Genomic DNA, 44,397 nt, shown 5'->3' with positions numbered 1-44,397 from the left:
CCGACGAGAGACGCTGCCCTGCGTCAAAAGGCGCCCGCCGCTTTGCGGTTGCCCGGGCGCGCCCGCTGGTCTGCGTCGCGGTCCTTGCGCGTAGCGCCGCTACGCGCTGCACACCGCTCCTTGCCAGCGAACACGCCCGGGCAATCACGACGGGTCCAACTCGCGTCATCACGCTCTAGACGTCGCTCAATTCGGCGACGAAATCATAGGCGTCGCCGCGATAATAAGAGCGGGTGACTTCGGCCGGGCGGCCATCGCGCAGAAAGGCGCGGCGCTCGATCAGCAGGCCGGCATGGCCGGGATCGACACCGAGCATGCGGGCATGCTCGCCGCCAAAAGGTACAGCCCTGAGTCGCTGCAGCGCGCGCACCGGCCGATTGCCGACTTTTTCGAGCGCGCCATAGAGCGAGTCCTCGACCGCATCGACCGAGGCGAGGCAATAGCCCGCGATGGTCGAGAATTCGAGCGCCATCGGTTCGTCATCGGCATAGCGGATGCGCGCGAAGCGGAGCACCGGCGCGCCTGGCGACAGCCCCAGCATCATCGCTTCTTCCGGGTTCACCTGGCCGGGTGCGCGCGAAATCCAGCTGCTGCTCGCCCGGCGGCCACGCGCCGCCATGTCCTCGGTGAAGGAGGAGAGCTTGGAGAAACTCTTTTCGACACGCCCGGCAACGAAGGTGCCGGCGCCGCGCCGGCGGGTGAGCAGCCCCTCCTCGACGAGCCGGCCGATCGCCTTGCGCACGGTGATGCGCGACACGTTATATTCGGTGGCGAGATCGCGCTCGGGAGGGATCGCGTTGCCGGCGACGAGGATGTCGGCGCCGATCGCGTCGCGAATGAGCTGTTCGAGCTGGAGGTAAAGCGGGGACGGATTGTCCTCGCGCAAACGTCCTATCTGATCCGAAAACGCCATCAACTCCTCCCCCCGGGAGGCATCTTGTCGCCATCGCTGCCTCGCATGAGGTAACGCTATCGCAACCGGCCCGGTCGGGCAATGGGATGGTAGTGGATTTATATTGGTATCTACCGATGAAACCGCTCCTGAGTAGAGGTTGGCGTAGGGGCAGGAGCAAAAAAGTGGGAGCGGTAACAGTCTCCTATTGTGCCATAGGATCTATATTGGTTACACGTTCGGCGGCCGCGCCGGCCGGCGGAGGATGAAGATGCGGATTGCCGGGATGCGGCTGCGGAATCTGACTTGGGCGATGGCGTTCTGCAGTTCCGCGGCTTTCGCACAGGCATCCGATCCGCTCCCGTTGACACCTCTTCCCCAGTCCGTGGTGCGCGGCACGGGTAGCTTCACTGTGTCGAACGGTGCGACGATCGGTACCGCACCGGACGACAGTGGCGCCAAGGCCGCGGCGCGCGTGCTGGCGGCGCATGTGAGGATCGAGCGCGGACTGCTACTGAATCCGCGGGAAGGCGCAGGCACGATCACGCTTGCGCGCGACGCTTCGATCCGCGGCGACGAAGCCTATCGGCTTGTGGTCGACGCGCGGGGCATCCGCATCAGCGCCTCGGGTGACCGCGGATTGCTCTACGGCGCGATGACCGTCGCCCAGCTGCTGAGCCCCGATCGCCGCTTCGGCGCGCCGGTCAAGGTGCCGGCGGTGACGGTCGAAGATGCGCCCCGCTTCGGCTGGCGCGGGCTGATGCTCGACGTTGCCCGCCACTATCAGCCGATCGAGGCGATCTACGTGGTGGTGGACCAGATGGCGTCGGTGAAGCTCAACACGCTGCACCTGCATCTGACCGACGACCAGGGCTGGCGCTTCGAAGTGAAACGCTATCCCAAGCTCACCGAGCTGGGCGCGTGGCGCACGCCCCCTTCGGCCGGTGGTTCGCCTGGCGCCAAGGTGGGCGGCTTCTACACCCAGGACCAATTGAAGGCGCTGGTCGCCTATGCCGCCGAGCGCGGCATCACCATCGTCCCCGAGATCGACCTGCCCGGACATGCCCAGGCGCTGGTCGCGGCCTATCCCGAGTTCGGCGTGTTCGGCGACCGGCCCGGCGTCTCCCACGACTGGGGGGTCAATCCCTATCTGCTCAACCCCGGTCCCGAGGGCGTCGCCTTCGTCAAGCAGGTGCTCGACGAGCTGATCGCGGTGTTCCCGGGTACGTACATCCATCTCGGCGGCGACGAGGCGATCAAGGATCAGTGGCAGCGGTCCCCGCAAGTCCAGGCCCAAATCAAGGCACTCGGGCTGAAGGACGAGGATCAGCTGCAGAGCTGGCTGATCGACGAGTTCGGCAATTACCTGGCCGCCAAAGGTCGGCGCCTGATCGGCTGGGACGAGATTCTCGAGGGCGGGCTGCCGCCATCGGCCTCGGTGATGTCGTGGCGCGGCGAGAAGGGCGCGGTCGACGCTGCGAACCAGAATCACGACGTGGTGTTGAGCCCCGCGCCGACCTTGTATTTCGACAGCCTGCAGAGCGATCGCGCCGACGAACCGCCGGGGCGGCTTTCGATCCAGACGCTCGCCGATGTTTATAAATATGAGCCGATGCCCGTGGGGATTGACGCCGACAAGGCGAAACATGTGCTCGGTGCACAGGCCAATGCGTGGAGCGAATTCCTCGTCACGCCTTATCAGGTGCAGCACATGCTCTTTCCGCGGGCCGCCGCGCTCGCCGAGATCACCTGGTCGGCGAAGGGGAAGCGCGATTTCCCCGATTTCCTCGCGCGGCTCGATTCCCAGATCCAGCGCTGGCGGCGCTCGGGCGTGGAGGTCGCCGACAGCGCCTTTGCGGTGGGATTCCGGCTCGAGGGCACGCGCGGCGCGGCATTGCGCGCGAACCGGGTGCGCGTCGCGCTCGCGACCCAGGCGCCCTACGGCACGATCCGCTATACGCTCGACGGCAAGGCGCCCGGCGCGACATCGTCCGTCTACAAGACGCCGCTGGAGCTCAAGCCCGGCGTGACGATCCGCGCCGCGGCGTTCGACGCCGCCGGGCAAGCGACCGCTCAGCCGCGTAGCTTCGGCACTGGCCGGACGGCGCTGCTCACGCGGACGAGTTCCGAGCTGGTCGCCTGTCCCCACGGCGCCTTCGGCCTGCGCGTTCCGCTGACCTCGGAAGCAACCGACAACGCGCCCGCGTTCAACGTCAATTTGTTCGACACGTGCAGCGCCTATCCGGCGGCACCGCTCGATCTGGCGAAAAGCTTCACGATCGACGTCACCCGGCTGCCGCGGCATTACGGACTCGCGCACGAGGCCAAGGCGCTGCGCGACCATTATAATGTCACCACTTATGGCGAATTGGTGATCGTCGCGCGCTGCATCGCCGCAGCCAAGGACAAGGCAATCGCGCCGATCATGGTCGCCACATTCCCGCTGCCCGACCCGGCGGCGGCGCCCGCGCGGTTCAGCGTCTCGGGCACTCTGCCGGCGACGGCGGGTGACGAGGATCTCTGCTTCCAGTTCACCGCGCCGCTGTCTGGCCCCTATTATGCGGTCGAACGCGCGATACTCCGGGAGACGACGAAATGAGGTGGGGTAGGCTCGCGCTGTTGCTGCCGGCGCTCCTCGTCAGCGTATCCGCCTGGGCGGCGCCGCGCGAGACGGTATCGCTCGACGGGGCGTGGGAAGTAAGGATCGATCCCACCGACCAGGCGGCGAAGGCGCACCCTAAAGAGGCGCGATGGTTTCCTGCGCACGTGCCGGGCAGCGTCCAGCAGGACCTGATCGCCGCCGGTCGGGTCCCGGATCCTTTCAAGGGGATCAACGAGGCACCGATCCAATGGGCAGGGCTGACGAACTGGCAGTTTCGCCGGGTGATCGACGTGACGCCAGCGATGCTGGCGCGCGGGCATGTCGATCTGGTGTTCGACGGGCTCGACACATTCGCGACGGTGACCGTGAACGGCAGGCAATTACTGACCACCGACAATGCGCATCGGCGCTGGCGGGTCGATGCCAAAGCGGCGCTGAAGGCGGGGCGCAACGAGCTGATCGTCGCCATCGCCTCGCCGATCCGGACGCTCCAGCCGATGGTGCTGGCCACGCCCAATCCGCTGCCGGGCGAATATGATTCCGCGTTCGGCGACGAGCCCAAGGGCAAGCAGACCTCGCCTTACATCCGCAAGCCCAAATATCAGTACAGCTGGGACTGGGCGCCGCGGCTGGTCGCCATTGGCCTATGGCGGCCGGTGCGGATCGAGGCGTGGGACGAGGCGCGGATCGACGGCTTCCGCGTCGACCAGGAAGCGGTCAACGACAATGAGGCGCGGCTGGTCGCGCGTTGGCGGATCGCGGCCGATGGCCCGGCGAATGTGACGGCGCGGGCGCGGGTGACCGGGCCGGACGGCAGGACCATCGAGGTCAGCCGCGCCGCCAGCTTGATTGCCGGCGACAATTGGGTGAGCGCCCCAATCGCGATCGAGAAACCGCAGCGCTGGTGGCCGGTCGGCTATGGCGCGCAGCCGCTCTATTCGGTCGAGGCACAGCTCGACACCGGTGGCGGGACCAGCGACCGTGTGGCTCAGCGGATCGGGCTGCGCACCACCGAGCTGATCCGCAAGGACGGCAGTTTCGGCTTCCGGATCAACGGCGTGCCGATCTTCGCCAAGGGCGCGAACCTCGTCCCGTTCGACAGCTTCCCCACGCGCGTATCCGACGCGCAGATGCGCCAAATCCTGCAAAGCGCGCGCGACGCCAATATGAACATGATCCGGGTCTGGGGCGGCGGTTATTATCTGGACGATGCTTTCTATACGCTCGCCGACGAGATGGGCCTGATGATCTGGCAGGACTTCATGTTCGGCGGAGCGGTGACACCGCCCGATGCGGCGTTCCGCGACAATGTGCGGGTCGAGGCCGAGGAGCAGGTCGAGCGGCTCCAGCCGCATCCCGCTTTGGTCGGCTGGTCGGGCGGCAACGAAATCCTGGCGGGCTGGGAGAATTGGTCCGACCGCAAGGACTTCAAGAAGCGCGTCGGCGCCGACGAACAGGAGCGGATCGGTACGGGCATGGCGGTACTGTTCGACCGCGTGTTGCGCGACGCCGTGCTGACCCGAGCACCGGGCACGCCCTATTGGCCGGGCTCGCCCTCGACCGATTATGAAGGACCGATCGACACCGGCAAGGATGGTGACCGGCATTTCTGGGACGTGTGGTCGGGATCCAAACCGGTCGAGCGCTATCTCGATTCGTGTCCGCGCTTCATGTCCGAATATGGTTTTCAGGCGATGCCGGACCTGTCGACGATCCGCGGCTTCGCGGGCAAGGGTCCGCTCGCGATCGACAGCCCGGTGCTCAAGGCGCATCAGAAGTTCCTGGCCGGCGAGGGCAATAGTCGCCTCCAACTCTATCTCGACCAGAGGCTGCGCAAGCCCCGGGATTTCGCCGATTTGGTCTATCTCACTCAGGTCAACCAGGCCCAGGCGATCGAGATGGCGGCCCGGCATCACCGCGCGTGCCGTCCGGTGACCTTGGGCTCGCTCTATTGGCAGCTCAACGACACATGGCCGGCGATTTCGTGGTCGAGCATCGACTATAATGGGCAGTGGAAGCTGCTCCAATATGCGGCGCGGCGCTTCTTCGCGCCGCAGGCGATCGTCGCCGAGCATAAGGACGACGCCACGCGCATCGCACTCGTCTCCGACGCGACCGCCCCGATCGCGGCCGAATGGCGCATCCGCGCATTCGACATGGCCGGCAAGGCGCTCGGCGCCAAGAACGCGCAAGTGACGCTCGCGCCGCTGGGTGCGCAGGAAGCGGCGAGCATTGCCGATGCCGACCTGTTCGCGGGCGCCGATCCCAAAGCGAGCTTCGCCGTCGCCGAGTTGCTGATCGACGGACGCGCCGTCTCGCGCACGATCGTCGAACGCGCGCTGCCCAAGGACATGACCTATCCGGCGCCCGCGCTCACTGCGCGCTGGGACGGCAAGCGCGTGACGATAACCGCGGGCGCGTTTGCCCGCGCGGTGATGCTCGATTTCGGCGACCTCGCCGCGCAGCCGAGCGATGATGGGTTCGACCTGCTCGCCGGCGAGAGCGTGACAATCGACGTGGTATCCGATGCATCCGCTGCAGCGCTCAGCAAGGCCCTCACTTTGCGCACGTTGGGGCCGCAATGAGCATTCCGCTGATCCTGCTCGCCTTGTTCGGGCCCGATCCCGACGCCGTGGCCAAGGCGGTCGACACGATGACCGTCGAGGAGAAGGCGGCGCAACTCCAGAATACGGCCCCCGCCGATCCCGAGGCCGGGCTTCCCGCTTATGACTGGTGGAACGAAGGGCTGCACGGGCTGGCCCGCGACGGCGATGCCACCGTCTTTCCCCAGGCGATCGGGCTGGCCGCGACCTGGGACACCGACCTGATGCGGCGGGTCGGCGACGTGGTCGCGACCGAGGCACGCGCCAAGTTCAACGCGCGCCCGATCGGGGCCGATCGGCGGATCTATGAAGGGCTGACGATCTGGTCGCCCAATATCAACATCTTCCGCGATCCACGCTGGGGCCGCGGCCAGGAAACCTATGGCGAGGACCCGTATCTGACCGGGCATCTCGGCGTAGCCTTCATCCAGGGCTTGCAGGGTCCCGACCCCGCCCACCCCAAGGTGATCGCCACGCCCAAGCATTTCGTGGTGCATAGCGGCCCCGAGGCGGGGCGCGACGGCTTCGACGTCGATCCCAGTCCGCAGGACCTGGAATCGACCTATCTCCCCGCTTTCCGGCTGGCGGTGACGGAGGGCAAGGCGCGGTCGCTGATGTGCGCGTACAACGCGATCCATGGCGTTCCCGCCTGCGCGCTGCCGTCGCTGATGATCGACCGCCTGCGCCGCGATTGGGGTTTTACCGGCTTTACCGTTTCCGACTGCGATGCCGTCGCGAACATCTCTCTGTATCACCATTACCGACTCGACACGGCGGCGGCCGCCGCCGCGGCGATCAAGGGCGGCACCGATCTCAATTGCGGATCGGCCTATGCCGCCTTGCCGCAGGCCGTGAAGCGCGGGCTGGTGAGCGAGGCCGAGATCGACACCGCACTCGTCCGCGCGCTCTCGGCGCGGCAGGCGCTCGGCATCGTCTTTGGCGCCGCCAGCCCCTGGAACCGGATTGCTCCCGACGCGGTCGGCGCGCCGGCGCATCGCGCGCTGGCGCTGGAGGCGGCGCGCAAGGCGATCGTGCTGCTCAAGAACGACGCCGGACGGCTGCCGCTCGCGCCGGGCAGTCGCGTCGCCGTGATCGGCGCCGATGCCGACGATCTGAACATCCTCGAAGCCAATTACCATGGCACTGCCGTCGATCCCGTCACGCCGCTGGAGGGCATCCGTCGCCAGTTCGGCGCGACCAATGTGCGTTATGCCCAAGGCTCGACACTGGTCGATGGCGCGCCCGTGCTGGTACCCGAGACCGCGTTCACGACAGACGGCAAGCCCGGGCTGAAGGCTGAATATTTCGCGAGCGCGACCGTGGCCGGCACACCGGTCGCGGTGCGGCAGGATCGGCGGATCGACTTCAACTATACGCGCGCCGCGCCGCTTGCCGGGCTCGACCCTCGGGGCTTCGCGGTGCGCTGGACGGGGGCGCTCGTGCCGCCGGGCCCGGGCCGCTACACGCTAGCGATCGACATTCCCGCCTGCTGGAAGGATTGCAAGACGCACGACGCGGTGCGCCTGTGGATCGACGGCAAGCCGCTCCACCAGGGGCCGCTCGGCAAGGGGCGCGTCGAGCTTCCGTTCGTCAGCGACGGACGCCGCCACGATTTCCGGCTCGAACTCGACCATCACGGTGAGGATGAGGGGATCAGGCTGCTATGGGTCCCGCCGGCTGAACCCTTGCTCGCCCAGGCGGTGGCAGCCGCCCGGGAGTCGGACGTGGTGGTGGCGGTGCTCGGACTCTCGCCCGATCTCGAAGGCGAAGCGCTGCCGGTGAGCGTGCCCGGCTTTGTCGGCGGCGACCGGACCGATATCGCCTTGCCGCTGGCGCAGCAGCGGCTGCTCCAGGCGCTTCGCGATACCGGCAAGCCGGTGGTGCTGGTGCTGGCCAGCGGCAGCGCGGTCGGGGTGGATCCAGGCATGGCCGATGCGATCCTCGCATCATGGTATCCGGGCGAAGCGGGCGGCACGGCGCTGGCCGAGACGCTGGCGGGGCTGAACAACCCCTCGGGACGCCTGCCCGTGACTTTCTACAGGTCGACCTCGGATCTGCCCGCCTTCGTCGATTACGGGATGAAGGAGCGCACCTATCGCTTCTTCACCGGCACGCCGCTCTGGGGGTTCGGCTATGGCTTGAGCTTCACCCGCTTCGACTATGCCGGAGTGACGGCGAAGGCGATCGGCACCGCCGCGCCGGTCGATCTGCGCGTCACCGTGCGCAATAGCGGTGCGCGGGCAGGCGAGGAAGTCGTGCAGGCCTATCTCGTGCCGCCGGCCGAAAAAGGCACGACGTTCACCGCGCCCGTGCTGCAGCGCCAGCTGGTCGCTTTCCGCCGCGTGCCGCTGGCTCCTGGCAAGACCCAGACGCTGCGCTTCACGCTCGATTCGCGCAGCATCAGCACGGTTGCGCGCGACGGCACCCGTCGCGTCCTCCCGGGCCCCTATCGCCTCTGGGTGGGCGGCGGCCAGCCAGGCATGGCGCCTGGCCAATGGGTCGATTTCACGCTCGGCGGGGAAGCGCAGGCATTGCCGAAATGATCGACCATCGCACCTTCGCCATCAGCCCTCCCGCGCTCGCCGACCGCCCGCCATCGTTGTACTCCCGCCTGAGAGAATCCGCATGACCGAGCTTTCCCGGCGCAGCCTGATCGCCTCTGGCCTGGCGGCCGGCGCCGCGCCCGCGCTTCCGGCAATGGCCGGCGCGCGTTCGGCCGCGCCCAAGCCGTTCGGCGCGGTGCCCAGCCCGCGGCAGTGGCGCTGGCATGGCCGCGAGCAATATGCCTTCGTCCATTTCTCGATCAACACCTTCACCGACAAGGAATGGGGTTATGGCGACGAGGACCCCAAGGTCTTCAATCCCAGCGACTTCGACGCCGACCAGATCGTTGCCGCCGTCAAGGCGGGTGGGCTCACGGGGCTGATCCTCACCGCCAAGCATCATGACGGCTTCTGCCTGTGGCCGACCAGGCTGACCGAGCATTGTATCCGCAACAGCCCGTACAAGGCCGGCCAGGGCGACATCGTGCGCGAGATGGCGGACGCCTGCCGCCACGCGAAACTGCCGTTCGGTGTCTATCTCTCGCCCTGGGACCGCAACCATGCCGATTATGGCCGCCCCGCTTATGTCGATTATTATCGCGCCCAGCTGACCGAATTATGCACGCGCTACGGCGCGCTGTTCGAAGTGTGGTTCGACGGCGCCAATGGTGGGGACGGCTATTATGGCGGCGCGCGCGAGGCGCGGAAGATCGATGCGCCGCGCTATTACGATTGGCCGTCGATCGTCGCCTTGGTCCACAAGCTCCAGCCCGATGCCTGCACCTTCGACCCGCTGGGTGCCGACATCCGTTGGGTCGGCAATGAGGACGGCGTTGCCGGCGACCCCTGCTGGCCGACCATGCCCAACGAGCCCTATGACCAGAAGAACGGCAATGCGGGGGTCCGCGGTGGCGCAATCTGGTGGCCCGCGGAAACCGACGTGTCGATCCGCCCGGGCTGGTTCTATCATGCCGACGAGGATTCCAAGGTCAAAAGCCCCGAACGGCTGATCCGGCTCCACGACGAATCGGTGGGGCGTGGGACCAATCTGAACCTCAACATCCCGCCCGATCGCCGTGGGCGGATTCCCGACCAGGACGTGCGGATCCTCAAGTCGTTTGGCGACGCGATCCGCGCCACCTTTGCCCGCGATCTGGCGCGGGATGCGGTCGCGCATGCCAGCCACAGCCGTGGCCCCGGCTTCGAGCCGGCGCGCGTGCTCGACGGCGATCGCGAGACCTATTGGGCAAGCCCCGACGGCGTGGTCGGTCCGACGCTGACGCTCGATCTCAAGCCGGGGACGCGCTTCGATGTGATTCGCCTGCGTGAGTATCTGCCGCTCGGCGTGCGGGTGACGCGCTTCGCGGTCGATGCGGAGATCGATGGCGCCTGGCGCACGCTGGCGGAGCATGACTGCATCTCGGCACAGCGCGTGATCCGGCTCGACGCGCCGATCGCGCCGCGCCGCGTGCGGCTGCGCGTGCTGGATGCGCCGGTCTGTCCGGCGATCAGCGAGTTCGCGTTGTTCCGTGCGGTCGCGCCGGTGCCGGTGCCGGCGATCGTCTCGAGCGACCCCAATGTGCTCGACGTGACCAAATGGAAGGTCGTGTCCGCCAGCGCGCCTGGTGCGGAGAGATTGCTCGACAATGATGCAGCGACGATCTGGGTGCAGGCGCGCCCGACGCCTGATGCGCCCGCGCAGGTGACGATCGATCTGGGTGCGGATACCAACCTCGCTGGATTCAGCCTCACTCCCTCGCGTCAGGTGATGACCGACGCAGCGCCACCCAAAGGCTATATCGCCGAAACGAGCCTGGATAATACCAATTGGGAACCAGCGGCGGCGGGCGAATTCGCCAATATCGCTTATGCGCTGTCCACACAGCGAATCGCCTTCGCAAGAAGGCGCCGCACTCGCTATCTGCGGTTGACCTTTGCTGAAGCGGCTGTGCCGGCGGCGAAGCTCGCGATCGCGGGCATAGGCGGATTTGTCGCGCGTCCATAGCGCCGAACGCTTCCCAAGCCGACGCCATCACCGGCTTCCAACCCTTTGAATAATTGCCCGACTGACGGCCCTGCGCGCGGCGCGGCGGCGTTTCCGTGCGACCGGAAGCGGCGAGTTGGTATGCAAGTGGTGCGAAAATGATAAACCAAAGTAATTTTTGGTATTGAATTGAATTTTTATATATGAGAAATTCTGTTGCACACGGAAAGAGTTTCCGGGGACGATTGGGGCGTTTTGAGCCTCTGGCAGGTCGCGAAGGATCTGGGATTGATAGCGATGGGGATGTCTCGCCGCGGCGCATTTGACTTCGGACTTGCCGGAGCCTCAGCGGCTGTCGTGCAGCCGGCGCCGGCGCGGCCAGCCGTCATCGTCGCGACCTTGAATCTCGATTCCGCCGCCAATGGCGTGGCCTTGAAGTTCGACCGCCGGGCGAGCACCGCTGCGCTGCGGCCCGGCCTGGCCTTTGCAATGAACAGCCAAGCAGGGGGCTCGTAAGTCCAAGCCGCCGAGAGCCCAAAGGGCCCGGTGGAACGAAGTGATTGTCAGGGATCGAAAAACAAGAGGGATTTAGTCATGCGTTTGCACAAGCTGTTATTGAGCACCACTTGCGCCGCCGGCCTGTTCGCCGTGCCTGCGATGGCACAGGAGGCGGCCAATCCGCCGGCCCCCGAAACCGCGCCGACCAACAATGTCGACATCATCGTTACCGGCAGCCGTATCACGCGTCCCAATACCAGCGCCGCTGCGCCGGTCACGTCGGTCACCTCCGATGCGATTCGCGCCCAGGCCGCGGTCAATATCGAGGAAGTGCTCAACCGCCTTCCGCAGATCGCGCCGGACAGCCAGCAGAACTATCAGGATTCGGACGGCCGCCAGCGCGTCAAGCTGCGCAACCTGGGCTTCGAGCGCACGCTCACGCTGATCGACGGCAAGCGCGCCGGGACGATGAACGGCGTCGACCTCAACATGATCCCGACCGCGCTGATCGAGCGCGTCGACGTCCTGACCGGCGGCGCCTCGGCGGTCTATGGTTCGGACGCGGTTGCCGGCGTCGTCAATTTCATCATGAAGGACGACTTCACGGGCATCCAGCTCAACGCGAATTACAATTTATACGCGCATCAGAACAAGCCTGGCCTGATCTCGCAGGTTGCGAGCCAATACGGGTTCGCCCAACCGGCCCGCGGTTTCACCAACGACGGCGGTCGCGCCGATTTGTCGCTGACCGCAGGCACCAAGCTGTTCAACGATCGCTTCCACATCTCGGGCTATGTCAATTACCGCAAGGCCAACCTCGTTCCCTATGACGCGCGCGAGACTTCGGGCTGCCAGCTGGTCGAGGCCGTCAAGGACGGCCCGCTGACCTGCTCGACCTCGACCTACACCTATAACGGCTATGTGTCGCCGCTGAGCGGGCCCAACGCCGGCAACGCCTATGTGAACAATCCGAACGGCACGCGTACGTTCATTCCGTATTCGACTGCCGTGGCCGCCAACCCCTATTCCGACTATTCCTTCCAGCGCGCCAACGAACGCTGGAATGCGGGCGGCTTCGCCTCGTTCAAGATCTCCGACGCCGCGGAAATCTATACCAGCGCGATGTGGTTCCGCGACAAGTCGGTCAACGGCTTCCCGGCGCGGGTCTACAGCTACACCGCCTTCGGCTCGACACCCTATCAGGTCAATTGCAACAACCCCTACCTCTCCGCCTCGCAGTCGCAGGTGATCTGCGGTGCGCAGGCGGGAACAAGCGCGATGGTACCGGTCGAGCTTCGCTACCGCTTTGCCGGTGTGCCGGATCTCGACGACCGCTACATGAACGAGGGGCTGCGCCTCACCGGCGGTATCCGCGGCCAGATCGCCCAGGGGTGGAGCTACGATGTCGGCGGCGTCTATGCGCGCAACCAGCAGGACTATAGCTGGTCCTTCCCGTCGATCGATCGGGTCAACAACGCGCTCAACGTCGTCAACGTCAATGGCGTGCCGACCTGCGCGTCGGGAACGGCGGACGGGTGTCTCCCGCTCGATCCGTTCAGCTCGCTCTCGCCGGTCAACAATATCGGTGTGTTCAACTATCTGGTGAATGGCAGCTACGGCACCCAGAGCACGGTGAACCGCCTCTACAACGTCGTCGCGACAGTGCAGGGCGACCTGGGTACCTATGGCATCAAGGCTCCTTGGGCCGAGCAAGGCGTGGCCATCGCGTTCAGCGCCGAATATCGTAAGGACGAGCTGGAGAGCACCGCCGACGCGCTGTGGCGCGCCAATATGGGCGGTAGCGACCAGAATCTCTCCCAGCATGTCTGGGAAGGGATGGTCGAGCTCCAGGCCCCGATCGCGCAGCACAAGCCGTTCGCCGATCTCTTGCAGGTGAACGGCGCGTTCCGCCTCTCGAAATATAGCAGCAACCCGAACACCTTCTCGACGTGGAAGGCGGAAGCCTTGTGGGCGCCGATCCCGGACATCACCTTCCGGGGGTCGATCAACCGCGCGCAACGCGCGCCGACCGTGGTCGAGGCGTTCCAGGGCAGCAACATCAGCTACGACCGCATCACGACCGCTTATAACGACATTTGCGGGCCGACCCCGATCGGGACCACGACGGATCCCAATACCGGTCAGCAGATTCCGATCTATGGTGCTCCCCAGGCGTCGCAAGCGGTATGCGCCGCCACCGGCCTGCCCGCCAATCTGTACGGCAGCCCCACCTTGCTGTGCCCGACCGATGTCGGCTGCACCGTGCGGCGCGGCGGCTTCACGGTGAATCCGGAAACGGCTTATACCAAGACCCTCGGCGTTGTGCTGAAGCCGCGCTTCCTGCCGGGCCTGACCGTGTCGGTCGATCGCTTCGTGATCAATCTCAACGACTCGATCGGCTACAACGACTATGACTATTTCTCGAACGGCTGCCTTGCTACCGGCAGCGACTTCTTCTGCAAGATGTTCGTGCGCAACGCCGACGGCACGCTCTACAGCACCCCGTCGACCAATCCGGCGACCGGTTTCCTGCGTGGCGGTACGACCAACTATTACAAGAGCAAGTCGCACGGCTGGGATTTCCAGGGCCAATATGCGCTGTCGCTGGGCGGTGCGGGGCGGCTGGACTTCGACTTTACCGGCTCGTTGACCACGCTGGCCGGCGGTCAGGATTCGCCGATCCTGCCGAAATATAACTGCGCCGGTTATTATGGCGGCGGCTGCGGCCAGCTGATCCCCAAATGGTCGCATGAACTGCGGGCGACCTATACGACCAACGACAAGTTCTTCAGCGCTTCGGTGAACTGGCGCCATTTGGGACCGCTCACCAACGTGACGAACTCGGGCGATCCGGCGCTCGGCTGGACGCCGGAGGGTGTGCGCACGACCTTCTATCGGATCCCGGCGTACGACTATATCGATCTGGCGCTCAGCTTCCGGGTCAACAAGGCGTATTCGTTCCGTATCTCGGCGAACAACCTGTTCGACCGGACCCCGCCGATTCTGCCGAATTCCTACAATTACGGCCTGTCGCGCAGCAACACGCTGTCGGCGCGCTACGACTCGCTCGGCCGCCAGGTCGCCGTCGGAGTCACTCTCAACTTCTGACCTTCCCTCCACCCCTGGAGGATTCCACTGAGCCCGCCTCTTCGAGGCGGGCTCATTTTTTTTCCTTCAATGTTGTGCGAGCGCAGCCCGGAAGCCGCACTCGTGGCGACGGCGTAATCGGCCATCGGCATCGGATGGCCTTGCATCCGCCGCCAACGCGGAGGTTGGGTCTGGTAGAGCGTGATGACGTATGAGCAACTTGTTCTCGCCCCTCCTGCCAGAGGGGAAGGCATTAGTGCTCCCGCGCGGCTGTCTTGCGGATCTCGTCGATCGGGCTCAGTAGATAGGAGGCGAGCGAACGACGGCCGGTGCGGATATCGGCGGTGACCGCCATGCCGGGAGTAAGGGCGACCGTCGCACCGTCCCGCTGGATCGTCGCACGGTCCAGCGTCACCCGCGCGGTGTAGATCAGTCCGCGTTTATCGTCCTGTATCGCGTCCGAGCTGATCTGCTCGAGCCTGCCCTGCACGGCGCCATAGCGCGTGAAAGGAAAGGCCTCGATCTTGAGCGCGACCGGTTGGCCGGGACCCACGAAGCCGACATCCTTGTTGGCGATCGCCACTTCGGCGACCAGCGCCCCGCGCGCGGGCACGATCACCATGATCGGCTTGGCCGCCTCGACCACGCCGCCGACGGTGTGGACGGCCAGTTGCGTGACCGTGCCGTCGACCGGGCTGACCAGGCGTTGGAGGCTGCTGCGTTTGGTGGCCTTGGTCAGTTCCTCCCTGCGCAGCCGCGCGTCGCTCTCGGCCTTGGCGAGATCGGCGAGGACGCGGGCGCGCGCCTCCGCGGTGGACTGGCTCGAATTGCCGCCTGTCACCGCGATCTGCGCCTCCGCCTTGCGTGCGGTGGCGAGGGCGGCGTCGCGGTCGCGCGCGGCGCTGAGGCGCTGGCGGCGCATCTCGATCACGCGCAGCTTCGAGACATAGCCCTTTTCGAGCAGCTTCTCGTTGGCGGCGATCTGCTCGTCGAGCAGCGGCAGGGTCTCGGTGAGCTTGGCCGCCTCGATCTGCGCCTCGGCACGGGCGGCCTGGGCGACTTGAGTGTCGGCGGCGTGCGTTCGGCCGGCCGCCTGGATCCCGGCAAGCTGGGCGCGGGCGAGCGAGAGCTGGGTGGCGGCGACTTCGGGCGTGGTCCCGGCGGGCGGGGTGAATCGCAGACCTTGGCCGTCGAGCGCGGAAAGCACGGCGCGCAGCCGCGCGGCGTCGAGCATGGCGGTTTCCAGCGCCTTGCTGGCTTGCGCCGTGTCGGCATCTGAAACGGTGGGATCGAGCTCGACCAGAGGCTGGCCGGCGCGGACGCTCTGCCCGTCGCGGACCAATATGGCGTGGACGATCCCGGCCGCGCCGGGCTGGATCAGCTTGACGTCGTCGGCGGGGACCAGCTTGCCCGGCGCCGAGGCGACGACGTCGACCTGGCCAAGGACCAGCCAGAGCAGCGCGACCGCGAGCAGGCCGAGCAATAGCCAGGCCGTGACCCGTGCGGTCGGCGACACCGGGCGTTCGATCACTTCGAGCGCGGCGGGAAGGAAGTCGGCCTCTTCGGTGCGCAGAATCCGGCGCGACCGCGTGCGCTCGTTATTGAGCGCGTCGCGAACGGCAGTCCAGTGATGGGTGAGCGCGTTCATGCCGCGGCCCCGGACTGAACGCCGATCTGGCGATGGTGGAGCGAGGCATAGCGGCCGCCGAGACGGAGCAGCTCGTCATGCGTGCCGCTCTCCACGATGCGGCCTTTGTCGAGCGTCAGGATATTGTCGCATTGGCGGATCGCGGAGAGGCGATGCGCGATGATTAACACGGTCCGACCGGCGGCGATCGCCTTGAGATTGCGCTGGACGATCTCCTCGCTCTCGGCATCGAGCGCTGAGGTCGCCTCGTCGAGGATCAGGATGCGCGGATTGGTGATCAGCGCGCGGGCGATGGCGAGACGCTGGCGCTGCCCGCCCGAGAAGTTGACGCCGCGCTCCTCGACGATCGTGTCATAGCCGCGGGGCAGCGCCAGGATGAAGTCGTGCGCGCCGGCGAGGCGGGCGGCGGTCATCACTCGCTCGATCGGCATGGCGGGATCGGCGAGCGCGATATTCTCGCGGATCGAGCGGTTGAACAGGATATTCTCCTGCAGCACCACCCCGATCTGGCGGCGCAACCAGGCGGGATCGATCTGCGCGACATCGACGCCGTCGACCAGCACGCGGCCGCTTGCCGGCAGATAGAGGCGCTGGAGCAGCTTGGTGAGCGTCGACTTGCCCGAGCCCGAGGCGCCGGCGATGCCGAGCGTGACGCCGGCGGGCAGGTCGAGGCTGATGTCGTCCAATGCCCAGGGGCCGTCGGCGGCGTAGCGAAAGCGGACATTCTCGAAGCGGACATGGCCGGCGAGCGCGGGTAAAGCGGTGCGCGATCCGGCGCCGGGCTCCGCGCCGGTGTTGAGGATGTCGCCCATCCGCTGGACCGAGAGGCGGACCTGCTGGAAGTCCTGCCAGAGCTGCGCCATGCGGATGACCGGGCCGGAGACGCGCTGAGCGAACATGTTGAACGCGACCAGCCCGCCGACGGTCAGCGCGCCAGCGATCACTTGCTGCGCGCCGAAGAACAGAATCGCGGCGAGGCTCAGCTTGGAGATGAGCTGGACCGCCTGGCTGCCCGAATTGCCGAGGTTGATCACCCGCTGGTTGGCGGCGCTGTAGGCGGCGAGCTGGCGTTCCCAGCGGTTCTGCCATTGCGGCTCGACCGCGGCTGCCTTGAGCGTCTGCATGCCCGAGACGCTCTCGACCAGCAGTGCGTTGTTGGCGGCGCCGCGCGCGAACTTCTCGTCGAGCCGGCGGCGCAAGGGCCCGGTGACGGCGATCGAGACGATCACATAAGCAGGGAGGGTGAGCGCGACGATGACGAAGAGGAGCGGCGAGTAGAGGAACATCGCGACGAGGAAGACGATCGTGAACAGCGGATCGACCAGCACGGTGAGCGACGCGCTGGTCATGAATTCGCGCACCGTCTCCAGTTCGCGGACGCGGGTAACGGTGTCGCCGACGCGGCGATTCTCGAAATAAGCGAGCGGCAGGCGGAGCAGGTGGCGGAAGAGGCGGCTGCCCAGCTCGACGTCGAGCTTCTGGCTGGTCTCCGAATAGAGTCGAGTGCGCAGCCAGCCGAACGCGACTTCCCAGAGCGAGACCAGCACTAGCCCGATACTGAGCACCTGCAGCGTTGCCAGGCTGTTGTGCGCCAGCACCTTGTCGACGACGTTCTGGAAGAAGAGCGGCGCGGCGAGACCGAGCAGGTTGAGCGCGAGGGTGATCAGCAGGACTTCGCCGATCAGCTTTCGGTATTTGACGATCTGGGGGATGAACCAGGTCATGTCGAAGGCGGCCGCGGCAACCTGCGCGGAATCGCGGGTGGCGACGAGAAGCAGCGTGCCCGTCCATCGGGCCTCCAGCACGGCGCGGTCCCAGCGTTCGATCGCGGCGCCGGGACGCTGGATCGCCACGGCATCCTCGCCGACGCGGCCGATCACGAACCAACCCTCGGCGCCACTCGCCATCACCGGCATGGGAAGGCGCCTCAATCGTTCGAAATCGCCGGTCGTCGCGCGGGCGCGCACGCCTTCGATACGCTTTGCCAAGCGTAGCAGATCGGAGGTCGTGACAGGATTGGCATGGCCGAGGCTGTGGCGCAGCTCGGCCGGGTCTGCTGCGATGCGATGCATGGCGAGGATCAGGGCGAAGGCCTCGAGCCCGGTGTCCGCAGGCGGTCGGGACGTACCGAGGGACAGATCCTGCTGCACCGTGCGTCTCCGATCGGGTTCCCCAGGCGTGGACAATCTGCGGCGCGGCGCAGGTGAGCGTGGAGCATGGCCTCCCGCTCACCATCGCCGCAGTGCAGCATCGTCAATTATCTCCTTGGTAGCGGTCAAAGTCTGGAGAGCGAAGGCGCCAGTGGCTCCGGTCGTCGATGCAAAGGGGCGATTCGGCTTTCGCGGACGCAGCATATGGTTGACCCGGACACCGTCGCGGGCTGTCTGGTTGCGACTAGACGGGTTCGGCTTCCCCCAAGCACATACGGCGTGAGCTTCGAGCGGACGCGCGACGCCGGGGTGGCATTGTGCCGGCGATCGGATTTGGGGGGTGCGTTTTGGGCTTATGACGGGAGTCTTGCCTTGCCTACCCTGTACATCTCACCGACTGGCAGCGGTTCGGGCGACGGCTCAAGCGCCGCGAACGCCGCGACGCTGAAGGATCTGCCGCGACTTATCGCGGCGGCGGGACCGGGCGGGCAGGTGCTGCTGCTCGCCGACCAGGGAGCCTATATCGCGCCGTCCGACGCGTTGGCGATCGTCGCGGGCGGGACGGCGAGCGCGCCGGTGACGATCCGCGGGGTCGATAGTGCGGGCAATGCGATGGCGGCGACGGTCACCGGCACGCGACCCGAGCCCTTCGACCCGGCCAACCCTCCGGGCGAGGAAATATTCCGGCTGCTGAACGGCGCGGACAATCTGCGCTTCACCGATCTGACGTTCCAGAATGTCGGCACGGCCTTTCGCGTCGGTGCGGATGTGCACAACCTGGCGATCGAGCATGTCGACGCCGCCAACGTCGCCCGCTTCTTTGACGACATGGTTTCGGGGGCCAATGCCAGCGCGACGATCACCGGATTGACGATCCGCGACGTCGCGGTGAACGGCTATTCCAAGGGCGCGATCCGCATCCAGTATAACAGCAATGACGTGCTGATCGAGGATGTGCGCGGCGATAGCCAGTTCCAGGACGGTGACAATTTCGCGATCGGCGTCCACATCACCGGCACCGCGCACGACGTGACGATCGATCGTGTCGCCATGCGCAACGCGCTAGACACGGTGAACGACTATCGTAACGGCGACGGCTTCGCGACCGAGCGCGGCACCTATGACATCACGCTGCACGACGTCATCGCCACGGGCAACAGCGATGGCGGGCTCGACTTGAAGAGCGACAACATCGTCGTCGACGGCGCGATCGTCTCGGGCAACGGCCGCAACATCCGGCTGTGGGGCACCGGCGCGCAGCTGAGCAATATCGTCAGTCTCGACGCGGGTGCGCCGCTGGCGGGCGGCAATCGCGAGCATATCTGGTTGGCCGAAGGCGCGAGCGCGACGATCGATGGCGCGCTCTTTTCCGACCCCGGATCACCGAAGCTGTTCAACCTGGCGGAGAGGAATGGCAGGCTGGCGGTCGAGGATTTCGGACTCGTCACCGGGCCGGGCACGATCCAGTCGCAGCGTGGCACCGGATCGGTGCTGACCCTGACCGGGCAACGCGTCGCGGTGGCGGCGGGTACCGCGGGCGACGACCTGCTGGTGGGCACGGCCGCGGCCGATACGCTGGCGGGGGGAGACGGGCGCGACATGCTGAGCGGCGGGGCGGGCGATGATCGGCTCGCAGGCGGCGCGGGCGATGACATGCTGGTCGGCGACGCCGGCGATGACCATGTCGAAGGTGGCGCGGGGCGGGACATCATGGTCGGCGGCGCGGGGCAAGACCTGCTCAGCTATGCCGGCAGCGCCGCCGGGGTGCGGATCGACTTGCTGCGCCTCACCGCCAGCGGCGGGGATGCCGAGGGCGACCTGTTTGACGGGTTTGAGGGGGTCGAAGGCTCGGCCTTCGCCGATATGCTTACGGGCGACGCGGGCGCGAACCGGTTGTTCGGCGGCGTGGGTGACGATGTGCTTTCGGGCGGTGCCGGCGATGACATGCTGGACGGCGGCACGGGCGCGGACCTGCTCGACGGGGGCGCCGGGTTCGATTGGGTGGACTATGGCAGCAGCAGCGCAGCGGTGGTCGTCGATCTCGCCAATGGGGCGGCAAGCGGCGGTGAGGCGGCGGGCGATCGGCTGATCGGGATCGAAGCGGTGCTCGGCTCGCGCTTTGCCGATACGCTGTCGGGCAATGACGGCGCGGACTCGATCGGCGGCGGCGCGGGCGACGACCGGATCGACGGGCGCGGCGGTGACGATCTGCTGGTTGGCGGCGCAGGCGCCGACACGCTGATCGGCGGCGCCGGGTTCGACAGCGCGGATTATTCGGGCAGCGGCGGTGCGGTCACGGTCGACCTTGTCGCCGGCACCGGGATTGGCGGCGATGCCCAGGGTGACCGGCTCCAGGGAGTCGAGCGGCTGATCGGCTCGGGCTTCGACGATGTGCTGACCGGCGACGGCTTCGACAATGTCCTGGTTGGCGGCGCCGGTGCGGACCGGCTGACTGGCGGCGCCGGGATAGACACGGCCGATTATTCGACGAGTGGCGCAGCGGTGAACGCGGTGCTGGGCGGCACCGGCAGCAGCGGCGATGCCCAGGGCGATGTGCTGACGGGAATCGAGAATCTGGTCGGCGGCGGTTTTGGCGATGTGCTGGTCGGCGACGGCGCGGCCAATGCGCTGTCGGGCGCCGCCGGTGACGACCGGTTGATCGGCAATGGCGGGGCGGACCGGCTCGACGGTGGAGCGGGTGTCGATATTGCCGACTTTTCGACCCGCGCAAGCGCAGTGACGGCGGACCTTGCGGCGGGCACGGCGTCGGACGGGGTAGGCCTGATCGCGATCGAGGGCCTGATCGGCTCGGCCTTCGACGATGTGCTGAACGGCGATGCAGGCGACAACCGGCTGGTCGGCGGCAAGGGCGCGGATCTGATCAATGGGCGCGATGGCTTCGATACTGCCGACTATTCGGGCTCGGCGGCGGCAGTGCAGGTCGATCTTGCTTTGTCGGTGCAGGGCGGCACCGGCGATGCGGCGGGCGATCGGTTGACCAGCATCGAGGCGCTGGTCGGCTCGGCCTTCGACGATTCACTGGCCGGCGTGGATGCTGCCGAGGCGTTGTACGGCGGCGCGGGCGCGGACCGGCTCGACGGGCGCGGCGGTGACGATCTGCTCCAGGGCGGTGCGGGCGCCGATATGCTGATCGGCGGGGCCGGTATCGATACGGTCGACTATAGCGCCAATGCGAGTGCCATCTCGATCAACCTCCAGACCGGCGCGAGCAGCGGCGGCGAAGCGGAGGGAGACCGGTTCGTCGGGATCGAGCGTTTCATCGGTACCGGCTTCGCCGATACGATCGTCGGCGACGGCGCGGACCAGATTCTGGCCGGCGGCGCCGGGGGTGACCGGCTGGACGGTGCCGGCGGCTTCGATATCGCGGTCTATACAGGCAGCGCCGCGGGCGTGAAGGTCAATCTGGCGACCAATATCCTGTCGGGCGGCGATGCGCAGGGCGACAGTCTCTCCGGGATCGAGGGCCTGGCGGGGAGCGCCTTCGCCGACACGCTGACGGGCGACGCGAACGCCAACCGGCTCGAGGGCGGCGCGGGCAACGACACGCTGGACGGCGGTGCGGGCGCGGACCTGATGATCGGCGGCACGGGCGACGATTCCTATGTCGTCGACAATGCCGGCGACCAGGTGATCGAGGCGGTCGGCGGCGGGCTCGACATCGTTCGTACGAGCCTCTCTTCGCTGACGCTCGCCGATGGCGTCGAGGATCTCAGCTATAGCGGCAGTGGCGGCTTTACCGGCACTGGCAATGCGCTCGATAACAGTCTCTACGGCAAGGCATCGGACGATACTCTCTACGGGCTCGACGGCGACGACAAGCTGGTCGGCGGCGCGGGGGCGGACCTGCTCGACGGCGGGGCGGGGCGCGATCAGGTCGACTATACCAAGTCCGCCGCGGTCACCGTGAACCTTGCCACCAACGTCAATCACGGCGGTGAGGCCGAGGGAGACCGGCTGGTTGGCATCGAGACCGTGATCGGCTCCAACTATGCCGACAGCATCACCGGCAGCGATGATCCGCTGCTCGGTGATATCCTCTATGGGCGGGGTGGCGACGATCTGCTGGTCGGCGGGTCAGGTGACGATCAGCTCGATGGCGGCAGCGGCAACGACGTGATGCGCGGCGGCACCGGCAACGACCTCTATATCGTCTATGAGGCTGGCGATCAGGTGATCGAGGCGGCGGGAGAGGGGCGCGATCGCATCCGCACCGCCGCGACCAACTACACGCTCGGCGCCAATGTCGAGGAGCTGGTCTATACCGGGACGATCGGTGCGACGATGACCGGCAATGCGCTCGACAACTTCATCGTTGGCAGCGGTGGCGAGGATCGGCTCTCTGGCGGAGACGGCGCTGACATGCTGCGTGGCGGGGCGGGCGGCGATGTGCTCGACGGCGGCACGGGATCGGACACCGTGGATTATACCGGCTCGCTCGGCGGCGTACTGGTCAACCTGCGTACCCAGACCGGGAGCGGCGGCGATGCCATGGGCGACAGCTTGGTCAGTATCGAGAATGCGCAGGGCTCGGCCTTCGGTGATGTGCTGCTGGGCAGCGCCGGTGCCAATATGCTGACTGGCGGCGACGGCGACGACGCGCTCTCCGGCGACGACGGCAACGATACGCTATGGGGAGGCGTCGGCACCGACCGGCTCGATGGCGGCAAGAACAAGGATATTCTCTACGGCGATGATGGTGACGATACGCTGTACGGCGGGCAGCAGACCGACCGGTTATATGGGGGCGCGGGCAACGATCTTCTGATCGGGGATACCGATTGGGTCTCGTCGCTCGCCGCCAGGGACACGCTCGACGGCGGCGACGGCGACGACATATTGATCGGCGACGGAATGAACATGACCGCGAGCGGGGTCGGCGGTGCTGACACGCTGATCGGTGGGCTCGGCAACGACGTGCTGTACGGCGACGCCGTGAACATGGCGGCTGGCGCGCGGGGCGGGGCGGACAAGCTGACCGGCGGCGCGGGCGCTGACCGCTTCGTCTTCGCCCCCGGCTCCGGCGCCGACGAGATCACCGACTTCACCCGCGGCGGCGCCGAGGCCGACCATATCGACCTCAGCGCCTTCGACATCGCCTATGAGGCGCTGCGTTTCACCACGAGCAGCGCGGGGGTGACGATCCAGCTGGGCGGCAGCGATACGATCTTCGTGCGCGGCGTCACCGCGCTCGATCATGCGGACTTCGTCTTCGGCTAGAGCGGAGTGCGTGATTTCTGAATCACGCACTCCGCTCTAGTTATTTGTTGTCGCATCGCTTTTTGCGGAAAACCGGTACCCACTTTTCCGCGCGATGCTCTAAGCGCTCTTTCCCTTGAGGGGACCTCAGCCGAAGACGAAATCGTTGGGGGAAAGCTCCTGCGCGCCGCGGACGAATATGCTGTCGGTGCCCATGGAAATGCGAACGCCGCCCGCGCTTGTGGCGAAACCGAGTTGCTCATAGGCAATGTCGAAGGCACTGAGATCGATATGGTCCGCGCCCGGCGTAAAGTCGGTGATCTCGTCGGCGCCGGAACCGGGCGCGAATACGAACCAGTCAGCGCCCGCACCACCCTCGAGCAGGTCGTTGCCGCCGCCTCCTGTCAGGTGATCGGCGCCGTCACCGCCATAGAGCTTGTCGGCGCCGCCGGTCACCGTCGCGGCCGACTCCCGGCCGTCGCCATAGAGCCAGTCATTGCCGTCGCCGCCGTCCAGCGTGTCAGCGCCACCCTTGGCGCTATCCGTCATCACGTCACCATCGCCGATCAGGATGTCGTCGCCCGCGCCGCCGGTCAGCCGGTCGCTGCCCCCTTTGCCGCTGTCATAGATATTGGTCGCATCGCCGATCAGCAGGTCGGCATCGTCTCCGCCGTCGAGCCGGTCGTTGGCGCCCTGGCTGCTCAGCCATTCCTGGTCGCCGACCAGCCGATCGGCCCCCGTGCCGCCATCGAGCCAGTCCGACTGCCAGCCGCCGAGCAGCATGTCGGCACCTGCCTGACCCTGGAGCAGATCCTCGCCATTGCCGCCCGCGAGCGAATCGTCGCCCGAATTGCCGGCAATGGCGTCATTGGCGGCAAGCCCTCCCAGCGTATCGCTGCCCGCGCCACCGATCATCGTGTTGGCGAGCGCGTTGCCATTGCCGGTGAAATCGGCGGCGCCGCGGCGGATCAGTTCCTCAACATTGCCGGGGAGCGTGTAGTTGTCGAGCGTCGTCTCGACCCGGTCGAACCCCGCATCGGCGGCTTCGGTGATCCGGTCGCCGGTGTTGTCGACAAGGAAGATGTCGTCGCCGGCGGTGCCGAGCAGCGCGTCCGCCGTGGCCGTGGCGGGCAGGGGCAGCAGCGCGATATAGTCGGTCGCGCCAGGCGACGCGCTGCCCTGATCGACGGTCAGCGTTTCGTGGATCGTCTCCGCACCGCTGAGGCCGGGGAGCGAATCGCTGGTGGCGAGCGTCGAGAGCTCGGACCGGGTGATCTCGACGTCCTGCAAGGTGAGGTGCCCCTGCGAGGAGATCACCTTGGTGCGCGATCCGGCATCATCAAAGTGCCCGCCGATCACGGTGACGTTGGCGGCGTCGTCGAGCCAGAGCTGGTTCTGCTCGGAAATGCCGCCGCGCAGCACCGGGTTCAGACCGACCGAGTCGATCAGCGTCGCGTCGCCCCAGAGCCGGTAGTTGCGGCCATTCTCTTCGCTGAGCGCGCGGACGAGCACGGTGTCATTCGACTTGAGATCGTAGCCGCCGTCGCTGTTGCCGCGCGCGACCGTGTCGATGAAGCGCACGTCATAGACACCGCGCTCGCTCGCGAAGCCGTCGCCGTTGAAATAGGCGCCGGCGGTGCTTTGGACATTCTCCATCACCACCTGGCTGAGCGTGACGTTGTGGACGGTGCCGTCGAGATGGACGCCTTCGGGCAGGTCATCGCCGGTTTGCCCGGCCATGTCCGCCGTGACGTTGTCGATCACCACGTTATTGGTATCGTACTGGAGGCGGATCGCGGCCTTGGAGAATCCCTGCACGTCGACGTCGCGGATCGTTAGCCCGGTGATCGTCGCGGTACCCGAGGGCGCGCTGGAATAATCCTCGAAGAAGCGGCGGACGTTGTTCGCGTCGACATCCTCGATATGGAGATTGCTGAGATCGGCGGTGGCGCGGAAGGCCGTGCCGACATTGTCGATCCGCAGGTCGCGGAATTCAAGATTGTCCGCGCCCGTGCCGAGTTTGAACAGCTCGTTGCCGGAGGCATCTCCCGCCTGCCAGTCGGCCGGGCGCGAACCGGTGAAATGCGCGGCCATCGCATTGCCGTCGGAATCGATGCCGCGCACGACCACTGGCTGGCCCTCCGCCCCGCCGCGGGTGATGCCGAGGATACCGGTAACGTTGTAGTCGCCCTGGTCGGCCAGCAGCAGCACCTCGCCCCCCGGTCCCGCCTTTCCGATCAGCGTGTTGAGCGAACCGATCGAAGCTGCGTTGTTGATGTCGCTGCCGCTTTTGTCCCCAGATCCGGCAGGCGAGATATACAGGCTTGGCATGGCGAATCCCCTGCTGTTGCACGAGGTTAACCTCGATCAAGTCGCAATGCTGCACGGAAGCGTGGTTAAGCCAACATCATGCTGATAATCGGTGAGATTATCGCGATGGACCGTCGTGGATCGCCGACGCTGCCTGGCCATTGCGACGATCCGATTTGGTCTGGTCCAGCTCTCAACATCTGCAGCCCGACCCAACTTCAGCAGGACGGGGTGTCGATCAGCGGCGCGAAGTTGCCGTACTTTCCACGAAAGAAGAGCAGTGGCTGATCGGCGCGAACGATGTCGAGTTCGCGCACATGGCCAAGAACGATGAAGTGATCGCCCGCCTCATGAACGGCATCGACCGTGCAATCGATCCAAGCGACGACCTCGTCAAAGATCGGCGATCCGTTCGTGGATAGCCGGTAATGGAAGTCTTGGAATTTGTTGTCACCCTTGGCGGCAAAGCGGCGGCAGAGATCTTGCTGGTGACTGCCCAGGACGTTGACGCAGAATCGACCTGCCCGCGCGATCCGCGGCCAACTGGTCGAACCGCGATCCGGAAAGAACGCGACAAGGGGCGGGTCGAGCGAAACGGAGGTGAAGGAACCGACCACCATCGCCGCGGGCGTCCCGTCGGGTTCGATCGCTGTAACGACACAGACCCCGGTCGGATAATGGCCCAGCACGCGCCGGAAGGTCGCACCGTCGATAGGCTCCTCAAGCTTCACTGTCCGGTCCACGATGGCTTCCTTCGTTCTTTGGCGGCCGTTTCGGCTTCGCGCTTGTCAAGGCTGTCGGCGTAAAGCTCGATCGGTTCGAACCGCGTTGCCAGCGCGACGTCGAGCGGATGACCGAGCCGGTAAAGCGCTGCGGCCTTCGCCGCCTGGTTGGCGAGCGGGGATGCCGCGTTGATTTTATTCGCCCAGCGCGCGGCTGCGTCGGCCAGATCCGCAAGAGGTACGATCTCGTTGACGAGACCAAATTGGGCGGCGGCTTCCGCCGATATGCGTTCTCCCGTCAGGATCATCGCCATCGCGATATGATGTGGCAATTGGCGTACGACGCGGTGCACGACCCCGCATTCACCGATGACGCCGACCTTGGTCTCGGGAAGGCCGAACTGTGCATTGTCCGCCGCCACGATGATATCGGCGCACATCGCGAGCTCGAACCCACCCCCGACGCAAAAGCCCTGGACGGCTGCGATCAACGGCTTTTTCAGGGTGACGAGCGGGCCACCTATCCCCGTCAGGCCACCACCCAGCGCCATCCGCCGCGGTCGATCGATTCCTTCCGAAAGATCCGCGCCGATCGAAAACGCGCGTTCGCCTTCCGCCGACAGGATCGCGCACCAGATGCCCGGGTCGGCATTGATCGTTGTCCAGGCGTCCGACAACAGATCGTCCATCGCGCCGGTCAGCGAATTGAGCTGATCCGGACGGTTGAGCCGCACATGCGCCACGCGTCCGTCGCGATGGAACTGGACCTCGGTCAATGGTCAGTGCCCGGCCGTGACCGGCCATTCGAGCTGAACGTCGTCGACAGCGGCGATGATGCCCGACCTGAAATTGGGGCTGGTCCCCGGTTTGACATGAAAATCGGGAATGCGTGACAGCCATTCCTGCAAGGTCACGATCGCTTCCATGCGCGCCAGATGCATGCCGGCGCAGCGGTGCGGACCGCCCCCAAAAGTCATATGCGACGGCCGCTTGCGGCGGATGTCCAATTCCATCGCGTCGGCATTCTCGCTTTCGTCGAGCCCGTGCATCGCGGTCGGGATCAGGATCATGTCGCCGCGCTTCAGTTCAACGCCGCGATAGACCTGATCTTTTGCCACCATCCGGGCTTCAGCGATCACCGGGAAGCGCCGGAACATCTCCTCGACACCGCGTTGAAGTACCAAAGGATCGCCGCGCAGGTCGGCGACGATTTCCGGGTGCTTGGCGAGGTGAAACATCATGAAGCTGAGAAAATTGACGACCGTGTCCAGTCCGCCGAGCAGCAAGAGCGAGATCAGGCCGATCGCACGCTCATGGCTGATCGGCTCGCCGTTGATATCGTTGTTGACCATGACGGTGATCAGGTCATTTCCCTCGCCGCCGCGACGAGCGTTGACGATCGGTTCGACATAATTGTCGAAGCCCGCCTGGGCGGCCTCCAGCGCTGCTGCCATCTCTTCTGGCGTCGCGCCCGGCGGCCGCGTCATGTCTTCGGCGAACCGCGTCAGCATCGCCGCGTCCGACATCGGCAGATCGCACAATGCCATGAACACCCGAACGGGAAAGATGCGCGCATATTCCGTCGAGAATTCGCAGCCGCCTTTTGCCACCAGCCCTTCGATCAGTTCGATCGAGATTGCCCGGACTTCATCCTCGACGCGGCGCATCTGGGCAAGGTTCAGACCCCTGTCGAGCGTCTTGCGATAGGGGGTGTGCTCGGGCGGATCCATCCGCGTCGGCACCATCAGATACTTCTCGCCGGCTTCCTTGGGCAGGAAAATCACCTCGCTCGAGAAGCGCGTCGGGTCGGTATAGATTTCCTTGATCAGTTCGCCGCGCGTTGCGACCCAATGCCCGCCGGTAAATGGCGTCCAGACGAGCTCTGGGACGTCCGGGCGCTGCAGCGCGCGCCACGCCTCGTGATACCCATTCTCGATCCCGTCGGGCGCATACATGTCGATATCGCGGACTAGATGATCCGGAACATGGGCAGGCTTCGGTGTGCGGTGGCGCCCGATATGGGAGTCTGCGTCGGCCATAAGAAATCCTCTCTAATGATGGTCAGAGTGTCGGATCGATAATTGCTTTGATCACGTCGCCCTTCTTGACCGCGTCGAGCGCCTTGGCGGCATCGCCGATCGCGAAGCGGTGGCTGATCAGATCGGCCAGGGGAAAGCGATCCTGCAGGCGGGCAGCGAGATGCATCGCGCCGTGATAGTTCTTGGGTTTGGGAAAGCTCGCGCCGCCGATCGTCAGGTTCTTGGTCGACAGATCGCGCGGGCTGATCGGTTGCGTGCCGATCGCGCCCCACAAACCCAGGATGATGTAGCGCGCGTGATTGCCGGTGAGATCGACGCCTTCGGGGAATGCCGGCAGAAACCCCGCCGCCTCGATCACGACGTTGGGGCCATTGTGCCCGGCAATATCGCGTACCTTGCGCAGCCGTTCTTCGGGCGAGTCCCGCAACGATATGGTCGCGGTGGCGCCGAGCGACTTGGCGACCTCGAGCCGTTGCTCGACACCGTCGATGACGATGATCTCGCGCGCGCCGGCGACAGCGGCGACCAATACGGCGGAGAGCCCGACGGGGCCGGCGCCCTGCACCACGACCGTGTCGTTGACCTGGATCTGTCCGCAGCGGTCCAACCCGCGCAGCACCGTCGGTAGCGCGCAGCCGAGCGCCGCGATCGCATAGGGGTCCGCGCCGTCCGGCAGCCTGAAAAAAGCCAGCCCGTTGGGCAGCCAGGCAAAGTCGGCATAGCTGCCCCAATTGGGCTTTTCGGCGTGCTCGAAATATTGCGAATTCTCGCACGGCGTCTCTTCGAGCACCGTGCAGGAATGGCAACGGTGACACAGCGCGATCGGCGACCAATAGACGAGGTCGCCGGTTTGGATCGGAACGCCGGCATAATCGGTCGTGACGCCCGGCCCGAGTTTTTCGATCCTGCCCACGCCCTCGTGACCGAGAATGATCGGAAAGGGCATCACCCCGACTTCGCCCGTCGCGATGTGCACGTCGCTGCCGCACACCCCCCCGATCACCACGCGGACCAGCGCACCGCCCGGTTCCGGGTCGGCAATCGCAACGTCCCATGTCTCGATGCGATTGGGCTCGACCAGCACCGTTGCCCGACCGGTTACCATGACGATGTCCTCCTGTGATGCTTCCCGGTGCCGATGCGCGAGGCCGGCTGTCCGGCCCGCGTCGTGCGCACCGGCGTTCGCGGCATGTGGTGCTGTCGCGGTTCTGCCCGCCGTGCGGCGCGGCGACATTCGCCGTCGCCGGCTAGGCCGCGGCATTGTCCGGTCTGCGATGAACCAGGCGGCTGCGCTATCCCAACGGGAAACGCGCTTGCCGGTGCGTTTAGCGATCCGATTCCGGCTGGAGGAAACCGTGGAGGAACAGATGACACGCCTGACGAGCGATCTCCGGAATTTCCAGATGGCCGGGTCGATACCATTCCGCCGTGGAATCGAGCATGTTGATGAGAAACTTGCGCGCGACGGTCGGGTCGAGCTCGCTCCGTGCCACGCCGCTCTGGCGTGCGGCCAAGATCAGGTCGCGCCAGTAATTGTCGAACCCGGCGTAAGCGGCGAGAACGCGGCGCTTCATGTCGTCCGGCAAGTCCTGAAATACCCGCGATACCGCGGACGAATATTGATCGCCGGTCAGGAGAAACGTCAGGTGCGCCGTAATGGCTGCTTCGAGACGCGCGGTCGGCGACGCCGACGATCCCAGCACTTCTACCTGGGTTACGATGTAGCGGGTGTTGCGATGGCAGCCCTCTACCAACACTTCCTCGATCAACTGATCCTTGGAGTCGAAATGGTGATAAAGGCTGGGTGCCAGCATGCCGGCTCGCTTGGCCACTTCCGATAGTTTCGTTCCCTGCAGGCCGCGGGTACGCAGCAGATCGGCCGTGGCATCGAGAATGCGGGATCGTGACGTTGTGTCTTCCATAACCCTCGCATCGCGCATCGCGCGCGCAAAAGAAAGTGCGCGGCATCTCGGCTCCATGGCGTTTCCCGCCGGTGCCTTGCCGAGGGCCCGATAGGGTTTCAGCCGGCGAAGGCGACATTGGGCATGCCCCTGACCAGCGGATCGAGAATTTCGAACAGACTGCCGGCGAGCGGCTGCTGCGCCTTCGCCTCCTCGCTCAGCGCATTGGCGGCTGAAGTCAGGAATAGCCGCTCCATGTTGGCGCCGCCAAAAGCGGGCCGCAGCCCCTGGCGAACAGGTAGCCTGCGTTCCTCCAGCAACTCGGCGTCCGGCGAATAGCGCCGAAGCATCCAGCTCTCGTAAAAGGCAATCCAGATACCGCCTTCGACATCGACTGCCATGCCATCGGGAAAGCCGTCGTTTTCGCCATATTTCAGCCAGTCGCGGCGATTGGAGATCGATCCATCCTCGGCCAGATCATAGGCCCAGGTGACGCGGGGGAGCGAATCGTTGAAATAGATGGTCTTGCCGTCCGGGCTGAATGCGGGACCGTTGGCCGTCACGACGTTGCGCTCCATCGTGGCGATCGTGCCGTCCGGGTCGATCCGATAGAGCTCGCCGGTGCTGCGCTTGTCGAAATCGCGGACGCTGTCTTCCTTGTTCTCGGACGTCGTGCTGTCCTCGAACTGGGTGACGTCGCAGCTGCCCGTCCAATATCGTCCCTTGTGATCGACGACACCGTCATTCAGTCGTGCGATCTCGCTGTTCGGGCGCGGATCGGCGAACAGCTCGAACGTCTCGGTTGCCGGGTCGACATAGGCCAGCCCGTCGCGCGTCGATGCGATGAAGCCGCCCTTGCCCCGAAGACCGAGCGCCGAAATCCACATCGGCGGAATCCACCGGCCCTTTTCCTCGGTCTCGATGTCGATCCAGTTGACGCTCGGGTTTTCGACATCGACCCAATAGACGCGGCCATCACGCGGATCGTAAAGCGTGCTCTCGCCCAAGGTCGCCTTCGCCTCCCACAGGCAGCGCCAGCCCGGTCCTTCCATCTCCATCCCGCTCTCCATTCTATAGTTCCACGCGTCCGGTACCGAACGGTGTGTCGCGCTGTTTCACCGCTTCCTTGAGACCCTGTTCGCGCACCGTGCGATTGAACGCCGAACGGCTGTCGGCGAGATGCCCGCGCGCATCCATTTCCGCCGCCATCCGCTGCAGCGTGCGCGCGCCCATCAATTCGAGCCCGATATTGACGATGCGCTTGTTCGCACTGAGCAGATCGGCGTCGATCAACGCGAGCCGGTCGGCCAATGCCTCGACTTCGGCGACAAGCTGATCGCCAGGGACAGCTTTCAGCACCAGCCCGATCGTCGCCGCGTCGCGCCCGCCGATCAGATCGCCGGTGAGCAGCAGGCGCTTGGCCCATTGCGGGCCGACCATGTACAGCCACATGTTGCTCGGCAGCGAGCCTTGCGAACGCGCCGGCGGGAAGCCGAAGCTCGCGTCATCGGCGCAGATGATCATGTCGCACAGCAAGGCGAGGTCGGTTCCACCGGCGAGACACCGGCCCTGAACCTGGGCGATGACCGGCTTGTGCATGTCGAACAAGGCCATGCGCAGGCGCTGCAGGCGTTCCTGATGCCAGGCGTCGTCGTCGAACTTCGCTCGACCGCGGCGATGCTCCACCTGAAGCGCGACCGGGCGGTCGTACCGCTGCAGGTCGTAGCCCGACGAGAAGTCCGGGCCGGCGGCGGCAAGGATCACGCAGTGCACGCGATTATCCTCGTCGGCCTCCCACAAGGCGTCGTGGAGTTCAGTGAGCAATTCCTCGTTCAGCGCGTTACGCTTGTCGGGCCTGTTCAGCGTGATCCGCGCTCGCCCGTCGGCGAGTTCGTAGCGGATGAATGTGTAGCGGTCGTCGCTCACCATTGCTGCTTCCTCATCCCATCGTGCGAGCAGTCTCGAGCGCCGCGCGTCACGATCATTTCCCCGTCACACGACGGAATGCGCCCTGTCGGCCATGCGCGGCGCGCTCGTGTCGATGTCCTTGAGTTTCGGGAGCACCTTCCTGGCGAACAACTCATAGTTCGCGCGACCCATTTCCTGCGGCATTTCGCCATATTGGAAATAGGTGATGAAGCTGCCGATATCGAACTCCTCGACCATCGCCGCGAGTTTCTCGGCTACCTCGTCGGGCGTCCCCCAGACTTGCAGATCTGCCAGGAAGCCGTTGAACTTGTGCAACCCGTGCTTGGCGATATTCTTGGCCAGTCCGCCATAATATTCATAGCCCTCGATATTGGCGAACCCGGCATTGGCGAACTGGTAGAAGTCCGAGGTCGATCGGGTATAGGCCTGGATGTGCTGGTCGCGCATCTCCTGCGCGACCGCGGGATCCTCGTGCACGGCGATGAACACCGCGAAGACCGGCTTCGGCGCGGGCGCCCCGTTCTGTTTCAGGAACAGCTGACGATAGCTCTCCAGATCCTCCGCCACCTTGTCCCACGGCTTCTGTGCGATGACCATCAACCCGACGTCGAGCTTGGCCATCAGATTGACCGATTCCGGTGAGATTGCCGACGCGAAGGTGCGGCCACGGAAGCTTTCATAAGGGCGAGGGCGGAGCTCGACGCGCGGCTGCCGCAAATACTTGCCGTCATATTCCATTATGCCGGTTTCGAGCGCGGTCAGCACGGCTTCGGCATATTCGGTGAAGCGGCCGCGCGATTCGCCCATCGGCACGTTGAAGCCCGCGAATTCGGAAGCGCCAAGTCCGCGGCCGATACCTAGTACCGCCCGACCCTCGGAGAAATAGTCGAGCAGGATGAAGTTCTCTGCGGTGCGCACCGGATCCTGCCACGGCAGCACGCACACCGTGGTGCCAAGCTTGATGTGCTTGGTCTGGCCGGCGACGAACGACAGGAACTGCGGCACGTTGGGCGTCATGTTGTAATTGCTGAAATGATGCTCCGGTGTCCACACTGAGTCGAAGCCGAGCGACTCGGTGTCGACAGCCATCTTCAGCTGGTGGCGATAGACTTCCTTGTCGGACAGCTTGTCGCGCAAATTCTGGAAGGTGAGGCCAAGCCCGACGTCCATCGTCCTAATCCCTTGCTCATATTGTCGAGCTAGCCTAATGGTCATTAGGTTAGGAACGCAAGCCCCTTTCGTGCAAGCGTTGATTTTATGTGTAGTTGCTGCCGAAGCTCTTGACCAGCGAGCCGCTACGGCAGAATAATATGCATTAGGTTGAGGACGGAGAGGCTTGATGGAATCGGCGATAGCCAGCGTCGACGAACGCCGCGCCAGCATGGAGCGCCGACATCCCGCGTGGGTGCCGATGTCGCTCGACCGATATCTCGCCAGGGCAGCCTCGGAATTTGCCGACCGCCCGCTCGTCATCACCGACGACAGTGTCATGAGCTATGCCGAGGTCGATGCCGCGGCCACGCGCATCGCGCAGATGTTACGGAACCGCGGCATCAAGCCGGGTGACCGGGTCGCGATGCTGATGGCCAATTATCCGGTCACCGTGGCATTGCTGTTCGGCATCTGGCGCGCAGAGGCTACCGCGGTGCCGTTGAACACGCTGTACCGGCCGGAAGAGCTCGGGTTCGTGCTTGCCCAGTCGGCGCCGCGATTGCTCATCGCGATGACCGGGTTTCTCAAGCGCGATTACGCCAAGGAGATACCGACGATCCTGCCTGCTGGCGTCGATCTGCTGTTCTATGATCCCGAAACCCCGGCAAGCTCCGATCTCGTCGCGGCGATCGATGCCGTGACGACGATTCAGCCTGCGGGCCCCGTCGACGCCGAGCGCTTTCCGGCGGTGATCATGTACACGTCGGGGACAACGGGCAGCCCCAAAGGCGTCATGCTGACGCATGACAATCTGCTCCGCGCCGCCTATGCCGGCGCCCATCATCAGGCGTTCGAGGACGGGCGTCGCGCGATCTTCTCATTGCCGCTCTATCACGGCTTCGGTCTCGTCGTCGGCCTGTTGTCGGGCATCGTCGTCGGCGGCTCGATCGTACCGCTGCCGCGCTTCGACCCACGCGCCATATTGACGGGGATAGGTCGGCACCGCGCGACCTATCTGATGGGCGTGCCGACGATGACCGTCGCGATGCTCGAGATCGCCGAACAGGAAAGCTTCGACCTCAGCTCGCTGACGGCAATCCACAGCGCCGCCGCACCGACGCCGAGCTGGGTCTGGCAGCGTATCCAGGACGTGTTCGGCTGTGGTGAAATCTTCACCAGCTATGGCCAGACCGAGGCAACTGCGACGATCATCTGCACGCAGCCCGGCGACGATCTGGAGGTTGTCGCGACGACGCAAGGTATCATCGTGAAGGGTGGCGTGGCGGGCATAGCGGAACGGGGCGGCGACATCGCCGAATTCCGCATCGTCGATCCGGTGAGTGGCGCGGACAGCCCGCCGGGGACGCCGGGGGAAATCTGGACACGCGGGCCGATGAACAGCCTGGGCTATCTCGGCCGACCGGCGGATACCGCAGCGTTGTTCGCCGAGGGCGGTTGGCTCCGCACCGGCGACCTCGGTTACTTCCGCGACGACGGCAATCTGCTGCTTACCGGCCGGATCAGGGAGCTGTTCAAGAGCCGCGGCGAACTCGTCTCTCCCAAGGAGGTCGAGGAAGTCATCACCACGCATTCGGCGATCCGCGAAGCCTATGTCATCGGCATGCCCGACGATCGCTATGGCGAGTGCGGCTGCGCCTGGCTGGTTTCCGCCGGCCCGGTTGCGCCCAGCGTGGCCGAGATCACCGCGTACCTCGCTGAGCGTCTGCCAGGCTACAAGATGCCGCGCGACATCTGGTTCATCGACACCGCCGAATTGCCCAAGACCGGTACCGGCAAGGTGCAGAAAAACCTGCTCAAGGATCGTGCCGAGCGGCTGCTGGCGGCGGGTGCCGCAGCATGACCCGGCTTTATGGGGAGCGCAATCAATGAACGCCGACATTTCGACGATCGAGGCCATTCTCGAAGATGCCCGCGATGGCCTGCCGTACATTCTCGTCGATGCGGATGACCGCGAGAACGAAGGCGACATCATCATTCCCGCGCAGTTCGCAACGCCGAGCCAGATCAACTTCATGGCGCGCCATGCGCGCGGGCTGATCTGTCTGGCAATCACCGAGGCGCGCGCCGGGAAACTCGAGCTGCCGCCGATGACGGCCAACAACCAGTCCGGACACGGCACGGCCTTCACCGTCTCGATCGAGGCGCGGGAAGGCGTGACGACAGGGATTTCCGCGCAGGATCGCGCGCATACCGTCGCGGTCGCGATCGATCCGACCAAAAGCAGGCGCGATATCGTCTCGCCGGGCCACGTCTTTCCGCTCGTGGCGAGGGAAGGAGGCGTTCTCGTCCGCGCCGGTCATACCGAGGCGGCGGTCGATATCTCGCGGCTCGCCGGGCTCAATCCCGCGGGCGTGATCTGCGAAGTGATGAACGACGACGGTACGATGGCGCGGCTGCCCGAGCTGATCCAGTTCGGGCAGCAACATGGCCTCAAGATTGGCACGATCGCCGACCTCATCGCCTATCGGCGACGGTCCGAGCGGATCGTAACCGAAGTCGCGACCGCGCCGTTCGACTCCGTCTACGGCAACGATTTCACGATCCATGTCTATCGCAACAGCATCGATGGCGGCGAACATATCGCGCTCGTGCGCGGCAATATCCATGCCGGCCAACCGACATTGGTGCGCGTCCACCAGGTCGATCTGACCGCCGATCTGCTCGGTTGGTCGCTGGCGCGGCGCGACTATGTGCCGCGTGCACTTTCAGCGATCGCGGCTCATGACGGGCCGGCAGTGGCGGTGTTCGTCCAGGATCCCGATCCGACGTCGATCGCGGCGCGCGTCAACGGCGGGCGCCGCGCCTATCACGAAACCCATGCGATCCGGGATTACGGCGTCGGTGCACAGATCCTGCGCGATCTCGGGGTTCAGGAGATGGTCCTGCTCACCTCCAGCAACGACAAATTGACCGCGCTTGAAGGGTTCGGCCTCAGCGTGGTCGGGCGTCAACCGATTCCCGACGAACGGGTGACGGCCGGCGCACGATCAGTCGCGGCGGTCGGCGGCGCGTGACCGCGACACCAGTTTCGACAACGACAATCACGAGGAGAGATCGGATGGGCAGATTATCGGGCAAGGTCGCAATCGTCACCGGCGCCGCGCGTGGCATGGGCGAATCGCATGCCCGCACGTTCGTGCGCGAAGGCGCCAAAGTGGTGATGACCGATCTGCGCGCCGACGCCGGACGCGCATTGCAGCAGGAACTCGGCGAAAACTCGCTCTTCATCGAGCAGGACGCGACGGATTTCGCACAATGGGAGGTGGTCGTCCAACAGGCCGAAGCCGCGTTCGGCCCGGTCGATGTGCTGGTCAACAATGCCGGCATCCTCGGCGCGATGGCGCGCACCGCCGATCTTACCGAAAAGGATTATCTCGCGGTTTGCGCGATCAACCAGCATTCGGTGTTCTACGGCATGCGCGCGGTGCTGCCGTCGATGTTGAAGGCCGGTCACGGATCGATCGTCAACATCTCGTCGATCGCCGGGATCGCCGCCAATTACGGCTTTCCGAGCCTGGCCTATGTCGCCAGCAAATTCGCGGTTCGCGGCATGACCAAGGCGACGGCGATCGAATACGGCCCGCACAACATCCGCGTGAACTCGGTCCATCCGGGATTCATCCAGACGCCGATGATGGTCGAGGCGACTGATGAGGAAGGCGGCGATGCGCTGTCGTTGATTCCGCTGGGGCGGATCGCCGATCCGCAGGAAGTGTCGAACCTCGTGCTGTTCCTGGCATCCGACGAATCGTCGTACATCACTGGTTCTGAGCACCTCGTCGATGCGGGCATGCTCGCGCAATAATTCGCGGGCGGCCCTGCCGGAAGCTAATCGCGCAGACGCAGCGGCGCGCAGACGCAGGCGACGATCTGGTCGATCGTGTCGTCAAGCGCCGCCTCGAAACTCTCTTCGCCCGGCTCGCGCGACTCGAACGTCTCGTATCGCGCGAGGATCGCGAGGAACATGAAACTCGCCGTGACGAGGCGGCGCTGCGCGACATCCTCGGGCAGATACGAGAGGCGCGCGCGTAGCAGGTCGAAAATCCGCGCGAGATGCGGATGCGATGCGCCGCCGAAGTCGCCAAAGCGGTGCGAGCGGCTGCGCATCAGATATTGGCTGAGAAAGCCGGCATAGGAATGATGGCCTTCGCCATCCGGCAGTTCGAGCTGCGGAAGATAGACCATGTCCAGCAGCGCGCGCGCGTCCATCAGGCGGCCCTTCGCTTCGGCCGCCGCAAGCATCCGGGCGCGGATCGGCTCCATCTGCTCCATGCGATAGTCGAAGATCGCCTCGACCAACCCTTCGCGCGATCCGAAATGATATTGGACGGCGAAATGATTCCCTTGCCCCGCTTTCGATGCGATCTCGCGCATCGAAACGCCGTTGATCCCGCCCTCGGCGAACAGCGCCTCGGCGACGAGGATCATGCGGGTCTTGCCGTCGATCTCAGGGCTATCCTGGACGACGGGGTCGGCGAGGTCGGTCAAGCTCGGCTTCCTTGAGACACGTGTTTTAGATTCCATTGATTCTACGCGTGGGCGTCACGGTTGTCGATTCCTGCGCGCGCGGACTAAAATAGGGCTGAATGATAAAATCTCGGAGGAGGGCGCGACGCGGCGTGCCCAACGCGCGGTTCAATTGTGATGCCTGGCACCGAACAATCGTTCAAACGGTTGACTTAATTTGGCGGCTGCGACATCATCCTCTCCAACGCGGGCGGAACGACCGGCGTGGGCCACGCGTGACGCCCTGAAACGGCCCCCAAGGAGAGCGATTATGGCAATGGAAACTGGACTGATCTTCCACCCCTATATGCGGCCCGGCCGGACCGCGCGGCAGACGTTCGAATGGGGTGTGCAAAGTTCGATCGCGAGCGACAAGGCCGGCTTCGATTCGATGATGATCTCCGAGCACGCCTCGCAGATCTGGGAAAACATTCCCAATCCCGAGCTGATCATCGCGGCCGCCGCACTGCAGACCAAGAATATCAAGTTCGCACCAATGGCGCATATCCTGCCCCACCATAACCCGACCAAGCTGGCGATGATGGTCGGCTGGCTGTCGCAGATCCTCGAAGGCCGCTATTTCATGGGGATCGGCGCCGGCGCGTATCCGCTGGCTTCCTACATGCATGGTATCCGCGGCGAGGATCAGAAGACCGAACATCTCAACGAGATGGTGCGCGAATCGCTTGAGATCATGGAAAAGATCTGGAAGCGCGAGCCCTTCTTTTATGAGGGCAAATATTGGGATGCCGGATTCCCCGAGGAAGAGGTGGCGCTGACCGAGGAGGACGAGCAGCATAAGCTCGCCAATTATGCGCCCTGGGGCGGTTCGTTTCCGGAGTTCGCGGTCACCGGTTTCAGCGCGAATTCGCCGTCGATGCGGCTCGCGGGGGAGAAGAATTTCAAGCCGGTCTCGATCTTTTCCGGCAAGGAGGCGCTCAAGCGCCACTGGGACATTTACGCGGAAGCCAATATCAAGGCGGGGTTCACGCCCAACCGCCAGCGCCACGCCGTATCGCAGACAGTCTTTGTCGGCGACACCGATGCCGAGGCGAAGAAGGAAGTGATGGAAGGGCCGATCGGCTATTGCTTCAACAAATATCTCATCCCGATCTGGCGCCGTTTCGGCATGATGGATGGCTTCGCCAAGGACGCAGGGATCGATCCGCTCAAGGCCGATCTCGAATTCCTGGTGGATCACGTGTTCGTGGTCGGCTCGCCCGACACCGTCGTGGACAAGATCAATACCCTGTTCGCTGAAGTCGGCGGCTGGGGCACGCTACAGATCGAAAGCCACGATTATTACGACGACCCCTCGCCCTGGTTCCATTCGCTGGAACTGGCGGCGCGCGAAGTTGCCCCGCGGATCAGCTTGCCCGGCTCGACCGCCGATCAATCGGCAGCGCGCGTCGCTGCCTAACGCCTGATGCGGAGCGCACCCTGGGGTGCGCTCCGCTTTTTTAACCAGCGCTCGTCCGATGCGCAGCATAGCGTCAGGCTAATAGCTGTTTTCAACGCAAACCGTCGAGACGGACTGGCCATGGACGCGCATCGTAATGCGCTCTGGCGTAGCCTCGCCGATCCAAATCTGAAAAGAAATATACGATAGTTCAACTAGTTAGTGCGTCTATGAGACGGCTATCGGCGGTAAGTCTACGCGCCTTTGCTCCGAAAATACATGGCGAACTACAAAGTTGTTGCAGCGCTAGCCTAATTATGATTAGGCTAGCGTCCAAGAGCGCTAAAGGCGCCGTCGATGATCCAACGTCGCCAGATTCCGCGCTGCGGGCAGGAGAGGACATGCAGGATGCAGTTGAAGCGTCGAGGCCGTGCCGGGTCATCCGGCCCGCCATTTCGACTTGCTTTCGCCTCGGCGGCCCAATCGCGCTTCGCCGATCTGGCAAAAACCCCAACGCACCATTGAGCCTCGCAGAAGGCGCGGTCGAGCCGGGCTGCTGAACCTAGTCAGCACCGCGTGATGCCCGACCAAAAAGAAAAAAGAACCACGAGGAGAGACATGATGATCAGGGAAGGGACCATTCCGATGACACTTCGGCCGCTATCCGTATCGGAAAAGGGGCGCCTGTCCGGCCAGTTCCGCTCGTCGACGATGACGGCGGCAATCGCGCTCGCCGCGATTAGCAGCGCGCCGGCCTTTGCCCAGTCGAGTCCAGCAACAGCGCCGGCCAGCCCGCCGTCGCAACAGACCGCGCCGGCGCCCGCCGCGAAAGATCAGGTGGCAGCGCCTACGTCCGACGACATCATCGTTACCGCGACCCGCCGCGAGGAATCGCTCTCGAAAGTGCCGTTGTCGATCACGGCGCTGAGCAGCGATACGCTCCGCGACCGCGTCGTCACGAGAGAGCAGGATCTTGCCGCGCTCGTGCCGGGCCTGGTCGTGAAGAACGGCCAGAATCAGAACCAATTGAGCTTCACGCTTCGCGGACAGACTCTCGACCCGTTCTCCGGCGCCAGTCCCGCCGTGCTGACGTATCTGAACGAAGTTCCGTTCGGCGGCGGCAATTCGGCGACGTCTTTCTATGACTTTTCGTCGGTCCAGGTCCTCAAAGGGCCGCAGGGGACGTTGTTCGGCCGCAACGCGACGGGCGGCGCCGTCCTGTACACGTCGAATCTGCCCGGCAATGACTTTGGCGGCTATCTCACCGTCCGCGGCGGCGAGCGGAACCTGCGTCAGGTTCAGGGCGCGGTCGACATCCCGTTGATTTCCGACGTCCTGCTCATTCGCATCGCGGGCGATTATCAACGCCAGGACGGATATGTGCGCAACCGCCTTGCCGGCGGCACGCTGGGCAACATCGACAACAAATCCGGTCGCATCTCGGTGGTGTTCAAGCCGACCAACGACATCAAGAACGTGACGGTGTTCCAATATAGCAAATTCGGCGGCAACGAGGCGGCGAGCCAACTATATTCCTATTACAAGCTCGGCCAGACCAACAACGGCTATGCGCTGACGACGACGCTCGACACGGTGTACGGCAACGGCTTCTTCCCGGGCGTCGGCGACGGCCCGCCGGGACCGGGGACCTTCCCGGGCGCCGTGGCGGGCTATCTCGCTTATCAAAAAGCGCATCCCTACGACATCTACCTGTCCTACGACCTGCCGCACGACGCGGACAATTACTTCGTGCAGAACACGACCACGATCAATCTGGACAGCACGACGACGTTCAAGAATATCTTCGGATATCAGTCCAGCTACGCCAGGACTCCGGGCATCTTGAGCGGCTCCCCCTTCGCCTCACTCGATCTCTATAACTCCACGGGCGCCTTCAAGGGGCCGCCGGGCGGCGAACTGTTCAGGAACACCAGCCTGTCGGAAGAAATGCAGATCCAGGGTCAGGCCGCCAACGGCAGACTGAAGTTCATCATTGGCGGTTTCTACAATTACCAGACCAAGGAAGAAGGCATTCCGGTCATCGTCGGTGGCGAACTCGCCGCTCCGCTTGGCCAGGTGCTTTACCATACCCGCGGCACTGATGAGTCGCGCGCGCTTTACGCGCAGGTGACCTATGATCTGTCCGACGCGGTCCGGGGCCTGAGCATCACGGCGGGCGGTCGCTATACGTGGGAGACGGTGGGGGAGACGCCTTATGCGGACCACGTCTTTGCGCCCAATTTCCCCCACGAGCTGGTGGATCTTCAAGCGCCGAGCTGGAATTTCAACCTTCAGTGGCAGTTCAATCCGGAAAACCAGATCTATTTCACGCAGCGCGGCAGCTTCCGGTCGGGCAATTTCAACGGCGCCGTCGTACCGTACAATCTCGTGAACTTCTTCAAGAACGAATACACGCACGATTTCGAGCTGGGCTATAAGTTCAACGGATCGGTCGCCGGGAAGCGCGCCCATTTCAATATCGCGCTCTACGATCAGATCGTGACCAATGCGCAGCATTCGATCTACGCAGTGGTTGCCGGGGCACCTTCCGCCTTTACGGTCAACGTCCCGCAGGCGACGATCAAGGGCGTCGAGGTCGATGGCGACATCAGCCTGGTCGATTGGCTCAAACTGGGCTTTTCCGGCGCCTATACGGATGCGAAATACACCAGGAACATTGTCGATCTGTCACGGCAGACCGGCGTGCCGGGGTATACGGTTCCGTTCGATTCCTATCCCGACGCGCCGCACATATCGGGGTCGCTATACGCCGATCTGACGCTGCCCGTTCCCGATAGATACGGTCGCGTCCATTTGCGAGCCGACTCCTTCTCTCAATCCTCGTCGTTCTTCTCGAACAACAACGAGTCGTTGACGCCTGGGACCAAGGTAAAGGGCTATACGACGGTGGCGCTGCGGCTGGGCTGGGAGGACATTCTGGGAAGCAAGCTATCCGCCTCCGTCTATGCCAAGAATGTGTTCAACCGGCTCTATTACCAAGCCGGCTATGTCGAAGGTAATTCGGGCGGCTTCAACACGGTGATCGTTGGTGAGCCGCGCACCATCGGAGCGGAACTCTCGTTCAAGTTCTAAAGGCGAGCATGCAAAACGGCTCGGCTACGTATCTGAGCCGGGTCGTTCTGCGGCTCTTTCAGGTGAACAAGATAGTTGGGCAGGGCCGGGCGATCGTCAGGACCTGCGGCTCACCTCAAATTGACACTGGTACAAGCTCTTGACCCACTATGACGTCCTTATTGTCGGCGCCGGTCATGGCGGTGCACAGGCGGCGATCGCGCTGCGGCAGGGCAGGTTTGCCGGTTCGATTGCCATTGTCGGCGACGAGCCTGACCTTCCCTATGAACGCCCGCCGCTGTCGAAGGAGTATCTCGCAGGCGACAAATCGTTCGAGCGCATCTTAATCCGCCAGCCGAGCTTCTGGATCGAACGGGACGTCAACATGCTGCTCGGTCACCGCGTCGATCGGGTCGATCCCGTCGGTCATCAGGTAACCACGGCGGATGGCGTCAACATCAGTTATGGCAGTCTGGTCTGGGCGACTGGTGGCAGAGCCCGGCGGTTGACCTGCGATGGCCACGATCTGGCAGGGGTGCATACCGTGCGGACGCGCGCCGATGCCGACCGAATGATGGCCGAACTGCCGGCGGTCACGAACGCCGCGGTCATAGGCGGGGGGTTCATCGGCCTCGAGGCAGCCGCGGTGCTCGCGAAGTTCGGCAAAAAGGTCGTGCTGATCGAGGCGCTCGACCGCGTCATGGCGCGTGTCGCCGGGCATGATTTGTCGCGCTTCTATGAAGGCCAGCATCGCGCGCACGGCGTCGATGTCCGCCTCGATGTGACAGTCGACAATATCGTCGGCGACGGTGCAGTCTCCGGAGTGCGATTGTCTGACGGTTCGGTCGTAGTCGCCGATCTGGTCGTGGTCGGCATCGGCATTGTCCCCGCGGTCGAACCGCTCCTCGCAGCAGGCGCCGTGGGTGGAAACGGGGTATTTGTCGATGCACAATGCCGCACGTCGCTCCCCGACATCTATGCGGTCGGCGATTGCGCGCTCCACGCCAATCGTTTTGCCGGGGGCATCGAATTGAGACTCGAATCGGTGCAAAATGCGACCGACCAGGCAACGGTCGCGGCCAAGACGATCCTGGGTGAGGCGACGGCGTACGAAGCGGTGCCTTGGTTCTGGTCGAACCAGTACGACCTCAAACTTCAAACGATCGGATTATCGATCGGTCATGATCTGGCCGTCATGCGCGGTGAACCCGCGACGGGCAGCTTTTCGGTGGTCCATCTTCGCAAGGGCAAGGTGATTGCGTTGGACTGCGTCAACGCGACCAGGGACTACGTTCAGGGCCGCAAGCTTGTGGAAACCGGGGCTGTCGCCAGCCCTGAAATCCTCGCGGATGTCTCGATCCCGCTGAAGGCGATAGTCGCTTAGCCAGGCAGAATGACTCGGCAATACAGCGGCTCGGTCTCGAGGAGCCGAATTTTATGCGGTCGGATAGGAGAGCTCACCGGCTTCGCCCAGATGTTTGCCAAGCGCTTTCGGTACTGTACCTGGAAATGGTTGCGGACGTTAGCATGGACCGAAGCGAACTTCTGTAGCGACTTTATTCGTTGGGATCGGAGCATCGTTCGCTCTCGTCGCGGAAAGGATAGGTGGCTATTTTCGACCCTGTTGTTGGCCCGGCGCCCGACCTCCCGTTTGTCTCGATTGCCTAGCTCGTCCATCGCGGCGCTCTGGATTTGCGGCCCATCCGCGCTCGCTATTACCTGCCCTCGTTGGTCTGACAGTGCCGTATCACGTCATGAACTATCCGATGCGCCTCCGACACAAACCCGGTATCATGGGTGCGGCGGCGGATGGTGAAGGTGAGGTCAGGTTGATAGCGGTGCGCGAGCGGGGGCGCAGCGGCGGATCGGAAGCCGAGATGGCGCTGTTCGCGCGCGTCGTCGATGGCCCGACCGCGAGCGGCGCCTATGTCGTGCGGATTGCCCCCGATCGCCGGGGCCAGGCAATCGATGGGCTGCGCGCCACGCCGCAGGTCGTGCTGGCCGAGCCGATCGACCCTGGATCGCAGCCATGACCTGGCGCGGATGGTTCCGGCTCTGCCTGGCCTTGTGCGGTGCCGCCGCGCTCGGCGTGGTGACGCCGGGCCATACGCAGGAGCGGCCG

The 44,397-nt window shown here is 64.8% G+C and carries 27 protein-coding genes; 14 read left to right on the top strand and 13 right to left on the bottom strand.

Annotated features, from left to right (window positions below; translation table 11 throughout):
- Window positions 1-175 precede the first annotated feature (175 nt).
- A complete protein-coding gene (locus tag AC1DSD_RS21210) occupies window positions 176-913 on the bottom strand; it encodes a GntR family transcriptional regulator (protein WP_478032891.1) in 738 nt (245 codons plus the stop codon).
- 250 nt (window positions 914-1,163) lie between these two features.
- Between AC1DSD_RS21210 and AC1DSD_RS21205 the strand changes: the two genes are divergently transcribed.
- The 6 genes from AC1DSD_RS21205 to AC1DSD_RS21180 all read left to right on the top strand — a co-directional run bounded on the left by AC1DSD_RS21205 (window position 1,164) and on the right by AC1DSD_RS21180 (window position 14,230).
- A complete protein-coding gene (locus tag AC1DSD_RS21205) occupies window positions 1,164-3,491 on the top strand; it encodes a beta-N-acetylhexosaminidase (protein ID WP_478032890.1) in 2,328 nt (775 codons plus the stop codon).
- Complete coding sequence (locus AC1DSD_RS21200) at window positions 3,488-6,079, top strand: beta-mannosidase (protein WP_478032889.1); 2,592 nt, start codon at window positions 3,488-3,490, stop codon at window positions 6,077-6,079. The genes AC1DSD_RS21205 and AC1DSD_RS21200 overlap by 4 nt, the downstream gene beginning before the upstream one ends.
- The gene (locus tag AC1DSD_RS21195) at window positions 6,076-8,640 is read left to right on the top strand and encodes a glycoside hydrolase family 3 C-terminal domain-containing protein (RefSeq protein ID WP_478032888.1); all 2,565 of its coding nucleotides are present in this window, start codon (window positions 6,076-6,078) and stop codon (window positions 8,638-8,640) included. The genes AC1DSD_RS21200 and AC1DSD_RS21195 overlap by 4 nt, the downstream gene beginning before the upstream one ends.
- 82 nt (window positions 8,641-8,722) lie before the next feature.
- Window positions 8,723-10,645: an alpha-L-fucosidase gene (locus AC1DSD_RS21190; protein ID WP_478032887.1), complete on the top strand. Its 1,923-nt coding sequence runs from the start codon at window positions 8,723-8,725 to the stop codon at window positions 10,643-10,645.
- 234 nt (window positions 10,646-10,879) lie between these two features.
- Window positions 10,880-11,140, top strand: a complete 261-nt coding sequence (locus tag AC1DSD_RS21185) for a hypothetical protein (protein ID WP_478032885.1) — start codon at window positions 10,880-10,882, stop codon at window positions 11,138-11,140.
- Window positions 11,141-11,218: 78 nt separating this feature from the next.
- Complete coding sequence (locus AC1DSD_RS21180) at window positions 11,219-14,230, top strand: TonB-dependent receptor domain-containing protein (protein WP_478032884.1); 3,012 nt, start codon at window positions 11,219-11,221, stop codon at window positions 14,228-14,230.
- 232 nt (window positions 14,231-14,462) lie between these two features.
- On the opposite strand, the gene AC1DSD_RS21175 is transcribed toward AC1DSD_RS21180, so the two are convergent.
- Together AC1DSD_RS21175 and AC1DSD_RS21170 are read right to left on the bottom strand one after the other, a co-directional pair.
- Window positions 14,463-15,857 (bottom strand): HlyD family type I secretion periplasmic adaptor subunit, encoded by a 1,395-nt coding sequence (locus AC1DSD_RS21175; protein WP_478032883.1) that lies wholly within the window; start codon window positions 15,855-15,857, stop codon window positions 14,463-14,465.
- Window positions 15,854-18,007, bottom strand: a complete 2,154-nt coding sequence (locus AC1DSD_RS21170) for a type I secretion system permease/ATPase (RefSeq protein WP_478032882.1) — start codon at window positions 18,005-18,007, stop codon at window positions 15,854-15,856. Before AC1DSD_RS21170 ends, AC1DSD_RS21175 begins: the two co-directional genes overlap by 4 nt.
- 372 nt (window positions 18,008-18,379) lie before the next feature.
- Between AC1DSD_RS21170 and AC1DSD_RS21165 the strand changes: the two genes are divergently transcribed.
- Window positions 18,380-23,245: a beta strand repeat-containing protein gene (locus AC1DSD_RS21165; protein WP_478032880.1), complete on the top strand. Its 4,866-nt coding sequence runs from the start codon at window positions 18,380-18,382 to the stop codon at window positions 23,243-23,245.
- Between the two features lie 126 nt (window positions 23,246-23,371).
- Here AC1DSD_RS21165 and AC1DSD_RS21160 read toward each other — a convergent pair whose 3' ends face one another.
- The 9 genes from AC1DSD_RS21160 to AC1DSD_RS21120 all read right to left on the bottom strand — a co-directional run bounded on the left by AC1DSD_RS21160 (window position 23,372) and on the right by AC1DSD_RS21120 (window position 33,295).
- Window positions 23,372-25,555 carry a calcium-binding protein gene (locus AC1DSD_RS21160; protein WP_478032878.1) on the bottom strand — a complete coding sequence of 728 codons (2,184 nt, stop codon included), beginning with the start codon at window positions 25,553-25,555 and terminating at the stop codon, window positions 23,372-23,374.
- Window positions 25,556-25,752: 197 nt separating this feature from the next.
- Window positions 25,753-26,277, bottom strand: a complete 525-nt coding sequence (locus AC1DSD_RS21155) for a flavin reductase family protein (RefSeq protein ID WP_478032876.1) — start codon at window positions 26,275-26,277, stop codon at window positions 25,753-25,755.
- Window positions 26,262-27,032, bottom strand: a complete 771-nt coding sequence (locus AC1DSD_RS21150) for an enoyl-CoA hydratase-related protein (RefSeq protein ID WP_478032874.1) — start codon at window positions 27,030-27,032, stop codon at window positions 26,262-26,264. Before AC1DSD_RS21150 ends, AC1DSD_RS21155 begins: the two co-directional genes overlap by 16 nt.
- Window positions 27,033-27,035: 3 nt before the next feature.
- Window positions 27,036-28,295, bottom strand: a complete 1,260-nt coding sequence (locus AC1DSD_RS21145; RefSeq protein WP_478032873.1) for a cytochrome P450 — start codon at window positions 28,293-28,295, stop codon at window positions 27,036-27,038.
- 22 nt (window positions 28,296-28,317) lie between these two features.
- Window positions 28,318-29,400 carry a zinc-binding dehydrogenase gene (locus AC1DSD_RS21140; RefSeq protein WP_478032872.1) on the bottom strand — a complete coding sequence of 361 codons (1,083 nt, stop codon included), beginning with the start codon at window positions 29,398-29,400 and terminating at the stop codon, window positions 28,318-28,320.
- A 220-nt stretch (window positions 29,401-29,620) separates the two neighbouring features.
- Window positions 29,621-30,217, bottom strand: coding sequence for a TetR/AcrR family transcriptional regulator (locus tag AC1DSD_RS21135; protein ID WP_478032871.1), 597 nt, complete (start codon window positions 30,215-30,217; stop codon window positions 29,621-29,623).
- Window positions 30,218-30,315: 98 nt separating this feature from the next.
- The gene (locus tag AC1DSD_RS21130; protein WP_478032869.1) at window positions 30,316-31,254 is read right to left on the bottom strand and encodes an SMP-30/gluconolactonase/LRE family protein; all 939 of its coding nucleotides are present in this window, start codon (window positions 31,252-31,254) and stop codon (window positions 30,316-30,318) included.
- Window positions 31,255-31,267: 13 nt separating this feature from the next.
- Complete coding sequence (locus tag AC1DSD_RS21125; RefSeq protein WP_478032868.1) at window positions 31,268-32,125, bottom strand: crotonase/enoyl-CoA hydratase family protein; 858 nt, start codon at window positions 32,123-32,125, stop codon at window positions 31,268-31,270.
- 63 nt (window positions 32,126-32,188) lie between these two features.
- Complete coding sequence (locus tag AC1DSD_RS21120) at window positions 32,189-33,295, bottom strand: LLM class flavin-dependent oxidoreductase (RefSeq protein ID WP_478032866.1); 1,107 nt, start codon at window positions 33,293-33,295, stop codon at window positions 32,189-32,191.
- A 169-nt stretch (window positions 33,296-33,464) separates the two neighbouring features.
- Between AC1DSD_RS21120 and AC1DSD_RS21115 the strand changes: the two genes are divergently transcribed.
- The 3 genes from AC1DSD_RS21115 to AC1DSD_RS21105 are packed head-to-tail and all read left to right on the top strand — an operon-like array spanning window position 33,465 to window position 37,103.
- Entirely contained in the window at window positions 33,465-35,138 is a 1,674-nt protein-coding gene (locus AC1DSD_RS21115; protein ID WP_478032865.1) for a class I adenylate-forming enzyme family protein, read from the top strand.
- Between the two features lie 25 nt (window positions 35,139-35,163).
- A complete protein-coding gene (ribB, locus tag AC1DSD_RS21110) occupies window positions 35,164-36,312 on the top strand; it encodes a 3,4-dihydroxy-2-butanone-4-phosphate synthase (protein WP_478032864.1) in 1,149 nt (382 codons plus the stop codon).
- Window positions 36,313-36,356: 44 nt separating this feature from the next.
- On the top strand, window positions 36,357-37,103 hold the full coding sequence (locus AC1DSD_RS21105; RefSeq protein ID WP_478032863.1) for an SDR family NAD(P)-dependent oxidoreductase: 747 nt from the start codon (window positions 36,357-36,359) through the stop codon (window positions 37,101-37,103).
- Between the two features lie 23 nt (window positions 37,104-37,126).
- Here AC1DSD_RS21105 and AC1DSD_RS21100 read toward each other — a convergent pair whose 3' ends face one another.
- On the bottom strand, window positions 37,127-37,786 hold the full coding sequence (locus AC1DSD_RS21100; RefSeq protein ID WP_478032862.1) for a TetR/AcrR family transcriptional regulator: 660 nt from the start codon (window positions 37,784-37,786) through the stop codon (window positions 37,127-37,129).
- A 289-nt stretch (window positions 37,787-38,075) separates the two neighbouring features.
- On the opposite strand from AC1DSD_RS21100, the gene AC1DSD_RS21095 reads away from it, so the two are divergent.
- The 4 genes from AC1DSD_RS21095 to AC1DSD_RS21080 all read left to right on the top strand — a co-directional run bounded on the left by AC1DSD_RS21095 (window position 38,076) and on the right by AC1DSD_RS21080 (window position 44,308).
- The gene (locus AC1DSD_RS21095; protein WP_478032860.1) at window positions 38,076-39,224 is read left to right on the top strand and encodes an LLM class flavin-dependent oxidoreductase; all 1,149 of its coding nucleotides are present in this window, start codon (window positions 38,076-38,078) and stop codon (window positions 39,222-39,224) included.
- Window positions 39,225-39,824: 600 nt separating this feature from the next.
- A complete protein-coding gene (locus AC1DSD_RS21090; protein WP_478032859.1) occupies window positions 39,825-42,296 on the top strand; it encodes a TonB-dependent receptor in 2,472 nt (823 codons plus the stop codon).
- 139 nt (window positions 42,297-42,435) lie between these two features.
- Complete coding sequence (locus AC1DSD_RS21085; RefSeq protein ID WP_478032857.1) at window positions 42,436-43,659, top strand: NAD(P)/FAD-dependent oxidoreductase; 1,224 nt, start codon at window positions 42,436-42,438, stop codon at window positions 43,657-43,659.
- A 382-nt stretch (window positions 43,660-44,041) separates the two neighbouring features.
- A complete protein-coding gene (locus tag AC1DSD_RS21080; protein WP_478032855.1) occupies window positions 44,042-44,308 on the top strand; it encodes a hypothetical protein in 267 nt (88 codons plus the stop codon).
- The last annotated feature ends 89 nt before the right edge of the window (window positions 44,309-44,397 follow it).

Source organism: Sphingomonas sp. P4_D12 (genome assembly GCF_056401895.1).
This window is presented reverse-complemented; position numbering and strand designations above follow the sequence as displayed.

Coding starts and splice junctions, on each gene's coding strand:
- AC1DSD_RS21160 (WP_478032878.1), bottom strand. CDS start 25,555: ATGCCAAGCCTGTATATCTCGCCTGCCGGATCTGGGGACAAAAGCGGC.
- AC1DSD_RS21125 (WP_478032868.1), bottom strand. CDS start 32,125: ATGGTGAGCGACGACCGCTACACATTCATCCGCTACGAACTCGCCGAC.
- ribB (WP_478032864.1), top strand. CDS start 35,164: ATGAACGCCGACATTTCGACGATCGAGGCCATTCTCGAAGATGCCCGC.
- AC1DSD_RS21210 (WP_478032891.1), bottom strand. CDS start 913: ATGGCGTTTTCGGATCAGATAGGACGTTTGCGCGAGGACAATCCGTCC.
- AC1DSD_RS21120 (WP_478032866.1), bottom strand. CDS start 33,295: ATGGACGTCGGGCTTGGCCTCACCTTCCAGAATTTGCGCGACAAGCTG.
- AC1DSD_RS21115 (WP_478032865.1), top strand. CDS start 33,465: ATGGAATCGGCGATAGCCAGCGTCGACGAACGCCGCGCCAGCATGGAG.
- AC1DSD_RS21205 (WP_478032890.1), top strand. CDS start 1,164: ATGCGGATTGCCGGGATGCGGCTGCGGAATCTGACTTGGGCGATGGCG.
- AC1DSD_RS21095 (WP_478032860.1), top strand. CDS start 38,076: ATGGCAATGGAAACTGGACTGATCTTCCACCCCTATATGCGGCCCGGC.
- AC1DSD_RS21200 (WP_478032889.1), top strand. CDS start 3,488: ATGAGGTGGGGTAGGCTCGCGCTGTTGCTGCCGGCGCTCCTCGTCAGC.
- AC1DSD_RS21105 (WP_478032863.1), top strand. CDS start 36,357: ATGGGCAGATTATCGGGCAAGGTCGCAATCGTCACCGGCGCCGCGCGT.
- AC1DSD_RS21145 (WP_478032873.1), bottom strand. CDS start 28,295: ATGGCCGACGCAGACTCCCATATCGGGCGCCACCGCACACCGAAGCCT.
- AC1DSD_RS21175 (WP_478032883.1), bottom strand. CDS start 15,857: ATGAACGCGCTCACCCATCACTGGACTGCCGTTCGCGACGCGCTCAAT.
- AC1DSD_RS21190 (WP_478032887.1), top strand. CDS start 8,723: ATGACCGAGCTTTCCCGGCGCAGCCTGATCGCCTCTGGCCTGGCGGCC.
- AC1DSD_RS21140 (WP_478032872.1), bottom strand. CDS start 29,400: ATGGTAACCGGTCGGGCAACGGTGCTGGTCGAGCCCAATCGCATCGAG.
- AC1DSD_RS21130 (WP_478032869.1), bottom strand. CDS start 31,254: ATGGAGATGGAAGGACCGGGCTGGCGCTGCCTGTGGGAGGCGAAGGCG.
- AC1DSD_RS21180 (WP_478032884.1), top strand. CDS start 11,219: ATGCGTTTGCACAAGCTGTTATTGAGCACCACTTGCGCCGCCGGCCTG.
- AC1DSD_RS21195 (WP_478032888.1), top strand. CDS start 6,076: ATGAGCATTCCGCTGATCCTGCTCGCCTTGTTCGGGCCCGATCCCGAC.
- AC1DSD_RS21090 (WP_478032859.1), top strand. CDS start 39,825: ATGATCAGGGAAGGGACCATTCCGATGACACTTCGGCCGCTATCCGTA.
- AC1DSD_RS21135 (WP_478032871.1), bottom strand. CDS start 30,217: ATGGAAGACACAACGTCACGATCCCGCATTCTCGATGCCACGGCCGAT.
- AC1DSD_RS21080 (WP_478032855.1), top strand. CDS start 44,042: ATGCGCCTCCGACACAAACCCGGTATCATGGGTGCGGCGGCGGATGGT.